Source organism: Alcaligenes sp. SDU_A2 (assembly GCF_038237375.1).
Taxonomy (GTDB): domain Bacteria; phylum Pseudomonadota; class Gammaproteobacteria; order Burkholderiales; family Burkholderiaceae_B; genus Alcaligenes.
Window position 1 is genome coordinate 113,864 of the sequence record NZ_CP151273.1, and the last position, 57,671, is coordinate 171,534.

A 57,671-nucleotide genomic window follows, 5' to 3' on the forward strand; every position below is an offset into this window, starting at 1 on the left:
ACCTGATCGAATGGGTAGGCCAGGACGCCGTTCGCTTTTTCCTGATCCAACGCCGCGCCGACTCTGAATTTGTGTTTGATATCGACCTGGCTCTGTCCAAGAGCGAAGAAAACCCGGTCTACTACATTCAGTACGCCCATGCCCGTATCTGCTCGGTATTAAACCAGTCGGCAGAACTGCTGCCTCAAGTGCCGCAGGCCGATGTCGCCCCCCTGACCGCGCCCAGCGAAATCGCGCTGCTGCAGCGTCTGGCCGAATACCCCACGGTACTGGCCCAGGCTGCCCGCGAACTGGCCCCGCATCACATCGCGTTCTGGCTGCGCGACTGCGCCTCGGACTTCCACACCTGGTACAACGCCGAACGCGTGCTGGTGGACGATACCGCCCTGCGCTTGGCGCGACTGCGCTTAGCACACGCCTGCGCACACGTCATTCGCAACGGTCTGGGCCTGCTGGGCGTGTCCGCGCCCGAACGCATGTAACTCCATAGGCAAATATGGCACGAGCAAGCAAGAAATCCTCCGGCGGCACCTATACCGGCATTCTGATCGGCCTGATTCTGGGCCTGGGAGCCGCCGTCGCCGTGGCCCTGTTCGTCACCAAAGTGCCCATGCCCTTTGTGGACAAGGCCAGTCGCGACGCCCCTACCGTCGCCTTGCCCGAAGGACGTGACCTGCTGGACCCGAACCGCGATCTGTACGGAACCGGATCGCCTGTCACTCCCCCACCAGAGGGCACCATTCCCGGCTTGACGCTGCCGAACCTGCCCCAGGCTCCTGCCGGGCAACCCAAGCCAGCCGCGCCCACTCCACCTGCGCCAGACGCTCTGGGCGATCTTATCGCCACTTTGCCGGTCCCCGGCGCGGGCCAACCAACCACACCGCCTGCCGGGAGCGCAACTGCGCCGGGCAGCGTCAAGGTGCCCGCCAAGCCCGTCGCGCCACCACTGCCCCCGCCCGCAGCGCCCAGCAAACCGCCCGGCACCACGACGCCTTATTATCTGCAGGCTGGAGCCTTTCGAAACAGCGCCGACGCCGAAGCCATGAAAGCCCGCCTGCTGATGCTGGGCTTCAATGCCTCGGTGCAAAGCGCTCAGGTCAATGGCGGCGCTATCAACCGCGTGCGCATGGGCCCATTCAAAGGCATAGACGAAATGAACCGTGCCCGCAGCCGCCTGGCCGAAGAAAAAATCGATACCTCGGTGGTGCGCCCCTGAACAACTCGTAGAAGATTGAACTTTCGTCCCACCGTACGGGTCAGATCAAACACCTTCCCCATTAAGGAAACCGATACATGACGTTGAATGCTCTGTTTGTACGTACCCTGGTCGGCGCAAGCCTGCTTGCCGGTGCCGGTCTGTTGCCCGCCACCAGCGCACTGGCTCAACAAGGCCAGGGATACGTCACGCTGAACGCCGCACAGCCTTCCGACACCACCGGCAAAACGGAAGTGCTTGAATTTTTCGCATACAGTTGCCCGCACTGCGCCATTCTGGAACCTAAGGTAGAGGCCTGGAGCAAAACACTGCCTGCCGACGTCGCGCTGCGCCCAGTACCCGTCGCTTTCAATGCCGGCATGGGCGATCTGCAAAAGCTGTACTACACCCTAGAAGCAATGGATCGCCTGGACCTGCACCCCAAGGTGTTCGAGGCTATCCACCAGCAGCGCGAACGCTTGTTCGATGCCAAGGCCATTACCGAATGGGTTGCCAAACAAGGCGTAGACAAAGCCAAGTTCGAGCAGACGTTCAACTCTTTTGGTGTACAAACCAAAGCCAATAAAGCCAACGAACTGGCCCGCAACTACCAGATCGACGGCACGCCCAGCCTGGCCGTAGGTGGCAAATATGTCACTTCGCCTGCGCTGGCCAACGGCTACGACGAAAGCATACGTAAAGCCCAGGAGTTGCTGGATCGGATCAAGAAAGGCTGATCCCAGCCCCCCTGCAGTGCTTAGGCCTACACAAGAACTCGGGCATTACCCCACCATGCAAAAGGAGCGCGATCTGCGCTCCTTTTGCATGGTAACGACGATGACGCCGACCCACCGCAAGCTAGAGACCGGCAGCAGCGGCGTAAGCCCGTCTATGCCGAAGTCCTGGGAGGAGTCTGAAACACCTCGTCAACGGTATCCGCATCCAGCACTCTGACACTCCACACCGCCAACTGCTGCGGGCTGCCTTGAGCAACGCAGTGTCGGTACATATCTTGCACCATGCCGAATTTATGCTGGATCAGGCTGAGCAAAGTGCTTTGCAGCCCTTCCTGTCTACCTTTCTCTATACCCTGGGCTTCCCATTGATGCAGCCAGGAATCGGAATTGTCTTCGAGCATGGCACGTATATCCTTTAAATGCAGATGTTGTGGCAAATCCAGATTGGGCAGACAACGCGGCAAAATAGCCTGATTCACCCAGGCGGCCAGGTCCTGCATCAAAGCCCCATCCGGGCAGGTGTTCAGAACAGTCTGCATCAGCTCGCTTAAATGTGCCAGGCCATGATTGTGTTGAATCCGGCAGATCAAGCCAAACACACTGTGTGATGGCAAGGATTGGTTCAAAGATTGTTTTTTAAGGTCGATAAGCCAATAAGCTTGCCGAGGGATGTGGTCCACAGGCCACGGAGGAGCCTGTGCGGAAAACAAGTCCTGGCTATAGATCGATGCCGTCCAGGCCTGCTTGCCGCTGTACAGCACCAACATCAAAGGTACGGGCAGTGTCCGGCTGGATGGATGCTGTTGGACGAACGCCTCTAACTGCAGATGCCGATACGTACCGATACGCAAGGCCATATATCGTTCGGGACGGGATTGGTGCTCGATGCCGACCAGCAAGACAGGATCATCCTGCCGATGCGGCGGTACTTGCCAGGCCAGATCCCCTTGGCGACGTTGCAATGCAGGGCCGACATACACCGGGGACAAAGGCAAAGCCCGGCTCAAATCAAGCCGTTCCAGCAAAGGAAGCGCGCAGACCGAACCCAGCAGATCCTGCACCAGAACGCGATGGCTGAACAAGCGTCGATACGCCGCGTCGAGCAAAGACATGACTGAAAACACACTGAAAAATAAAGACCTCTCCAGTGTGGGGCGTCCGCATGCGGACCGGCAGCCTGCAAGCAACGACTTGTCCTGCGCAAAACTACAGATGGACAAACATGCGCTGACGTGCAGCGCATGGAATCCGATCAGACCCGCGCCGCGATATTGAACGCCTGGGCCAGATCCGCGCACAGGTCCTGCGCGGACTCCAGACCAATGTGCAAACGCACCAACGCATCGTCGGTCTGCGGCCAGTAGCTGTGCGACTTGAGGGCGGACGTATCCACCAACTGCACCAGACTTTCAAAGCCCCCCCACGAAAAACCGATGCCGAACAAAGTCAACGCGTCGACAAAAGCGCGCGCCTGGACCGGATTCAAACGCAACTGCACAGACAACATGCCATTCGAGCCGGTGCAATCCCGCTGCCACAGCGCATGACCAGGGTCCTGAGGCCAGGCGGGATGATAAAGGCGACTGACTTCAGGGCGGGCTGCCAGAAACTCGCACACCTTCAGCGCATTGGCCGCGCTTTCGCGCATGCGGATCGGCAAAGTACGCACGCCACGCAAGGCCAGCCAGGCATCATCCGCACTGATAGAAAACCCCAGCGCATAGTGATTCTCGTGCAAGCGCCGGTTTACATGCGGGTCGCGGGACATGACGGCACCCAGCATCAGATCGGAGTGGCCCGCTACATACTTGGTGCCGGCCACCACCGACACATCAAAGCCCAGCTCCAGTGGCCGGTAGATATAGCCCGATCCCCAGGTATTGTCGGTCACCAACAACATATCGTGACGACGACCAAACTCGGCCAAGGCAGGCATATCCAGCATCTGCATCAACAACGAACCGGGCGACTCCAGATACAGCATGCGAGTATTGGGCTTGCGATGGCGCTCCAGCTCCTGCAGCGTGGGCGCGCAGAATGTGGCCTGTATGCCCAGACGGCGCAATACCGTCTTTTCCAGATAACGTACCGGCCCATAGGCACTGTCGGCAATCAGGACATGGTCGCCCGTGTCCAGCAGGCCCAGCATGGCCAGGCTAATGGCCGCCATGCCCGAGGGTGCCAGCAAAGCCTGGCTGGCCGATTCCAGTTCGCAGAACACAGACTCCAGGGCAGCATGGGTGTCCATGCCCGAACGTCCATACGTAATCGAACGCTGGGTGGGGTCGGCTTTGGCGGCCTGGGCCCGATCCAGCGCATCCAGCGTACGAAAACGCACCGTACTGGTACGCATGATGGGGACGGCAACCGGTGCCGATTCTGTGCGTGGGTCAAAAGGAGCCAGGCCAGTATGTTGCAGCGTGGTATCCAGAGCGTGATCAGAGGTCATGGTCGCAGGCAAAGCCAGTATCGGGAAAGGCTATACGCTACCACAGCGCCACCCTCCCCATCCGACTGCAGAAGGCATAACCATCATGACCTGCAGCTATATGCGCTGGAAACGCAGGACGCCGTCTTCGCCTTCCAGGCGGCGCAGGCGGCCCTCGAAATACAAAGCGTGCAAATGCGCAATCGCCTCGCCCATAGCGAACGTCATCTGATGCGAGTCCAGCTTGCGATGAAACAGCACGGGCAGAATGTCAGCTGCACTGCATGGTTCACCACAGGCCTGAAGCACATCGTCCAGACGCTCGGCATGATGCGTTTGCTGCTGCCGGATGCGCTCGTGCATGCCTCGGAACGGCTTGCCGTGCGAAGGTAAAACCAGCGTATCCGGCGCTAAGCCCTGGTAACGCTCCAAAGACTTCAGATACAAGGGCAAGGGATTAGCCTGGGGCTCGGTGTCAAACACGCTGACGTTGGTGGAGATGCGCGGCAACAGCATGTCGCCGGAAATCAGCACCTGCAAGTCCGGACTGTACAAGGACATATGCTCGGGCGCATGACCGTATCCGACGATCAACTGCCAAGGCCGACCGTCTATTGTCACGGTCTGACCGTCCATCAAACGCACGAAACGCGCCGGTACCGACGGCACCATAGACGGATAATAGTCGCCACGGCTGCGGATCTGGGCACGCGCCTGTTCGTCCTGCAGACCGTGGCGCACAAAATGCGCTTCGGCCGCGATACCGTTGGGTCCGCCCACCTGACCAGCAGGCTGGCTGGCCGCGCCCGACCACAGCCTGGCAACGGTGTAATCCGTCATGCTCATCCACAAAGGCACATTCCACAAGCCGCACAGCCAGTCGGCCAACCCGACATGATCCGGGTGCATATGCGTGACCAGCACCCGCAGCACCGGCAGGCCCTGTAACTCCTGCTCGAACACCTGCTCCCACAGCAGGCGCACTTCCGCGCGCGCTATGCCCGTATCGACGATGGTCCAGCCCTGGCGGCCATCGATTTCATCGCGCAGCAGCCAAAGATTGATGTGATCCAGTGCAAAAGGCAAAGGCATGCGCAGCCAGCGCACACCCGGCACCACTTCCAGGCTACGGCCCGGCTCAGGCAGCGTATCCGCCCAGGGATAGACAAGTTTCTGTTCGTTAGGATTCATGTGCGCTCCGAAAATGATCAATGGGGCCAATATCGTGCCCATGACGAGCCGTCCGCCGGTTCGCTCTGCACACAAAGCGCTCACCGTAAATCATCGGCTCAAGTACGAGACGGATTCGCTATGGTGAACACGCGTGCTCTGTGGCATGATAGTTTACGTTAACGTAAATCATATAAGAAAAATGACGACAAACACCTGGACCATATCCGATCTGGCACATGAGTTCGGCGTTACCCCCCGAACGCTGCGTTTCTACGAGGACCAGGGCATTCTTAGCCCGCTACGCCAGGGCACGCAGCGCATCTATCAGCCGCGCGACCGTACACGCCTGAAGCTGGCGCTGCGCGGCAAGCGTCTGGGCCTGCAGCTATCCGAGATTCTGACCCTGATCAATATGTACGAATCCCCGATGGACACCGCTGCCCAGCTCAAGCATTATGAAGCCGTGCTGGAGGAACACCGCCTGCGCCTGGAACGCCAGCGCCAGGATATCGACCAGACCCTGCAGGAAATCCAGGCACAGCTACAACTGTGCCGGTCCCAACAGGATCAGCGCGATACGTCCATTTTCTAAGGGAAAACCCATCTATATTACGTTTACGTTAACGTAATATAAATAAGGCTCCGCCTATCTCGCCCACACTGGAGAACTCCATGAGTCTGCCCGGCCTGAATTTCGACCTTGGTTCCGATCTGGACATGCTGCGCGACACCGTCGCAGACTTTTCGCAGGCCGAAATCGCCCCCTTGGCCGCGCAGTTGGACCGCGACGACCAATTCCCCATGCATCTGTGGAAAATGTTCGGCGATATGGGTCTGCTGGGCATGACAGTCGGCGAGGAGTATGGCGGCACAAATATGGGCTACTTGGCCCACATGATCGCCATGGAAGAAATTTCCCGAGCCAGCGCCTCGGTCGCCTTATCCTATGGGGCGCATTCCAATCTGTGCGTCAACCAGATCAACCGCAACGGTACCGAAGCACAAAAGCGCAAATACCTGCCCGGCCTGATCAGCGGCGAACACGTAGGTGCCCTGGCCATGAGTGAACCGGGTGCCGGCTCGGATGTGGTCAGCATGAAGCTGCGCGCCGACAAAAAAGGCGACCGTTACGTATTGAACGGCTCCAAGATGTGGATCACCAACGGCCCGGATGCCGACACACTGGTGGTCTACGCCAAAACCGACCCCCAAGCCGGCGCGCGCGGCATTACCGCATTTTTGATCGAAAAAGGGTTTGCCGGCTTTTCTGTCGCCCAAAAGCTGGACAAGCTGGGCATGCGCGGCAGCCATACGGGCGAACTGGTGTTCCAGGACTGCGAAGTCCCCGAAGAAAACGTGCTGGGCCAACTTCACGGCGGCGTCAAAGTGCTGATGTCGGGGCTGGACTACGAGCGCGCCGTGTTGGCCGGAGGCCCGTTGGGCATCATGCAGGCCGTGATGGACGTGGTGACGCCCTACATTCACGAACGCAAACAGTTTGGCCAGGCCATCGGCGAATTTCAGCTGATCCAAGCAAAGATGGCGGACATGTACACCACCTTGCAGGCCAGCCGCGCCCTGTGCTATGCCGTAGGCAAGAATCTGGACCGCCTGGGCAGCGACCATGTACGTTCGGTGCGCAAGGACTGCGCCGCCGCCATTCTGTACAGCGCCGAGAAAGCGACCTGGATGGCCGGTGAAGGCATACAGATCCTGGGCGGCAATGGCTATATCAACGAATTTCCGACAGGCCGGCTCTGGCGCGATGCCAAACTGTATGAAATCGGCGCAGGCACCAGCGAAATCCGGCGTATGCTGATCGGCCGGGAACTGTTTGCCGAAACGGCCTGAGCGCATCATGGGCAGCACCGATTTCAACGAAACCACAGTCATCACGCCGGTGGCCCGGCCCAGCCTGACGCCGCAGGAAGTGGCGCAGACCATGCTCAATGGTTTCAACCGTCACTATGCCCTGTTCCGCTACAGCGCGCAGCGTGCCAAGTCGCTCTACGAATCAGGCGATTGGCATGGCATCCAGCAACTGTCGCGCGAACGCATCGAATATTACGCTACGCGGGTCCGGGAATGCGCTGCCATGCTGGGCCATGCGCTGCGCCTTCACCAGGGCGGCCCATCTGGTCAAAGCCAGCTCGATGCCCAGCAACAACAGCTGTGGCTGCAGGCCAAGAGCGAATTTGTACGCCTGCTCTCGGGCCATCGCCAGCCCGAATGCGCTGAAACCTTCTTCAATTCCGTGTCCTGCCGGGTCCTGCACCGACATTATTTCCGCAACGAATTCATTTTCGTGCGACCTGCCGTCGCCACCGACTATCTGGACGGCGCGCTGCCGTCCTATCGGGTCTACTATCCGGTCCAGGAAGGCCTGGAAAACAGCCTGACCCGCATGCTGGCCGACTTCGGCCTGGCCGCTCCCTTCGAGGACCTGCCCAGCGACGTGCGTACCCTGGCCCGCATGGCACTGCGCCAACTGTGTCGCCGCTTACCACGCGGCTTTGGCCCGCGCATCGGCTCGGACTGTCAGATCCAGGTGCTGAACTCCCTGTTCTTTCGCAACAAGGGGGCCTATGTCGTGGGCAGGCTGATCAACCACGGCGAAGTGCTGCCTTTTTCGCTGGCGATTCTGCACCGGCCCTCGGGGCATCTGTACATAGACGCTCTGCTGCACACCATGGACGACCTGTCCACGCTGTTCAGCTTCACGCGCGCCTACTTTCTGGTGGATATGGAAGCGCCGTCGGCCTATGTGGATTTTCTGTCCAGCCTCTTGCCGCGCAAACCCAAGGCCGAGCTATACACCGCCATTGGCCTGCAAAAACAAGGAAAAACGCTTTTTTACCGCGATTTCCTGCATCATCTCTCGCACTCGCATGACCGCTTCGACCTGGCCCCGGGCATACGCGGGATGGTCATGACGGTCTTTACTTTGCCGTCGTATCCGTACGTGTTCAAACTGATCCGCGACCGCATCCAGAAGTCCGGCATGGATCATGCCACCGTGCGCGCCAAATATCAGTTGGTCAAAAAACACGACCGCGTCGGACGCATGGCCGATACCTGGGACTACGCGCAGGTCGCCTTGCCCAAAGCGCGCTTTTCCGAGGCCCTGCTGCACGAACTGCGCACCGAAGTGCCCAGCCTGCTCGAAGAATCCGATGACACCATATTGCTGCGCCACGTCTATATCGAACGGCGCATGACCCCGCTGAACCTGTTCCTGAACAAAGCCAGCGACGCCGCGCTGAACGCCGCCGTCCGTCAATACGGCAATGCCATCCGCGAATTGGCCGCCGCCGACATCTTCCCCGGCGACATGTTGTACAAGAACTTCGGCGTCACCCGCCTGGGACGTGTCGTCTTTTACGACTACGACGAAATCCAGCACATGCGCGAAATGAATTTCCGCGCCATTCCGCCGGCCCCCAACGAAGAAGCCGAAATGGCCAGTGAACCGTGGTATCCGATCGGACCGAACGATGTCTTCCCCGAGGAGTTCGCCTATTTCCTGCTGGGCGAACCACGCATCCGCAAGGCGTTCATGCAGCATCATGCCGAGCTGCTGGACCCGCACTGGTGGGCACAATGTCGCCAGCGCGTCACACAGGGCCGAATTGAAAATATTTTCCCGTACGATAGCGAAAGGCAGTTGCACGACTTTCGTCGGCGCACGCCTGCCATCGTCACCACTACACACTCAGGAGTCCCTCATGTCTGATTCAGTCGTCATTGTCTCGATCGCCCGCACCCCGATGGGCGGCATGCTAGGCAGCCTGTCCGACCTCGCCGCTCACGAACTGGGCGCTACCGCCATCAAGGCCGCCGTGGAACGCTCGGGCATCGCCGGTGAAGCCATCAATGAAGTCATCATGGGCAACGTACTGCAGGCAGGCCAGGGCCAGGCACCGGCCCGCCAGGCCGCGCTGGGTGCTGGACTGCCCAAGGGCGTCGCATGCACCACCATCCACAAGGTCTGCGGCTCGGGCCTGAAAGCCGCCATGTTCGCGCACGATCTGCTCAAAGCCGGCAGCGTGGACGTCGTGGTGGCCGGTGGCCAGGAAAGCATGAGCAATGCCCCCTACCTGCTGCTCAAGGGCCGCCAGGGCTATCGCTACGGCCACTCTACCGTCTACGACCACATGGCCCTGGACGGCCTGGAAGACGCCTACAGCCGCGGCACCGCCATGGGCGTATTCGCCGAAGATTGCGCCAGCAAGTACAGCTTTAGCCGCGAAGAACAGGACGCCTTTGCCCTGGAGTCGCTGCGTCGCGCCCGCCAGGCCAGCGACGACGGCAGCTTCGAGTGGGAAATCGCCCCCGTGACCATTGCCGGTCGCAAGGGCGATGTGGTCATCGCCAAAGACGAAGCGCCCGCCAAGGCCATGCCCGAAAAAATCCCCACCCTGCGTCCCGCCTTCAAGAAAGACGGCACGATTACCGCCGCCAATGCCTCGTCCATCTCGGACGGTGCCGCTGCCATGGTGCTGACCACCGAGTCCAAGGCCAAGGAGCTGGGCGCGACCCCCTTGGCACGCATCGTCGCCCACACTCAGCACTCGCAAGAACCGCAGTGGTTCACCACGGCTCCCGTAGGTGCCATCCAGAAGCTGTTGGACAAAACCGGCTGGAGCGTGGCGGACGTGGACCTGTTCGAGATCAACGAAGCCTTCGCCGTGGTCACCATGGCCGCCATGAAAGAGCTGAACCTGCCGCACGACAAGGTCAATATCCACGGCGGCGCGACCGCCCTGGGCCACCCCATCGGCGCATCGGGCGCGCGTCTGTTGGCCACTCTGGTCGGCGCACTGCGCAAGACCGGCGGCAAGCGCGGCATTGCTTCGCTGTGCATCGGCGGCGGCGAAGCCGTGGCCTTGGCCGTCGAGCTGGTTTAAGCAAGTCCTGCGGCCTGCGCTTGCGCCAGGCCGCCCGCCCGGGCTTTTCTCTGTTCTCTTTCCAGGCATGCCATGTCAGTCATCGAAACCCGCATCAATCCGCGCTCCCAAGACTTCCAAGACAACGCCTCTGTCATGCAGGCCCTGATTGCCGACCTGCGACGGAAACTGCAACAGACCGCCCTGGGCGGTTCCGAACAATCCCGCCAGCGCCACCTGGCGCGGGGCAAACTGCTGCCGCGCGAACGCGTGGAACGGCTGCTGGACCCCGGCACCCCCTTTCTGGAACTGTCGCCACTGGCCGCCCAGGACGTCTACGACAACGAATCGCCCGGCGCAGGCATCATTACCGGCATCGGCCGCGTGGCCGGCGTTGAATGCATCATTGTCTGCAATGACGCCACCGTCAAAGGCGGGACCTATTACCCGCTGACCGTCAAGAAGCACCTGCGCGCCCAAGAGATCGCCCAGCAGAACCATCTGCCCTGCATCTATCTGGTGGACTCGGGCGGTGCCAACCTGCCCAATCAGGACGAAGTCTTTCCCGACCGCGACCACTTCGGCCGCATCTTCTACAACCAGGCCAACCTGTCGGCCCAGGGCATTGCCCAGATTGCCGTGGTCATGGGTTCGTGCACGGCTGGCGGTGCCTATGTGCCGGCCATGAGCGACGAATCCATCATCGTGCGCGACCAGGGCACGATCTTTCTGGGCGGCCCGCCGCTGGTCAAGGCGGCTACAGGCGAAGAAGTCAGTGCCGAAGACCTGGGCGGCGGCGATGTACACACGCGCCTGTCAGGGGTAGTAGACCATCTGGCCGAAAACGACCTGCATGCGCTGCAACTGGCGCGCCGCTGCGTGGGCCGCCTGAACCGCAGCAAAACCCTACCCTGGCCGTTGCAACCTGTGCGCGAACCGCTGTACGACGCGCAGGAACTGAACGGCATCATCCCCAGCGACACGCGCAAGCCCTACGATGTGCGCGAAGTCATCGCCCGTATTGTCGACGGCTCCGAATTCGACGAATTCAAAGCGCGTTTCGGCACGACGCTGGTCACCGGCTTTGCCCACATCCACGGCATGCCGGTGGGCATCATCGCCAACAACGGCATTCTGTTTTCGGAAGCGGCCCAGAAAGGCACGCACTTTATCGAGCTGTGCTGCCAGCGCAAGACCCCGCTGGTCTTTCTGCAGAACATCACCGGCTTCATGGTAGGCCGCAAGTACGAAAACGAAGGCATCGCCCGCCACGGCGCCAAAATGGTCACGGCCGTCTCCACCGCTGCCGTGCCCAAGTTCACCGTCATTTTGGGCGGCTCTTTCGGGGCAGGCAACTACGGTATGTGCGGCCGCGCCTTCAGCCCGCGCCTGCTGTTTCTGTGGCCCAATGCGCGCATCTCGGTCATGGGCGGCGAACAGGCGGCCAGCGTCCTGGCCACAGTGCGCCGCGACGGCCTGGAGGCGCGTGGCCAAAGCTGGAGCGCGCAGGACGAAGAAGCCTTCAAGGCTCCCATCCGCGATCAATACGAGCACGAAGGCCATCCCTACTACGCCACGGCGCGGCTGTGGGACGACGGCATCATCCAGCCTTCGGATACACGGCGCGTCCTGGCCCTGGGCCTGTCCGCCGCCCTGAACGCCCCCATTGAAGACACCCGCTTCGGCGTCTTTCGCATGTAGGCGCGCATCGGGGCCCTCGCCCCGATGACCGCAGCCGATGCCCATCGGACACCCTGAATAAGCATGAACAGGTACCAACCTGGGAGACAGACACTATGTTCCAGACCCTGCTGATCGCCAATCGCGGCGAAATCGCCTGCCGCGTCGCGGCCACTGCCCGACGCCTTGGGCTGCGTACCGTGGCCGTCTATTCGGATGCCGACGCTGACGCACAACATGTACGCGCCTGCGACCAGGCCGTGCGCATCGGCGGCCCCGAACCACGCGACAGCTACCTGAAAATCGACGCCATTCTGGCCGCGGCACGCGCCACCGGTGCCCACGCCATCCACCCAGGCTATGGTTTTCTGTCTGAAAACGAACAGTTCGCCCGCGCCTGCGAGGACGCAGGCCTGATCTTCGTGGGCCCGCCTGCGCAAGCCATCGCGGCGATGGGCAGCAAATCCGCCGCCAAGTCCTTGATGGAAAGTGCCGGGGTGCCGCTGGTCCCCGGCTACCACGGCGACAATCAAGACCCAAACTTCTTATTGCAGCAAGCCGACTCCATCGGCTACCCGGTACTGATCAAGGCCAGCGCAGGCGGCGGCGGCAAAGGGATGCGCATCGTCGAATCATCAGATGCCTTTCTGGAGGCATTGCGCTCCTGCCAGCGCGAGGCTGCCGGCAGCTTTGGCGATGACCGCGTCCTGATCGAGCGCTACATCACCAAACCACGCCATATCGAAATCCAGGTCTTTGGCGACCAGCACGGTCAGTACGTCTACCTGTTCGAGCGCGATTGTTCAGTACAGCGCCGCCACCAGAAAGTGATCGAAGAAGCCCCCGCCCCCGGCATGACGCCCGAGCGCCGCCAGGCCATGGGCGAAGCCGCCATCGCCGCCGCGCGCGCCGTGAACTACGTAGGCGCAGGCACCGTGGAATTTATCGCCGAACAAGACGGGCGCTTTTACTTCATGGAAATGAACACCCGCCTGCAAGTAGAGCACCCTGTTACCGAACTGATCACCGGCCATGATCTGGTCGAATGGCAGTTGCGCGTGGCCGACGGCCAGCCGCTGCCGGCCCGCCAGGAACAGTTGCGTATCGACGGCCATGCCATCGAAGTGCGCATCTACGCCGAAAACCCCGACAACGATTTTCTGCCTTCCATCGGCACGCTGCGCACGCTGCGCTACCCCGACCATGCCGCCTTTGCGCCCGGCCCTGTGCGCATCGACAGCGGCGTGCGCCAAGGCAGCGTCATCAGCCCCTTTTACGACCCCATGATCGCCAAGGTCATCACCCACGGCACCGACCGCGAACAGGCGCGTCGCCGCCTGATCCGCACCCTGGCCGACACCCAAGTGGCCGGCGTACACACCAACAAGACCTTTTTACAGCGCCTGCTGGGCGATGCGGCCTTTGCCCAGGCCGATCTGGATACCGGGCTGATCCCCCGCCGACATGCGGCGCTGTTTCCGGCGCACGATGCCGTGCCCGCTGCTGTCCTGGCCTTGGCCGCCAGTGCCGTACTGGCACGGCAAGGCATAGGCGGACGCGGTCCGACCGCCGGGCAACCCGCCGATCCGTGGGCCGACCAGACCGGCTGGCGCATCGGCAATCAGTATCATCAAACCCTGTCGCTGGTGGCCGGCGAACAGCAGTACAACCTGCGCTTGGAGCACCTGGAGCACAACTGGCGCATGCAGCTGGCAGACACCGTTCACACGCTGGACTGGCACGCGATCAATACGCCTCAACGGCCCGACACGCACACGGTGCGCATCTGGCTGGACGGCGTCGAGCATCGCGCCGACGTCCTTCAGGACGGCCATCAATTACAGGTAAGACTGGACGGCGTAGATTGGGCGCTGGACCTGTTTGACCCCTTGCTGGCTGCCGGCCAAAGCCAGGACGAAGGACATGGCGGTCGCCTGACCGCGCCCATGCCGGGCAAGATCATCGCCCTGAACGTCAGCACCGGGGCCAGCGTCAAGCGCGGCGATGTGCTGCTGGTCATGGAAGCCATGAAAATGGAGCACGCCATCCTGGCACCGGCCGACGGCACCGTCACCGAGGTATTCTTCGTCGTGGGCGACCAGGTTCCCGAAGGTGCAGAGCTGGCCGCCATGGAACACTAGCCCGACACTCAACAGAAACGGTTCGCCACGCACGCATTGCCCGACCCGCAAAATCGGCGTACAGTCGCACACAACAAAGGCCCCAAACGGGGCCTTTGCCGTTGAGACTCGCCCATGCACACTCACGCCTCCTCTTTATATTGCGGCCGTTTCGCCCCCAGCCCCAGCGGCCCGCTGCACGACGGCTCGCTGGTGGCCGCCATGGCCAGCTATCTGGACGCTCGCGCCCGGCAAGGCCGCTGGCTGCTGCGCATCGAAGATATAGACGCACCGCGCGTGGTGGCTGGAGCGGATCAAGTCATCATGCAACAGTTGCAGTCCCTGGGCATGCACTGGGACGGCGAACCCATCTGGCAACAGCAGCGTTTGCCCCGTTACCAGGAAGTTTTCGACAGCCTGCGCCAACGCGGCCTGGTCTACGGTTGCGCCTGCACCCGCCAGGAAATCCAGGCCGCATCGCGTCCGCCCGCGCCCGGCTCCCACGAACGGCCCTACCCAGGCACGTGCCGCCACGGCATCGCGCCGGGGCGCTCGGTGCGCGCCTGGCGGCTGCGCGTGCCGCAAGGCGTGGAATCCTTTATGGACCGTTGGGCGGGACCGCAGCACCAGGACGTCGCCCACGATGTAGGCGACTTCACGCTCAAACGCGCCGACGGCCTGTGGGCTTATCAATTCGTGGTCGTGATCGACGATGCCGACCAGGGTGTCACCGATGTGGTTCGCGGTGCCGATCTGCTGGACTCCACGGCCCGGCAACGCGTACTGCAAACCATACTGAGTTTTCCCTTGCCGCGTACACTGCATGTACCGCTGGCCCTGGACGAACACGGCCAAAAACTATCCAAACAAAACCACGCCGCCGCCCTGGATCTGAGCCGACCCTTGCACACCCTGAACCGAGCCTGGATGTTCCTGGGTTTTGCCGCCCTGGACGCATCCAACATCGCCGACTTCTGGACACAAGCCACTGCCCGGTGGGCGCAACGCTTTCGCTGGCCCGGCACCGAACAGTCTGGTTTCAAATAAACCACATCTTGCCGATATGTAAAACAAGGTCACAAAACAATCAGGCTACATATAGACCATGCCTGCATGACACATCCTTCCCAGGTAAATTCACGCCTTGTCCACATACCCTGCCCCCACCCGAGCCGGTCGTCCGGATTTGCCCCGCACCGTAAATCAGCGTAAAGTCTGATACAACGGTTACCGAACCACCCAGCCTTTTCCATTACCTAGGACGGCAACCTTATACCCATGTTTGATATCCTGGTTTACCTATTCGAGACGTACTACAACCCCCAGGCCTGTCCCAAGGCGGAGGTTCTGGCACACAAACTGGCCGCTATCGGCTTTGAAGACGAGGACATCAACGACGCACTCAGCTGGTTGCACGCGATGGGCGAGACCTCGTCCCAATGCCAGCCACTGGAACAACAAAGCGCCGCCAGCCAGCGCGTGTTCTCCGAACACGAACAACATGTACTGGGTGCCGAGGCCATGGGCTTCATCACCTTTTTACAAAATTCGGGTGCCCTGACCGCGCATCTGCGCGAAATCCTGATCGAAAGCGCCCTGGCTGTGGACGAAAGCCCGGTCTCGCTGGACAAGATCAAGATCGTCGCCCTGATGGTGCTCTGGAGCCACGAGGCCGAAATCGATCACCTGATCTTCGAAGAGTTGCTCCACGACGACTCCACGCGTCTGTCCCACTAATGCCAGCCCAAGAAAAAGTCCCGCTTACGCGGGACTTTTTTTGGTTCTTCGAAGAACGCCGGGAACCAATTTACCCAGTCGATGAGGAACTGGTTTTTTGAAGACGCCATTCAAGGCGCAGCCCACACACCACCTACCGGATTTCCTGTAACTGGGCATCCAACATGCGTCGCAGCAAAGCCTGCCCGGATTCGGACACGGCAAACTGCCCGTAGCGAGCGGCCTCAAAGCGTTGGCCTGCACCTTCCGCAAAGAACCAGGCATCCGTGCCCGGACTCCAGCCCGCATTGCGTCGACGTAACTGCACCATTACCAGACCGTCCGGCTCGGCCTGCCAGCCTGGCGCTATCCACACAGAGCGGCCATCCTGTTCCAGATAAACGCCACGCACCTGCGCCACGCCACCCGCATCTATTTGCATGCCCACCCGCAAACGCTTCTGCCCACGTGCAATATGGGCTTGTTCCGCCGGCAATTGTTCCAGCAAGGCATCCAATTGCCGGGACACGGCAAAGTCCAACGCCATGTAATCGCCTTGCATCAAAGAGCGCGGGTCCACCGGTGCCAGTTCCAGAACCACAATCCGCCCATCAGCCAAAATACGTTCTTTCTGGGCAATGACGCCATTGGCCGCAGCCAGAATCAATACCAACCCGGCCGCCACACCCACCACGATGCCGCGCGTCGCAGCAGATACCACGCGTTCTTGCGCCGGGCGTCGCCCTTGCCCCAAATAAGCCAAAACCAGGCAGCCCGCGCCCGTACCCAACAGCAACCACGCCTTTTCCAGCAGGCTGATGTTCATGAAGTAATAAAGATGCCACAGACTGGCCAGCCCCAGCACAATCCCAACCGCCAGCAAACTGCGATAGCGCCAGGCATACGCGAGCAGAATCCAACTTAAAGCCTGAGCCACCGGGGGATATGGCAGCCAGGCGGCACACAAGGCAAGCAGCCCGGCCAATGCGACCCCTGCCGCTTTGGGCGTACTGCGCCAGTCCCGCCAATAAAACACAAGAATCAACACGGGCACCGCCGCCAACAGCAGGCCGGTCATACTCCAGGAGGCATACACCGTCATGTCTGCCGCATCCCAGCGCACATACCCCCAATACGCGGCACGCCATTGACCATACAGCAACAAAGCCCAGAACAAAGGCACCCAAAAATTGTCACGACCAGGCTGACTAAAGCTGCGATGCCCCAAAACCACGGCAAGCAGGAAAAAAAACAAGCCGGGCAAGCTGAACAACCAAACCGGCACATCGTGCACCCGTTCCCAAACACGGTCGAGCAGCAAGAACTGCAGGCCCAGCAGCACCCAGGTCGCCAACAAAAAACGCAGGACCGACTGGGCACGCGCCTGCCAATACAACAAGCCACCAATGACCGTGCCTATCAAGGCACTGATTTCAACGGGCCAGGGCAAACGTTCATCCAGTACGACGGCACTGAGCAACAACACCGCGCACACGACCCAGCCACCTACCAGATCACGCCTGGCCAGCGTGCGCGCATGGGCATACAACAAAGGCGAGACCAAGGCCATGACCGCCCCCAGCGCACCCATTGCTTCCAAACTTAGATTCAGCGACAAAGCCAGATACAACAGCACCAGCAAGGGCAACACAATATAGAGCGCCAGCTTGACCACCCGCAAATACCACGGATAGTGATCATCGCCGTGTGCATCCTTCTGCTGCGCCGCCTCCTGATCCGGCGGCGACTCGCGCTGCCACTGCGCAAGATGCCACTGCAACATGCGCAGCAAAGCCAGCCCTAGCGGAATCAAGGCCAGCAACACCAGCAGCAAAGACACATCGACCAGGTGCTGAATGATCAGCACCGCGACCACCCCATAGGCACCCATCAAAAACAGAGCCAGCATGAACAGGTCGTGCCGCCACCGCCAGTACGCGCTATAAAGCGCCAGATACAAGGCCAGGGCCGGCCAGAGATCCTGCTCTATAGCCAGATAGGCGATAAACCCGGCAACCGCGACACCCGAGGTCCGCGCAACCAGACGCCAAGGATCATGGCGCGGTCGCCACACCGTTTCCGCCAGCAGCAGCAATACGGCATTAATGCCCAGTCCCAGCCAGACCAGCCCGTGCTCCCACACACCCGTCCACGACACCGGTTGCGTATCTATCCACAAATACACGGCGGTATTGAGCACCACGAGCCACAGCACAGATAAAAACACACTGCGCACCACCAGCACCCAAGGCAGGATAAGGACAGCCCACAGCGCAAACAACTGCCAGGGATCGGCACCGGTCTGGTAAATCTGTCCGATCAAAGCAAACAGACCGCCACAGCCGACAGCCGCCAAGCCAGTCAGCGCGGCGGACACACCCAGATCGCGCTCCCAACTGCCCGGGCGACGGTGCATCAACAAGGCCAGCAGGGCGGACACAGCGACCGCTCCCTGCGCCAAGGACAGCTTGGCAACAGGCCCCCAACCGGGCCAATTGGCGGCGATCCAGGTGACCAAACCGCTGGCCAGCAGCAAAACCGCCAGCCCCCAAGCCATTTTTGTCAGAAAGACTCGCCAGTCCGACGGCCATACGTTAGTCTTGTCACGTCTCATAACTTGCATAGAGCAATAGGCTCCTCGTATCATCCGCGCTATCGCTGCGGAATTGCTGTCACTGGAATCATATGGATAAAACACTCATCATTGCCGAGAAACCTTCTGTCGCCGTAGATATATCACGGGCATTGGGCGGTTTCACGCGAGAAGGTGATTATTTTGAAAGTGATCGCTATGTATTGGCCTCCAGCATCGGCCACCTGCTGAGCCTGGTGGCACCCAATGATCCCGTGCGCGGCAAATGGAGCTTTACGCATCTGCCCGTCATTCCGCCGCAGTTCGAGCTCAACCCCACCGACAAGAAATCGACCGAGCGCCTGAAACTGCTGGTCAAGCTGATCAAACGCAAAGATGTCACCGCCGTCATCAACGCCTGTGACGCGGGCCGCGAAGGCGAGCTGATCTTTCGCTACATCATGCAGTACGCCGGTGCCAAAAAGCCGGTGCAGCGCCTATGGCTGCGCTCCATGACACAATCGGCCATCCGCGAAGCCTTCGAGAACCTGCGCGACGACGAGGACATGAAGCCGCTCGAATCGGCGGCCCGTTCGCGCGCCGAAGCCGACTGGCTAGTGGGCATCAACGGCACCCGCGCCATGACCGCCTTCAACAGCAAAGACGGCGGTTTTTTCAAGACACCGGTCGGTCGCGTGCAGACACCGACACTGGCCATTGTGAACGAGCGCGAAAACCGCATCCGCAAATTTGTCTCGCGCGACTACTGGGAAGTCCATGCCGACTTCATTGCGGCCGCCGGTCTGTACACAGGCCGCTGGTTCGATCCCAAGTTCGCCAAGGACGAACACGACCCGGAAAAGAAAGACTCGCGCCTGTGGTCTCTGGCCGCCGCCCAGAGCATCGTGGCCGCCTGCCGCGACAAGCCAGGCGTGGTCACCGAAGAATCCAAACCCAGCACGCAGATGTCGCCCGCCTTGTTCGATCTGACCTCGCTGCAACGCGAAGCCAACTCGCGCTTCGGTTTTTCCGCTAAAACCACGCTGGCGCTGGCCCAGACGCTGTACGAACGCCACAAGGCCCTGACCTACCCGCGTACCGATTCGCGCTACCTGCCCGAAGACTACGTGGGCACGGTCAAGGACACCATGCGTGCCTTGGCCGACAGCGGCACACCCGCTTGCGCATCGGTGCAACCCTTTGCCCGCACAGTGGTCGAGAACAGCTGGGTCAAGCCCAACCGCCGCATCTTCGACAACAAGAAGGTGTCGGACCACTTCGCCATCATCCCCACGCTGCAAATCCCGCGCGAACTGAGCGATGCCGAAAACAAAATCTACGAGCTGATCACGCGCCGCTTCCTGGCCGTATTTTTTCCGGTGGCCGAATTCAAGGTCACCACCCGCATTACGGAAGTATCCGGCCACCACTTCAAAACAGAAGGCAAAGTGCTGGTGTCCCCCGGCTGGCTGGCCATTTACGGCCGCGATGCCCAGGGTGAAGATGCCTCGCTGGTGCCGGTGGCCGACGGCGAGAAAGTGCGCACCGAAGATATCGCACCCAAAGGCTTGGCCACCAAGCCGCCGGCACGCTTTACCGAAGCCACGCTGCTCTCGGCCATGGAAGGAGCCGGCAAGCTGGTGGACGACGAAGCCCTGCGCGAAGCCATGTCCGAACGCGGGCTGGGCACGCCGGCTACGCGGGCTGCCATTATCGAAGGCTTGCTCAACGAGGCCTACCTGCGCCGCGAAGGCCGCGAACTGGTGCCCAGCGCCAAGGCGCGTCAATTAATGACGCTGCTCTCGGGCCTGGGCGTCAGCGAACTGACCTCGCCCGAGCTGACCGGCGAATGGGAACACCAGCTCAAACAGATCGAGCAACGCCAGTTGGACCGCGATGTATTCATGCGCGAGATCGCCCAGATGACCCAGGTCATCGTCAAGCGTGCCAAAGAATACGAACGCGATACCGTGCCCGGCGACTACGCCACCTTGCAGACCCCCTGCCCCAAATGCGGCGGCGTGGTCAAAGAAAACTACCGCCGGTATGCCTGCACAGCCTGCGATTTTTCAATCGGCAAGCACCCTGGCGGGCGCACGTTTGAATTGCCCGAAGTCGAAGAGCTGCTGGCCAAGAAAGAACTGGGTCCGCTGCCCGGCTTCATCAGCAAGATGGGTCGCCCCTTTGCCGCCATCCTGCGCATTACCGACGAATACAAGCTGGAATTTGATTTCGGCCAAAACGATGAAGACGACGAAGAGGCCATCGACTTCAGTGGTCAGACCGCGGTAGGCCCTTGCCCCAAGTGCCAGTCCAATGTGTTTGAACATGGCCTGCGCTTTATCTGCGAAAAATCGGCCGGCCCAGCCAAATCCTGCGACTTCCGCAGCGGCAAAGTCATTTTGCAGCAGGAAATTACCCGCGAACAAATGGGCAAGCTACTGAACGACGGCAAGACCGACTTGCTGGACGGTTTTGTGTCCTCGCGCACCAACCGCAAATTCAAAGCTTTCCTGGTACGCCAGCCCGACGGCAAAATAGGCTTCGAGTTCGAGCCACGTCCCGAAAAGCCCGGCCGCAAGACCGCCGCCAAGAAAACCACGGCCAAGGCCGCCACCAAAGCCGCCGCCAAAAAGACGGCTGCCAAAAAAACGGCAGCGAAAAAGACAGCAGTAAAGAAAACAGCCGCCAAGAAAGCGGCTGCCAAGACGGCGGAATAAGGCATTTTGAAAGCAGAGAAAGCGGCCTCCAGATGGGGGCCGCTTTTTTTTCCCCCATGTCCTCCAGTGCTTTGGCTGGCTGGCAAATCGTCTGGACCCAATACAGCACATCCTTATCAACTTGAGGGAAAGGAGAACGGAGCGGCAGGCTGGGCCTGCGCCCGTGCTTCGCACGGGTACCCTTGTCAGCTACCCAGGTCAGGCGCCTGCGACGCAGACCCTGACCCGCCTGCCGCTCCGCTCTCCTTTCCCTCAAGCCTGCACCACCGCTTACCGTCCAGACAACAAGACCTTCAGCAAGCTCGACAAGCAGGCATAAACAATACGTCGGCGCGCTCGCCTAAATTCAAGACTTCTATTCGGGCAACGATGGCAAAGAACCCCTGTGAGCCGGTCAGGCTCCGGGCATGGTCGTCGGGGCGGGTCAGGCGGCTTACCGCAGGCGAAGGACCGTGCAGGGAGGCAAGCGCCTTGCTGTGTGAGTCCGGCGCTTGTGGTTCGTCCGGGGGGCGAACCGCCCGGACGAGTTCAAGGCGCGCCCGAAACGGTCCTTCGACCAGGGAACCGGCGCGCAGCGCCGGCAAGCTGTCAGCCCGGACGACCATGCCCGGAGCCTGACCGGCGTCATCCTGCTTTCTTCAGCCCCAGCTCATCAACACAGATCACTGCGACGGCAGCACAAAAACAAACCGAAAGGCTAGAACGGAAAGTAGAACAAGGACTTGGCCAGCACGACGATCAGCAACACATGCACAAAGACGCTACGATGGATCAAGCGCGAACGCTGACCTGTCATGGCACCACGACGGGTCAAGACCATGACGGCAATGAAATGCCCAAAGACGCTTAACGCCAATGCAATCTTGGCCCCCAGCAGCCAGGCCGGAGCGCCCCCGGCCGCCAACAGGGCGCGATGCTGCCAGGCCAGACCCAGCCCGGCACCATACAGCACCAGCAACACCCAGGGCATGATGCGGCGCGCGCGCCGACCCAGCTCCATTTCGACGGTGCGCATCGCCGTCTTGGGAACACGACGGGCAATCGGCGCGAGCATCAGCACCTCGAAAAATACCGTGCCGATAAAAAACAGGGCGGCCAGCAAATGGGCCAGCAACAAGGCCAGATACGTCATGAAAGCACCGAAACAAGGCGAACGATGAACTAACGATACACCAGGTCCCGTGCCCACAGGCTGACTTCAGGCACATAGCTGATCACCATCAAACACGCCATCACCACCAGCACAAAAGGCAAAAGCGGCCGAACCAGTTTTTCCAGCGAAATGCCCGCCACCGCGCAGGCGGCAAACAAATTGACGCCAAACGGTGGGGTCACCATGCCCAAAGCCAGATTGACTACCATAATGACCCCGAAATGGGCCGGATCAATACCGAAATGCAGAGCCACCGGCAACAGCAACGGAGCCAGCACCACAATCGATGCGGAGGTTTCGATGAACATGCCGATGAAAAACAAGGCGGCATTCACCCCCAGCAGGAAAGTCATAGGACTGGTAAAAATCTCGCCCAGCCAGGCCCCCAAGGCGGCCGGAATGCCGGCGCGATTCAACAAAAAGCCAAACACCCCGGCGTTGGCAATAATAAACATGATGACAGCCGTGGACACCACCGAACGGTGCAGCACCTTGGACAGATCGCGCAGACTTAATGTCCGGTACACAAACAGGCCGATGAACAAGGCATACACCACCGCCACCGCCGACGCTTCGGTAGGCGTAAAAACGCCACCATAAATGCCACCCAGAATAATCACCGGCATCAACAGCGCCAGCCAGGCCTGGCGCAATGCCGGCCACAGGCGCAAGCGCCCCTGACCGTCCTGCAGACCCAGACCGTGACGGCGCGCATACAGCCACACATACAACATCAAAGCCCCACCGATCAGCAGCCCCGGCCCCAGACCCGCCACGAACAGTTCACCCACCGATGTATCCGTGGACACGGCAAATAAAATCATGGGAATCGAAGGCGGGATGATCACGCCCAATTCCGCCGCCGAAGCCTGCAAAGAGGCCGCAAACGGGCGCGGATAGCCATGACGCACCATCGCAGGTATCAGGATGGCACCCACGGCAAACGTCGTGGCTACACTGGAACCGGCCACAGCGGCAAAAATCATGCAGGTCAGCACGCAACTACAGGCCAACCCGCCCTGAAAACCGCCCACCACACTCTTGGCAAATTCCACCATGCGGCTCGAAATGCCACCGGCCTCCATCAAGTTCCCGGCCAGGATGAAAAACGGCACGGCCACCAAAGGATACTTATCCAGCGCCGCGTACAACTGCTGGGCAATGACCAGAAAGGTCATGCGCCCTTCCCAAGCCACCCCGGCCATATTGGCCAGACCGACAGCAATGGCTACCGGCACGGTCAACACGAAAAACAACAACATGGACAAGAGCATGATCTGGGGCACGACGTCTTCTCCGGTTCAGGCTAGAGCTGCGTATCGTCAACGACCGCAGGAGCGGGATTATCGAGCCAGCGCGCCAGCAAACCCAACATAGCCAGCACCGCGCCGATCGGAATGGCAATGTACACCCAGGAAATGGACCATTCCAGACTGGGCATGGTCTGAAACCGCACGCGCCAGCTCATCTGCCCGCCCACCCAGGCCAGCAAAGCAAAAAAGACCAGGCAGATCAGCAACACCGCGCCATCCAACCAGCGCTGCGCACGCGCCTTTAACCAAAGACGCGCCACGTCTACGCTTAACATGGCCCCCTGACGCAAGGCCAGGCACAGGCCCAGCATGACTGTCCAGATCAGCGCCGCCCGCGACCAGGCCTCGCTCCAGTCGGCAGGCGACTGGAGCAGGAAACGGGCAATGACCTGATAAAACGCCGCCAGCACGGCCGACAACAACAAGGCCTGCGCCAGCCAGGACACGCCCCGGAACAGCCCCCGGTCCAGAATGGACAGCACGGCTTTCATGGTGCGCGCCGCTTACTGGGTCTGACGTATCGCGTCGACCAGCTCCTGGCCGAACTGCTTGTAATACTGCGGGTAAACGGGCTCGACCGCTTTGGCAAACGCCGCATGATCCACGGTATTGACCTGCATGCCCTGTTCCTTGACCGCATCCACGCCGGACTTTTCGATGTCGTCCACATAGACGCGCATGGCCTGGGCGGCGGCCACGCCCGCCTCCTTGAACAATTGTTTGTCGGCATCGGACAGGCCATCGTACGTAGCGGGCGACATCAGCACCAGTGCAGGACCGTACACATGCGCGGTCAGCGACAGGTATTTCTGCAACTGCGGCAGCTTGGCCGACACAATGACCGACAAGGGGTTTTCCTGCCCGTCTATGGTGCCTTGCTGCAAAGCCGTGGCCACTTCCGGCCAGGCCATGGGGGTCGCCAGGATACCCATCTGCCGGAAAGCGGCGATATGGATGGGATTTTCCGTGGTGCGGATCTTCAGGCCCTTGGCATCGTCGGGCGTGACGACCGGACGCACATTATTGGTCAAATGCCGGAAACCCTGCTCTCCCCAGGCCAGCGCCACAATGCCGCGCTTGGGGAACTCGGCCAACATGTCCTGACCGATCTTGCCGTCCAGCACATGGCGGGCATGGTTCAGATCACGAAACAGAAAGGGAATGTCGAACACACCGGTCTTGGGCACAAAGTTCAGCGTGGCCCCCGTAGACACAATAGCCAGGTCTATCGTGCCCAGTTGCAAGCCCTCGATCACCTCTCGTTCGCCACCCAAGGCGCTATTCGGGAAAGCCTCGACCTTATACTGCCCACCTTTTTCCAGCGATTCGGCCAAAGCCTTGGCACCGGCACCATAGTGCGAGCTGGTGGACAAGGCATAGGCCAGTTTCAGCGGGGTTTGCGCCCCTGCCGCCGCCGTCCAGCTCAAGCCCAGGGTCAGGGCCGCGGCCAGCAGGCCGTTCTTCATCCGTTTGCACAGCATGACTTCCCCTCCAGTTGGTATGGAACAGACTATTTAAATCGCAGGCGGGACGCGGCAACATAGGGGTTTCCACGCCCGCGCCGGTTTATTCTTCCACGTACCAGTTGTCTTCGGACAGCATCACCTGCTGGTGTCCATAGCCGGCCGGCATCATGGGAAAGCAATTTTCCAGGGCCAGGACTTCCACATTCAAGAAGAACGGGCCATCGTGCGCCAGGCAGCGCTCCAGCGCCGCATCCAACTGATCGGGCTGGGATACCGACTGGGCCTGCCAGCCAAAGGCGCGGGCCAAGGCCACAAAATCCGGCAAGGCCTCGTTATAACTGTGGCTATACCGCCCGTCGTGAATCAATTCCTGCCACTGGCGCACCATGCCCATATGACGGTTATTGCACAGAATGACTTTGACTGGGGCACGATGCTGCACGGCCGTGGCCAGTTCCTGGATATTCATCAACACCGACGCATCGCCGCTGACGCACACCACCAGCTTGTCCGGGTGCGCCACCTGCGCGCCCAGCGCCGCCGGCAGACCATAGCCCATCGTGCCGGCGCCGCCCGAGGTCAGCCAGCGGCGTGGCCGGTTGAAACGGATGTACTGCGCCGCCCACATCTGATGCTGACCGACATCGGTAGACACAATCGCATCCCGCCCCGCCAGATGCGCATCCAGGCTTTGCAGCAAATGCTGGGGCAAGATGGCATCGGCGCGCGGCGTCACCTTCAGACACTCCTGGGCGCGCCAGACCCCGATGCGCTGCCACCAGTCGTCCAAGCGCCCATCGGGCAGCTCGTGCAGTGACAGTTCTTTGCGCAACGCGCGCAGCAGCGGGTAACAATCGCCCACCAGCGCCACGTCGGCACGCACCACCTTGTCGATGGAGCCGGGATCGATATCGATATGAATCTTGCTGGCATGCGGACAAAAGTCCGACAGCCGACCGGTGATGCGGTCATCGAACCGCGCACCGACGCAGATGATCAGGTCGGCATGGTGCATGGCCAAATTGGCCTCCAGCGTGCCGTGCATGCCCAGCATGCCCACGAACTGCGCATCCTTAGCCGGATAGGCACCCAGCCCCATCAGGGTCAGGGTGCAGGGCGCGCCGGTTTCCTGCACCAGACTGGTGAAGGCATGGCAGGCATCGGCCCCGGAATTAATTAAACCGCCGCCGCCATAGAACACGGGGCGGCGGGCGTGGGCGATCAAGGCAGCCGCACGCTTAATCGCCGCTTCCTGAACCGGCGAGGCCTGAGCGACGGGCGCTTGCGCTTCCTCGGGTTCTACATGGGCCGCCGGAGCGGCCGCCATCTGGATATCCTTGGGAAAATCCAACAGCACCGGGCCGGGACGGCCCTGCATGCACAGGCGCAGCGCCTTGGCACCCAGCGCCGCCACGTCCTCGACACGGCGCACCTGGGCATTCCATTTGGTCACAGGGCGCGAGATGCCCACGGCATCGCACTCCTGAAAGGCAGACGTGCCAATCGCCGTGGTGGCCACCTGGCCGCTGATGCACAATACCGGAATGGAATCGCACAAGGCATCAAGCAAACCCGACGTGGTATTGGCCATGCCAGGGCCGGAGGTGACCAGCACCACGCCGGGTTTGCCTGTGCTGCGCGCATAGCCTTCGGCCGCATGCACGGCAGCCTGCTCGTGACGCACCAGAATGTGGCGAATTCGCGGCTCGGCATACAGAGCGTCGTACAGCGGTAACACCGCTCCGCCAGGATATCCAAAAATGGTATCCACCCCCTGGGCGATCAAAGTTTCAAGCAAGAGTTGCGCGCCGTTGCGAGCGATCGGTTCGACTGACATGGTTACGTGGCCCTGCAAGTTCGGTAAGAGTAAGATAGAGATCGCCTTCCAGTTTATTCTTTTTTACAGGCACTTCGCTCATGGTCGCTCCACGCCAGCCCTGGCACATCGTCAAACCCTCGCAGTTGCATGGCAACGGCGTGTTCGCCAACCGGGATATTCCGGCCGGCACCCGCATCCTGCAATATGCCGGCAAACGGCTGACGCCCGAGCAGGCCGACGCGATGTTCCCCGTCAATCCGGACGATCCTTTCCACACGTTCTTCTTTGCGTTGAGCAACGGCAAGATCGTGGACGGCGGGCAAGGCGGCAACGACTCGCGCTGGATCAACCATTCCTGCGCCCCCAACTGCGAAGGCCACGAAAACAGCGATGGTTCGCGCGTGTTTATCGTCGCCATGCGCGATATCCCGGCCGGGCAAGAACTCTTGTACGACTATTCGCTGGTCATCGATGACGAAATCACCGACGAACTTAAACAGAACTACCGCTGCCTGTGCGGTGCCCCCCAGTGCCGCGGCACCATGATCGCCCCACAACCGGCCGACGAACGCCGCCAGGCCGCTGCAAACGAACTGCGCGCCGCCGCCGCCGAGCTGGAAGCCGAACTGGAACACGCCCGCACGGCCCCGCTGGGAAAGCCAGCCAAGACCGAGGTCTCGGTGGACGAGGATAACGACGACAAGAGGAAAGACAAAAAGAAAAACAAGAAAGATAAAAAGTCCAAAAAGAAAAAGGACGGCAAAAAAGACAAAAAAGCCGATAAAAAAGAGAAAAAGGACAAGAAAGAAAACAAGAAGAAGTAGGACGCCTGCCGGGTCGGCGGGCCAATCAGGGCCTGCGCCTTGTCAGGACGTTGGGGCGAAAGGCAAGGAGCGTGCTGTTTGAGGAGCACGCTGGCGGCTCGTCCGGGGGAAATTACCCACTGCCAGCGCGCCCCATGACCGCTAGCATGTAGCTTTGTCGCAAACACCCGCCTCCCTTCACATGCAATCCTGCTCCCACGATCAACCGGGCGAACATCCGGCCTCCTCTCCAGAGTCCGCCCCCTGCATCCCTTTGCAACTGGAAGACTGGGCATCGGTCCTGATCATGGGCATGCTGGCGCTGATCACATTTGCCAATGTCATCGTCCGCTATCTGACTGATTCCTCCTTTGCCTGGACCGAAGAAATCTCCATTTTCCTGCTGGTGGTGCTGACCTTGAACGCCGGCTCCAGCGCTTTTGTGCGCCATCTGCATATCCGCATCGAAGTGCTGGCCGACGCAGGGGCCGAACGGCGTCGACGTCGCATGGCTCTGTTCGCTATTGGCGTGACGCTGCTGTTCTTTGTAGGGCTGGCCGTGCTGTCGGGTCGCATGGCCCTGGACGAGCTGGAGTGGGGCGATACATCGCCTTCCATCGGCGTACCCACCTGGTGGTATTCCATGTGGCTGCCCATCCTGTCCACCACCCTGAGCCTGCGCCTGCTGGGCATGTGGCTGCGCCGCTGGCGGAGCACGCCATGATCGCCACGGGCCTGTTCCTGATCTTTATTGCTCTGATGGTGCTGGGCGTACCGGTGGGCGTGGCCCTGGGGCTGGGCGGTGCCTTTGCCATCGTCATGTCCAATCTGGATACGCACTGGTTTGGCCTGATGGCCGTGCCCCAAAGTTTTTATGCCGGTCTGGCCAAGTACCCGCTCCTGGCCATTCCCATGTTCGTGCTGGTGGGCTCTATTTTCGACCGCTCCGGCGTCGCCGCCCGCCTGGTCAACTTTGCGATTGCCGTCGTCGGACGCGGCCCCGGCATGCTGCCGCTGGTGGCCATTGCCGTGGCGATGTTCCTGGGGGGCATCTCCGGCTCGGGGCCGGCCTGCGCCGCCGCCGTGGGCGCGGTCATGATCGGTGCCATGAAACGCGCCGGCTACCCCAGTTCCTTCTCGGCCAGCGTGGTGGCGGCAGGCGCAGCCACCGATATCCTGATTCCGCCCTCGATCGCCTTTATTGTCTATTCCGTCCTGGTGCCCGAGGCCTCCGTGCCGGCGCTGTTTGCCGCCGGCATGCTACCCGGCATCCTGGCGGGCCTGGGCCTGGTCATCCCCGCCGTCTGGCTGTCGCGCCGCCACAAGCTGGGCACGGCGGAATCGCAGCTGCCACGTCCGCCATTCTGGCGCAGCCTGCGCGAGGCATCTTGGGGATTGATCGCGCCGGTCATTATCCTGGGGGGCATGCGCATGGGCCTGTTCACCCCGACCGAAGCGGCCGTCGTGGCGGTGTTCTACGGCTTATTCGTAGGCATGGTCGTGTATCGCAGCATACGGGTGCGCGATCTGTTCGAAATCCTGCGCGAAGCGGCCGAACTGTCGGCTGTGATCATGATGGTGGTGGCCCTGGCCGGTATTTTTGCCTGGGCCTTGTCCACGCTAAGCATCGTCGATCCGCTCACCCATGCCATCATCCACTCGGGACTGGGCGAATACGGCATTCTGGCGCTGATGATCCTGCTGCTGATCGTGCTGGGCATGTTCCTGGACGGCATTTCCATCTTTCTGATCTTCGTGCCGCTGTTCATGCCCATTGTGCACAACTTCGGCTGGCACCCGGTCTGGTTCGGCGTGCTGCTGACCCTGAATGTAGCGCTGGGCCAATTTACCCCGCCGGTGGCCGTGAACCTGATGGTGTCCTGCCGCATCGCCGGCGTGCCGATGGAAAGCACGCTGCGCTGGGTGGGCTGGCTTTTGCTGGGCATGGCCAGCACCATGCTGCTGGTCATCGCCCAACCCGACATCGCCCTGTGGCTGCCGCGCTACCTGGGTTTCAACTAGAACGATTCGTTATTGCTGACCAAAAAGGGAGACTAGCCCATGAAACTGCGACACATCCTGGCCGCCCTGGCCTGCACGGCCGCCACACTGGCCGCCGTTACCCCCGCCCAGGCGGCCTACAAATCCGAATACAAGCTGTCTATCGTGGTGGGCACGACTTTCCCCTGGGGACAAGGTGCCGTGATCTGGTCCGACCTGGTGCGCGAACGCACCGATGGACGCATCAATATCAAGATATATCCGGGCACCTCGCTGGTGCAGGGCGACCAGACGCGCGAATTTACCGCCATCCGCCAGGGTCTGATCGACATGGCCGTAGGCTCCACCATCAACTGGTCTCCGCAGATCAAGCAGCTGAACCTGTTTTCACTGCCCTTTCTGCAGCCGGACGCCAAGGCCACCGATGCGCTGATCCAGGGCGAAGTCGGCAAAGAGCTGTTCGGCTATATCGAAAAAGCCGGCGTCGTGCCGCTGGCCTGGGGCGAGAACGGCTTTCGGCAACTGAGCAATTCCAAACACGTCGTCTCCAAGCCCGAGGACATGAAAGGACTGAAGCTGCGTGTGGTGGGTTCGCCACTGTACATCGACACCTTTACCGCCTTGGGTGCCAACCCCACGCAGATGAGCTGGGCCGATGCCCAGCCCGCCCTGGCCAGCAAGGCCGTGGACGGCCAGGAAAACCCCCTGTCCATCTATGCCGGTGCCAAGCTGTATGACGTACAGCAACAGTACCTGACACTCTGGAACTATGTGTCCGATCCGCTGGTATTCGTGGTCAACCGCGATGTCTGGAAATCCTGGTCGCCCGAAGACCAGAAGATCGTGCGCGAAGCGGCCATCGAAGCCGGCAAGCGCGAAATCGAAATTGCCCGCAAAGGAATCACGGCGGCCGACCCCAGCCTGCTCAAAGAGATCGAAGGCCACGGCGTGACCATTACGCGCCTGACGCCCGAGCAACATCAGGCCTTTACGCAAGCCACCGCACCCGTGGTCGAAAAATGGACCAAGACGATCGGCGAGGATCTGGTCAAAAAAGCACGCGAGGCCATTGCCCAGACGCGTTGATGTCACGCGCCGCAAGCGCAGGCTATATGTTTACGCCTGCGCCCGGCATAACCTTGTAAGCACTCTGTCGTAGGGCGCAGACGGCCAGCTTCCTAGAATGGATCTATCCATTACGTTTATCAAGGAAGCCGCCATGAAACCCAATCTTGCCCGCCGTCTGCTCGCCCTGTTCGTTCTGACCTCCTCTGCGGCCTGGGCCAGCGATGCGCCCCTGAAAGTCGGCGTGCGCGGCGGCGTGGACGAACAGATCTGGGAAGTCGTCACCCAGGTCGCCGCCAAAAACGGCCTGAAGGTGCAACCCATCGTCATTACCGGCACCGCCAGCCCCAACGAGGCCCTGAACAATGGCGATCTGGACGCCAACTCCTTTCAGCACATTCCCTACCTGAACGACCAGATCAAACAGCGCGGCTACAAAATCGTACCGGTCGCCCACACCTTGATCTCGCCCATTGCCTTTTATTCCCAACGCCACAAGAACATCAAAGACCTGCCCGAAGGGGCCAAGGTAGGCATTCCCGACGACCCCAGCAACCAGACCCGTGCGCTGGTGGTGCTGCGCGACCACGGCCTGATTACCTTGCGAGACGGCGCAGACCCGCGCAAAGGCTCGATTACCCTGGCCGATGTGGTCAGCAATCCCAGAAAGCTGAACTTCGTGGAAAGCGCCTCCGTGGTGCTGGCCCGTTCGCTGCCTGACGTGGACGCCGCTGCCATCGTCAACAGCTTTGCCTATCAGGCAGGTCTGATCGCTACCCGCGACGGCATCGCCATCGAAAAGGCCGACAACAATCCCTATGTGAACATCATCGCCGTACGCGAACAGGACAAAAACGCGCCCTGGGTGCCGGAACTGGTCAAGGCCTACCACTCGCCGGCGGTGAAAAGCTTTATCGAGAGCAAATTTGAAGGCTCGGTCATCCCTGTCTTTGACTGATGGCGCACCCCTACCATGTCTTCGCCACCTCTCGACAAGTACCTGAACGCCTTCCTGGAAACGACGATTATGGTGGGCATCTCCTCCATCATCGCCATTGCGGCCGGTCTGCTGATCGCACTGATGCTGACCATTAGCGGCCCGGGAGGCATCTACCCCCTGCCCCGTTTCAACAAGACGCTGTCGGTGCTGATCAACGCTTTGCGCGCCGTGCCTTTCATTATTTTATTGATCGCCATGCTGCCGGTCACTCGCGCCCTGGTCGGCACCACGCTAGGCACCTGGGCCGCTATTGTGCCGCTCTCGGCCAATCTGATCCCGTTTTTTGCCCGCATCGCCCAGGTCAGCCTGAACGATGTGGACCCGGGTCTGATCGAAGCGGCACGGGCGATGGGTTGCGAGCGCCGTCACATCGTGCGGCATGTGCTCTTGCCCGAGGCCCTGCCGGGCATCATCGGCGGCATGACGGTCTGCGTCATCGCCATGATCAATGCCTCGGCCATGGCCGGTGCGGTCGGGGCGGGTGGTCTGGGCGATCTGGCCATACGCTATGGCTACGAACGCTACGAAACCCGCGTCATGTTCGAAGTCATCGTGATCCTGATCGCCGTGGTGTCGCTGATCCAATTTACGGGCGAATGGCTGGCGCGCCGGGTGAACCACCGCTGACGCGCCCCCGCTTTACTGAAACGCCGTTTCCAGAAAGCTGCGCAGCTTGCGCGAATGCAGACGTTCCTTGGGCATGTCGCGCAGCAGCTCCAGCGCCCGTATGCCGATGTGCAAGTGCTGACCGACCTGACGCGCATAGAACTCGCTGGCCATGCCCGGCAACTTCAGTTCGCCGTGCAGCGGCTTGTCGGACACGCACAACAAGGTGCCGTACGGCACACGGAATCGGAAACCATTGGCCGCGATGGTGGCCGACTCCATATCCAACGCAATCGCCCGCGACTGCGACAGACGGCGCACCGGTTCGTGGTGATCGCGCAGTTCCCAGTTGCGATTGTCGATGGATGCCACCGTGCCCGTGCGCATGATGCGCTTGAGCTCCCAACCCGACAGGCCCGCAACCTCGGCCACGGCCTGCTCCAGCGCTACCTGTATCTCCGCCAGTGGAGGGATGGGTACCCAAGTGGGCAGGTCATCGTCCAACACGTGATCCTGGCGTACATAGCCGTGGGCCAGCACATAGTCGCCAAGGCGCTGCGTCGTGCGCAGCCCTGCGCAATGGCCCAGCATCAGCCAGGCCGCCGGACGCAGCACAGCCACATGGTCGGTAATGGTCTTGGCATTGGACGGCCCTACCCCGATATTGATCAGGGTAATGCCCGAATGATTGGCCCGCCGCAGATGGTAGGACGGCATTTGCGGGGCGCGCGCCAGCGGCGCACCCACCGTGGCCGCCTGTTCGCCCGCTGGGGTAATGATATTGCCCGGTTCGACCAGATCGATATAGCCCTGGTCGTCCGCCGCCAGCACATCGCGCGCCCACTGGCAAAACTCGTCCACATAGAACTGGTAATTGGTGAACAACACGAAGTTCTGGAAATACTCCGGGCGCGTCGCGGTGTAGTGCTGCAGGCGATGCAGGGAATAATCGATGCGCGGCGCACTGAACGGGGCCAGAGGCAAAGGTTCGTTATGCACGCGCTCCCAGGTGCCATTAACAATGGCATCGTCCATGACCGCCAGATCGGGCACATCGAAGTGATCCCGCAAGGTATCGCCGGGCGATTCGGGCACGACCGTCACCGTGGACTTGACGCCATTGCTCAAGGCGAAATGCAGGGGAATAGGCAAAGACGATTCACCGATCTCTACCTGCACGCCGTGATTGCGGATCAGCAGCTCCAACTGCTCCAGCAAATAGTCGTAATACAAATCGGGGGCCGTGACCGTCGTCATGTAGGTGCCCGGCTCGACCACATGACCATAGGACAGGCGGCTATCTACTTCCTGGTAGGTTTCCACCCGCAGGCGCACTGCCGGATAGCAAGCCCGAAAACGCTGGCCGCGCACAAACCCCGTTTGCAGGCACTGGGCAAAGGAATCACGCAGAAACGCCGTATTCCGGTCGTAGATCGTGCGCAATTGCTCCACGGCACGGCGAGCATCCTCGTAGCCCTCGAACGGCATCAATTCGGGCGTAATGGTCGTGCGGGCGAAACCGGTCTGATCAAGCATGGCGACAATTCCAGGACAAAAAGCGAGTATACGAAAGCAGGCATGACAATCATAAGCGGTTTATAGTGCCCGCTTATTGCTCCTGTCCGTGATGCTGCCGTGAATCAGATCATCAACGCTGTGCTACCGACGTTTTCACTGATCTTGCTGGGCTGGCTGGCCCGGCGCGGCGGCGTGCTCGGCGGCGAAGCGATGGACGCGCTCAATAAGTTCGTGGTCTATCTGGCGCTGCCCGCGCTGCTGTTCAAGGCAATGGCCGAGATTCCCCTGGACCAATTGCGCCAGCCCGGCTTTATCGCCGCCATGCTGCTGAGCATCGCCATCGTCTATGCGCTGGGCTGGGTCGCCAGCCGCCGTCAGGGCGTGGCGCGCCCTGATGCCGCCCTCGATGCGCTGTCGGCCTCGTATTCCAACTCCGGCTATATGGGCATTCCACTGTGCCTGATGTTGTATGGCCCTGACAGCCTGCCCATTGTGGCGCTGGCCATCGTCATGACGGCCTGTCTGCTGTTCGCCTTCACCCTGGCCAAGATCGAATTTCTGCACCAGCACAAGGGACAGCGCCTGACAGTCGCCTGGACAGTGGGGCGCTCGCTGCTGCGCAATCCGCTGGTGCTGGCACCGCTGGCCGGTTCGGTTTTTGCCTTGGGCAACTGGCCGCTGCCTGCCGGGCTATCCAGCACGGCAGGCTTGCTGGGCGCGGCAGCCAGCCCTTGCGCATTGGTCTGCATTGGACTGTTTCTGGCACAACCGCAAGCCCCTGTGTCCACTCAGCGGACACGACTTTCTGTTGTTTTGGCCCTGAAAATGCTGGTCCAGCCGGCCTTGGCCGCGCTGTTTGCCTTCGTTTTGTTCGACATGCCGGTTATATGGGCCAGCGTTGCCGTGCTGCTGTCCGCCCTGCCCACAGGCACCGGCCCTTTCATGCTGGCGGCGCTCTACATGCGGGATAGCGCCCTGGTCTCGCGTGCCATCCTGTGGTCTACGCTATTGTCTGTTCTCAGCATTTCGGTGCTGTTGCGTCTTCTACCTCTTATATAAGACTTGCCGAAAAGCAGTGAATACAATAAGTATGTAGTCTTATTACAATAAGTATGAGGTGCGGCCAGTCCGAGTCCTTCATAATTTAACGCTAACCAACTTGGCATTGTGCTGGACGAATTATGCCGTCTGCCATCAAGCCGCAAACTTAGCCGCATTTAAGGCTAAGTTGCAAGGGTTTAGCGCTTTTAAGTGATCGTTGATACTCGGTCTGCTTGCCCCTGATGTCATACGCGCCAAACACCGCCCCTGGGGCGCACGTTTAGCACACGGCCCCGCCTGCCGGCTTTTTAGGTGGGTTCAAGCAGCAACGCCCCTGGCGGCCTTTACACGAAATGGCCGCTCAGGCATTGCTTTACCGAATCACGTTTAACTATCAGCAAGGGTAACCATGACCACACGAATCTCCTGCCAGCGATTGCAAGTCGCCGAGGTGCTTCATCAGTTCATCGAACAAGAAGCCTTGCCCGGCACGGGTGTTTCCTCCGAGTCCTTCTGGGCTGGCTTTGACCAGCTGGTACATGATCTGGCCCCCAAAAACCGCGCGCTGCTTGCCGAACGCGACCGCCTGCAGGCCGAACTGGACAAATGGCACGGCGCCAACCCCGGCCCCATCGCCGACATGGGCGCATACAAGACGTTCCTGAAGTCCATCGGCTATCTGCGCGATGCACCTGCCTCCGTCACCGTGAACACCGCCAATGTGGACACCGAGATCACCGAGCAGGGCGGCCCGCAATTGGTCGTGCCCATCATGAATGCGCGCTACGCCTTGAACGCCGTCAACGCCCGCTGGGGCAGCCTGTACGACGCGCTGTACGGCACCAACGCCATCCCTGATACCGACGGCGCAGAACGCGGCGGTGCCTACAACCCCGTGCGCGGTGCCAAAGTAATCGCCTTTGCACGCCAGTTCCTGAACGACACGATCCCCCTGGCCCAAGGCGACCATGTCCAAGCCACGGCCTACGTCATTGCCGACGGCGCACTGCGCGTCACCCTGGACAACGGCAGCAACACCGGCCTGAAAGACGCCTCCACCCTGTTGGGTTACCGTGGCCAGCCCGACGCGCCCGAAGCCATCGTGTTCCTGCACAACGGCCTGCACTTTGAACTGCAGATCGACCCCAACAGCCCCATCGGCCAGACCGATCCAGCCGGCGTCAAAGACATCGTCCTGGAATCAGCCCTGACCACCATCATGGACTGCGAAGACTCCGTGGCGGCCGTGGACGCCGCTGACAAGACCCTGGCCTACCGCAACTGGCTGGGCCTGGTGAACGGTTCGCTGACCGAAGAAATCCGTAAAGGCGACAAAGTCTTTACCCGCCGCCTGGCCGACGACCGCCAGTACACCGATCTGAACGGCCAGACCCAGGTTCTGCCCGGCCGCTCGCTGATGTTCGTGCGCAACGTGGGTCACCTGATGAGCAACCCCGCCATCATCGACGGCGAAGGCAATGAAATCCCCGAGGGCATCCTGGACGCCGTGCTGACCTCGCTGATCGGCATGCACGACCTGAAGCTGAAGAAAAACTCGCGCGCCGGTTCGCTGTACGTGGTCAAACCCAAGATGCACGGCCCCGACGAAGTGGCCTTTGCCTGCGAAATCTTCGACCGTGTGGAAAGCCTGCTGGGTCTGCCCGCCAACACCGTCAAGCTGGGCATCATGGACGAAGAGCGCCGCACCAGCGTGAACCTGAAGGCCGCCATCGCCCAGGCCACCGAACGCGTCGTGTTCATCAATACCGGCTTTCTGGACCGCACCGGCGACGAAATCCACACCTGCATGCAAGCCGGCGCAGTGGTGCGCAAGGCCGACATGAAACAGGCCGTCTGGCAGCCTGCCTACGAGCGCAACAACGTGCAGGTTGGCCTGCAATGCGGTCTGCGCGGCCGCGCCCAGATCGGTAAAGGCATGTGGGCCATGCCCGACCTGATGGCCGAGATGCTGGAGCAGAAGATCGGTCACGTCAAAGCCGGTGGCAACACCGCCTGGGTGCCATCGCCCACCGCCGCCACGCTGCACGCGCTGCACTACCACCAGGTCAACGTGGTCGACGTCCAGAAGAGCCTGGAAAACGACAGCAACGACTACCTGGACAGCATCCTGACCATTCCCGTGGCCACCGATACCAACTGGTCCGCCAAGGAAATTCAGGAAGAGCTGGACAACAACGCCCAAGGCATTCTGGGTTACGTGGTGCGCTGGATCGACCAGGGCGTGGGCTGCTCCAAGGTACCCGACATCCACGACGTGGGGCTGATGGAAGACCGCGCCACCCTGCGCATTTCCAGCCAGCACATCGCCAACTGGCTGCTGCACGGCATCGTCACCCACGAACAAGTGGTTGAAACCCTGCAGCGCATGGCTGCCGTGGTGGACCAGCAAAACGCCGGCGACCCGCTCTACACCAAGATGGCCGGCAACTTTGAAGGCTCTTTCGCCTTCCGCGCCGCTCAGGATCTGGTACTGAAAGGTCTGGAACAGCCCAACGGCTACACCGAGCCTCTGCTGCACCAGTGGCGTCTGGCCTTCAAGGCCGCCCAGGCCTAAAGCACACGATGTCACCCGGAGCCAGGCTCCGGGCGGCAGGTGCCCCCAAAAATCCCCATCCTGCCGGTTCAGGATGGGGATTTTTTTTACCGCCTATTCCTGATCGGTCCCCCTGACCTTGCCGGAAAAGCCCTGCTCCATCCCTGTCTGTGCAATCTCGTTATAAACTAAAACACATAACGTATTCATACAACAGGAAATCCCATGAAATCTTTGTTGCTGTCCGCCGCCTGCCTGCTGGCGGCCACCCTACCCGTCCAGGCCTCGGATCTGCTGCTGGCCACCGGCGCAGGCTATCGCAAGCCCGTCACCGAACTGCTGCAGACATTCCAGAAAGAAACCGGCCTGACGGCAGAAAGCAGCTTTGGCAATATGCAACAGGTCCGCGCCCAAAGCGAACAGAACCCCGAAATCGCCGCCATCATCGGCGACCGCTTTTTCCTGGAGCCTATGGGCATTGCCGAGCGCTTCGTGAACATCGGCCAAGGTGCGCTGATGCTGGCCGTCCCCAAAGGCAAAACCATCGTCTCCATCCAGGACCTGAAAGAACCGGCCTATCAGCGCATTGCCTTGGGCGACGCCAAAAAAACCGTCTACGGACGCGCCGCCACAACCTGTCTGCAACGCGAAGGCGTACCGGCCCAAGGGCGCACGGTGGAAGTGGCCATGCTGCCCCAAGTGTCCAGTTACCTGCTGACCGGCGAAGTGGACGCCGGTTTCATCAACCGCAGCGAAGCCCTGGCCCACAAAGACAAGCTGGGCACCATCGTGCCCATGCCGGCCAGTTGCTATGACCCCATAGACCTAAGCCTGGCCGTCCTGAAAGGACGCCAGGAAACACCCGCGCTACGCGCCTGGACACAGTTTCTGGGTTCGGAATCGGCCAAAGCCATTCTGGCGCGTCACGGTTTGTGATGCAGGTCTGGCTGGGCTGCCCGGCCGATTCGCTGGGTCTGACGCTGCGCGTGCTGGCCGGTGCCCTGGCAGCGCAACTGCTGCTGGGCCTGACCCTGGCCTGGGTGTTGGCACGCAAGCGTTTCCCCGGCCGCGCCTTGCTCGATGCCCTGGTCAGCCTGCCACTGGTCTTTCCGCCCATTGTCATCGGCTATCTACTGCTGCTGGCTTTAGGCAGACAAGGTTGGCTGGCAGGCCTGACGGGCTGGTCGCCCGAGGTGGTATTTCAGCCGACCGCACTGGTCATTGCCGCCTTTATTGCCGGCCTGCCACTGATGGTCAAACCCGTACAGAACGGCCTGCAAGCCATGTCGCCCCGCTTGAAAGAAGCCGCCGCCACGCTGGGCCACGGCTCCTGGTCACACTTTCTGCGGGTGGAACTGCCGTTGCTGCGTCCGGCCCTGGCCACCGGCCTGATTCTGTCCGGCGGACGCGCCCTGGGCGAAGTGGGCATCTCGCTGATGCTGGGCGGCAACATCGCTGGCCGCACCGAAACCCTGTCCCTATCCATCTATAACGCCGTGCTGGACGGCGACACGGGCTGCGCCAATGCGCTGTCCTGGCTGCTGGGCGTCATGGCCCTGGGCTGCTTTCTGGCGCTGCGGCGCTACGGGAACCACACATGAGTGTATTTTTTGAACAAAACCAGATCGATCAGTGGATCGGCGAGGATGCCTCCTTTCTGGACCTGACCAGCCACATGCTGGGCCTGACCGGACAGGCCGCCACCCTACGCTTTATCTGCCGGGGCGATATCACCGTAGCCGGCACCGAGGAAGTACTGCGGTTGGTGCAAACCTGCGGTGGCCAGACCCTGCAACACCTGCCCAGCGGTGTGCGCGCCGCGCCCGGCCAGGCCCTGCTGCTGGCCCACGGCCCGGCACATGCCCTGCTGCGCGCCTGGAAGGTAGGCCAGAATCTGCTGGAATTTGCCTGTGGCGTGGCCACGCTAACCCACGATGTCGTGCAGGCCGTCCAGGCCGTCAACCCGGCCGTCGCCGTGCTGACCACCCGCAAGCATGCACCGGGCGTACGCAAACTCGCCTTGAAAGCCACTTTGGCCGGCGGAGCCATGCCGCACCGCCTGGGCCTGGGCGAGACCATACTGGTCTTTCCCCAGCACCGCGCCCTGCTGGGCGGTTGGGATCAAGTCGGTCAGGCCATCGCCCAACACAAGCACGCCATGTGCGAAAAGAAAATTGTCATCGAGGCGGACGGACTGGAACAGGCGCGCCGCGCCATTCATGTCGGAGCCGATGTCATCCAATTCGACAAAGTCGCCCCCGAGTCACTGGCGGACATCGTCCCCCAATTGCGAGCCACCCATCCCGACATTCCCCTGTTGGCGGCCGGCGGCATCCATGCCGGCAATGCCGCTGCCTACGCCGCCACCGGCGTCAATGCCCTGGTCACCAGCAGCCTGCACTATGCCAAGCCGGCCGATATCGGCGTCAAGATCGAATTGGCCGATCCGCCCGAGCCGCTTGTCGTCCAAAAAATAGAAGGGCTGTACCCCTAAAACGCTTGCCTTCTGGAACACACCTGGCCAGCGCTCACACAGGCCAAAAGCACAGAGCCGGTCGCAGCTTACAGGTACGCCTCTGCCCGCAGTCGCCCACGTCCGCACAGCATCGACCCGATCTGCGCAGTCCGCCGTATGTATTTTTTTCTTAAAAAACTGATTTTCATAAGCACATCAAAAGCGCGACGAGACATGAGGCCCCATAAACACATGAGCTAATTGTCTTTCGCCCCGGCGACGATCAGGCATGTAATACAAGGCATTGACTCGCACAGACGCCGCCACTCTCGGGCGGCGTCTTGCTCCGATTTCACTGCAAGGAATTGCCATGATCCGCCCGTTGAGAACCGTTATTGTGAACGGCAGTCTGCACCGCCCATCCCGCACACAAGTACTGCTGGATGCCCTGCGAGACAGCCTGAACGATCATCTGGCGCTGCACGTACACCATATCGAACTGGTCAACCTGCTTCCCGAACTTGGGGCGGCCCTGTCGACCGATGCCTTGCCCACGGATGCCCAACACGCCATCAAAGCCATTGAAAACGCCGACTTATTGATTGTGGGCACTCCCATCTTTCGCGCTGGCATTCCGGGCCTACTCAAACACCTCTTCGATCTGATCGACATGAACGCCCTGAACGGCACGCCCGTGCTGCTGGCGGCCACCGGCGGCAGCCAGCGCCATGCCCTGGTCATTGAGCACCAATTGCGTCCCCTGTTCAGCTTTTTCCAGTCACTGACCTTGCCGATTGGCGTCTACGCCACGCCCGAGGACATTCATGACGGCGTCATCACCAGCGACGCCCTTCAACAGCACATACAACGCACCATCAATCTGGCTGTGCCCGTGCTGCAAGGCGTGCAGGCCCGTTTGCTACAAGACACGGCCGTTACGCAGGAGCAGGCCGCATGAGCCAGATCACCTCCATCACGCCCGATCTTTTCTGGTTCCTGCCTACCTCGGGCGATACCCGCTACCTGGGTAAATCCGACTTTGGCCGCGCGCCCACCAACGAATACCTGCGCAGCATCGCCGTCACCAGCGAGAACCTGGGCTACGACGGCCTGCTGATTCCCACCGGTGCATCCTGCCTGGACCCCTGGGTGGTGGCAGCCAGTCTGGTGCCGGTGACCCAACGCATCAAACTGCTGGTCGCGCTGCGTACGTCCCTGGGCATGCCCGTATCCAGCGCACGTCAGGCGGCATCCCTGGACCAGGCCCTGCATGGCCGCTTGCTGCTCAATGTGGTGCCCGGCGGCGATGCCACCGAACTGGCCGCCGAAGGCGTGTTTCTGGACCACGATACCCGCTATGAATATGCCCACGAATACCTGACGATCTGGCGCAGGCTGTTGGCCGGAGAACGCGTCGACTTTCAGGGCAAACACTTCAAGGTCGAGCATGGCCGCAACTTTTTCCCGCCCGTGCAAACGCCTTACCCACCGCTGTACTTCGGCGGCTCCTCGGACGCCGCCCACGAACTGGCTGCCGAACATGTGGATGCCTACCTGACCTGGGGCGAACCACCGGCCGCCGTCGGCAAAAAATTTGACGATATCCGCCGCCGCGCTGCCGCGCGTGGCCGCAAGCTACGTCTGGGTGTGCGCCTGCATGTCATCGTGCGTGAAACCAATCAACAAGCCTGGGCCGAAGCCGATCGCCTGATCAGCAAATTGACCGACGAGGACATTGCCAAAGCACAGGCCCAATACGCCGGCATGGACTCGGTGGGACAGCAGCGGATGGCCGCCCTGCACAAAGGCCGTCGCGATCAACTGGAAGTCTCGCCCAATCTGTGGGCCGGCGTGGGCCTGGTGCGCGGCGGAGCCGGCACAGCCCTGGTCGGCGATGCCCCAACCGTAGCCCGGCGCTTGCAGGAATACATAGACCTGGGCGCGGACTCCTTTGTGCTCTCGGGCTACCCCCATCTGGAAGAATCCATACGCTTTGCCGAGCTGGTGTTCCCGCTGCTAGGCAAGCAAGCCGTCACCATTCGGGATCGTGCGCAGACAGGGGGGGCCTTTGATGCGCGCGGCGTCCAAAACCAACAACTTTCTGCTGCATCATGAGCCAAAAAATCATAGACCTGCGCTGCCGGCCGGCCTTTCTGCATAAATTCTTCGGAGCCGAGCCCGGTTCGCCCGAACACGCGACCGCCCGCTGGTTAAACCGCCGCGTCGGCACGCGCGGCAGCGATACCCATTTCGAACAATCCCTTAGCCAGGACGGCTTTCTGAACGAAGTGCGCCAGGCAGGGCTAAGCAAAGCCGTGGTCGTAGGCCGCCACACTCCATCGCAGCATTTGCCCAACGACACCATTCACCAGATCGTGCACGGGCACCCCGAACTGCTGGGCATTGCCGGCATCGATCCGGCCCTGCAAGGCGAACATGCCGCCTTGGCCGAAGCCGAACGCGCCATCAAGGAACTGGGTCTGTCCGGCATCGACCTTGAACCCGGTTTTGGTGTCCCGGCCCGCCACCCGGACGACCCGATCTATTGGCCCGTTTACGAACTGGCCCGCCATCTGAAGGTGCCCGTATTTCTGATGAGCGGCCCGACCACGCCGGACCCGCGCTATAACGACCCGGCAGGCTTGGCCAAAGTCGCCAAAACCTTCCCCGATCTGCCGCTGGTGGTCTACCACGGCTATTGGCCTAACGTGCAACAGGCAATCGGCTTGGCCTTCCTGCACGAGAACGTACACCTGGTGCCGGACATGTATATCTTCCAGCCCGGCCACGAAGGCTATGTACAGGCGGCCAACAGTTTTCTGTCCGACCAATTGCTGTTTGGCTCGTCCTATACCTTCCGGCCCATCCGCCAAAGCATCGAGGACTTTCAGCAGTTGGGGTTCAAGGACGTCATTCTGGACAAGCTGTTTTATGACAATGCGGCCAGGCTGTTTCAGTTGCCACGTTAAATCACGCAACACCGGCTACACATTAACGGGGCGCGCTTCAATCACGCCCTGCTGCCGCCACTGCGCAGCCGGATGATGTGCCGCCAGACGATCGCCACGACCAAATAACTGCTGGCGCAACGTCCCCCCTTCGTAGGCCGTGCGATAACGGCCACGGTCTTGCAGTTCGGGAACGATGTACCGGGCAAAGTCCTCCCAGGTTTCGGGCACAACGATACGGGTCAAGTTAAAACCGTCGATCTCGCCCTCGTCTATCCAGTTCGTCAAGGCATCGGCCACTTGCCCAGGATCGCCCACAATGGTGTTGTAGCGGCTGCCCAGCGTAAACTGCTCCAGCAGCTTGCGACGTGTCGTCCAGCCTTGTTTTTGAGCCGCCGCCGCTGCCGATTGAATAGCATTGCTACCTCCGAAGCTGATCGGTTCATCCAGATCGTATCGAGAAAAATCCACGCCGGTGCTGGCCGCAAAATGCGCCAGACCACCTTCCGAACTGGCATGGGCCAGATAGTCGGCATATTTTTCTTGCGCTTCGGCCTCGGTCGCACCCGTGACCACCGCCACCCCGGCATATACCTTCACATCCTGAGCCTGCCGGCCGGCATCCACCGCTGCCTGGCGCAGCCTGCGGGACGACTCCCTGGCAGCCTGCGGGTCCCGCGCGCCAATAAAAACCCCTTCCGCATGCTGCCCGGCAAACTGCAAGCCACGCGCCGACGTACCCGCCTGAAACAGCAAGGGAGTGCGTTGCGGGGAGGGCGCGCTCATGTGGATGGCATGGCTGCGGTAAAACGGCCCGTCGTGATGCACCGCATGCACCTTTTCGGGCAAGGCATGAATACGACGTTGCTTGTCGGCTAGCAACGCGCCATCCTCCCAACTGCCTTCCCACAGCTTATAGGCTAATTGCAGGAAATCGTCGGCCCGGTCGTAACGGCTGTCGTGCGCATCCAGGCCATCCTGACCCAGACCGCGCGCGCCGCTGTCCACGTAGCCGGTCACGATATTCCAGCCTATGCGGCCATTGCTCAACTGATCCAGTGTGCTGACATCCCGCGCAAAGGTGTAGGGGTGATGCGCGGCCACCGACGCCGTCAGACCAAAACCAAGATGCTCGGTCACGGCCGCCATCGCCGACACCAGCAACCAAGGATTGTTCACGGGTAGCTGAATGCCCTCGCGCAGCGTCAGATCCACGCCTTGCTGGTACACGTCGTAGTACCCCACCACATCAGCCAGGAACATGCCATCGAACAAGCCTTTTTCCAATGTCCGGGCCAAATCCGTCCAATACTTCAAGGTGTGATATTCAGTCGAGCGGTCCCGTGGGTGCGTCCATAAACCGTGGTGGATATGACCCACGCAGTTCATGTTGAATGCATTCACGTGGATGTGTTTTTTGGGCAGCGTCATTGGCCGGCCTCCTTGCTTATTGCGTTACCCAGGTCAAGCGATACAGCTTTTGTTCGCCCCGGTAGAACTGGTCGATTGCCTGGCGCACGGCGGGCGAGTTCTTATAGATGTCCAAAAACCGGGCAATGCGCGGATCAGCGGCTTTGTCGCTGTGCGCAACAAACTGGATCGCCCAAGAGTCGTCCTCGTAACTGGTCAGTGCCAGTGCCTTGGTCGCATCAAACGCGTTAGACGCCAAAATAAAATAGGGGAAACCCTGTGCCAGATCCACATCCTGCGTCGCGCGCGCCAATTGCGGACCCTCTACTTCCACAAACTGCAACCGCTTGGGATTGGACACAATATCGCCCACCGTACCCAACAACCCCGTCTGCGGACGCAACTCGATCAGACCGGCGTGCGCCAACAGACGCAGCCCACGACCGACATTGACGGCATCGCTGGCAATCGCCACTTTGGCCCCATCAGGCAGATCGGCCAGAGTAGGGTGCTTGAGGGAATACAAGCCCAGATAGGACAGAATGCCCGACTGCACACTGACCAGCTTAAAGCCCTTATCTCGCACTGCATTGGCCAGATAATTACTGTTCTGGTAGTAATTCAAATCGATATCCCCGGCATCCAGCGCCACGTTAGGCGTAGCCCAGTCGGTAAATTCAATGACCTGCACGTCCAGCCCCTGCGCCTTGGCTTGTTGTGCAGCCACCTGCACCGAGTCGGCAAAAATGCCGGGCACAACCCCAATTCTCAAGGGCGCGGCACCAACCATGCTAGTCGCCGCAAGCATGGTGGCCAATGCGCTGAGGGCGGTCAGCTTTTTCAGAAATTGCGAGATAGTCATCATTCAGAATCCAATCGAAACAAAGCGGCGCAGAGCCGGCCAAAATCGGCCCCGTACCCAAAGTCATCCCTTGTGCACTTACAACGCGCCATGACGCGGCGGTCGCGCCCCATTCAGTACGTAATTCCCGACGGCGTGGTATTTCCAGCGCACCGGATCGTGGAGGGTATGCACGCGGGCATTACGCCAATAACGGTCCAGCCCATGCTGGGCCAGCGTGGCGCCGGTGCCGGCCAGCTCGAACAGCTTGCTGCCTGCCAACACGCTGGCGCTGGTGGACAGGGCCTTGGCTTGCGCAACGGCAATCGAGGCCTGCGCCACGCTATCTTCATCCGGGGCAAACTGGGCGGCATCCACAAAACGGGCGGCACGCGCCAGCAAGGCCTGGGCGGCACGCAAACGCACATGCACATTCCCTACCTCGTGCAGCAACAACGGGTCCTGGGCTGCCGTGTCCACGCCCGCATCAATCCACGGACGGCTATGCTCACGCACAAAGGACAGGGTTGCCTCCAAAGCCCCCTGACCGATCCCCAGGTCCAGCGCGGCGTGAATGATCTGGGCATACGGGCCGATGGTCGTCGGACGGTCAAACGAATCGCTAAACGGCACCACCCAATACGGCTCGACCTTGACGCGGTCAAACTGCACCGAACCACTGCCGGTGACGCGCTGGCCAAAACCGTCCCAATCATCGGTCAAGGTCACACCGGCGGCCTCGCGCGGCACAAACACCAGATACAGGCGGTCATCGTCCTGCGCCGTCGCCAGGGTTGGAATCCAGTGCGCAAATAAGGAGCCCGTGCAATAGAACTTGCGGCCATCCAGAAACCATCCCCCGGCCTCTTTCAGCAATTGCGTGCGGCGCACAAAGTCTTTTTTACCGATTTCGGCCAAGGCATTGCCAAAGCGTTTGCCTTGCAGCACCTGGTCGTAGAAAAAGGCTTTTTGCTCGTGCGTCGCACCCACGCGCAGCACTTCCAACGCGTAATAATGATTTTGCGGGATATGACCAAAGTTGCCGTCGGCCGCGGCGATGCGCTGCACGACGCGGGTCAGCACATCGCTGGACACACCTGCGCCGCCATATTCCTTGGGCACCGTCATGCCCCACAGGCCGCTTTGGCTGAACTGCTCCACGTCCTTATACGGCAGGATGCGATCGCGGTCGCGTTCCAGGGCGTTCTGTGCGATCGACTGCGCGAACTCGTCCGCCACCTGCAATGCCTGGGCCTCGGACTGGATAATGCGTGCGGACTGGCTGATCTGTGTCGTCATGGCCTCAATTCCATTGGTGGTAGCGCGGCGCGGCACCATTAAGCACGTAATTGCCCAACAGGTGATATTTCCAACGCACCGGGTCGTGCAAGGTGTGTACGCGGGCATTGCGCCAGTGGCGATCCAAATTGTGAGCCGCCCGCGTGGCCGAAGAACCAGCCAATGCAAAGAGCTGTTCACTGGCGTTCAAAGCGGCTTCCGTGGTCAGGATCTTGGCCTCGGCCACCGCCGCAGAAGCGCGGGCACTGGCATCCGCATTCACCGGGGCGGCGGCCAGGCCATCCAACAGACGCGCTGTTTCCAGCAACACGGCCTGCGCGGCATCCACCTCGATCTGCAAAGCGCCGACTTCCTGAATAATGTGCGGGTCCTGCGTAGCGCTGGCGACGCCCGAATCACTCCAGGGCCGTGCCCGTTCGCGCACAAAATCCAGCGCATCGCGCAAAGCGCCTTGTGCAAGTCCGGCATCGATACTGGCTTGAATCAATTGCGAGACCGGCCCGGACAAAGAGGGCACATCGGCAAAACGCCAGCTTTCTATGATGTCGTCATCGTCAACAAGCACCTGATCGAACACCACGCTGCCACTGGCGGTAGTGCGCTGCCCAAACGAGCTCCAATCGTCGATGACGTGTACGCCGGGCGCATCGCGGCGCACCCACACCTGCACGTTGCGCCCTTGCTCATCAGCAGCACGAAAAGGAATCCAGTGTGCAAACAAAGCGCCGGTGGAATAGAAACGCGTGCCGCTGACGCGCAAGCGACCATCGGCACCGCGGCTGAGCTGCGCCGTCAACTCGGTTATGCGTGCGGCCTTGCCCTTTTTCTCCGGCCCCGCATTACCCAGACGCACGCCGGCCAGCACCGCCGTAAACCAGCGCTGTTTCTGCGCTGCGCTACCTGTATCTTTCAGGTTCTGGATCAAGGCGAAATGGTTTTGCGGAATCTGCCCCAACGATCCATCGGCGGCGCTGATGATGGCGAAAACCTGCGCCAGTGTCTCGTTGGAAGCGTCCAAACCGCCATAGGCCCTGGGAATCGTGATCGCGCCCAAGCCGCTGGCGGTATAACGCTCGATCTCGTCCCACGGCAGCAGACGCAAGCGGTCACGCTCGGCAGCGGTTCGGGCAAATTCACTCGCCAATGTCCGGGCCACCGCCAAGGCTTCGGCTTCGCTGCCTATGCGGTAGGGAGGGTGAGGGGGCAGCGGCAGGCGTTGCGCGGCTCCCGCGTCAGACAACGCTGCGCCCCGAGTATTCCGATCTGTCATGCGGTACTCTTTTCAATGAAAAAACAGGGGGGTCAAGTGCTTACGGCACCGGCATCAACGGCTGCGCAGCCAATGCACACAGCGGTCGCCGGCAAACTGCACCACGCACACCAAGGCAATCAGTACGGCAATGACAATCAACATGACTTGCGTATCGAAGCGCTGGTAGCCATAACGGATAGCCAGATCACCCAGACCGCCGGCACCGACCGCGCCCGCCATTGCCGAAGAACTGATCAAGGCCACCACGGTAATCGTGAAGCCGCCCACAATGCCGGGCAGGGCCTCGGGCAGATACACATGACGCACAATGTCCCATTTTTTGCAGCCCATCGCCTGGGCGGCTTCGATCAAACCGGCATCCACCTCGCGCAAGCTGACCTCGGCAATGCGGGCGAAAAAGGGGGTCGCGCTAATGGCCAAAGGGACAATCGCGGCCCACACGCCAATCGTGGTGCCTGCGACCAAACGCGTAAACGGAATCAGCGCCACCAACAAGACAATGAAAGGCGTGGCACGGAAACCATTCACCACACTGCCCACGACCCGATTGATCTTGGGCGACGCCCAAAACCCATTGGGGGCTGTCACGATCAACAGTATCGCCAAGGGAATGCCGGCCAGAAATGCAATCACGCCCGATACGCCCACCATCATCAAGGTGTCCAGCAAGGCCTGACCATAGCGCTCAATGGGAATACTCAGATTCCACAACATATCCAATATCCTCAATGTGATGCGCGATGGCCGTCGGGCCTTGCGTCAACGATTGCAAATCAGGCAAGGTCGCATGACCGTCGATGGCCACCAGCAAACGTCCGTGGGCATGGCCCTGAATACGGTCCACCCCGCCGTGGATCAACTGCGGCTGGCCCGGCAGGCTGCGCGCAATGCGCAGCAAATCCGGCTCCCTGCCGCCTTCGCCGCTGTAGCTCAATTGCAAGATACGGCTGTATCCCCCGTGCTTGGGTGGCTGCTGTACCAGACGCGCCTGCAGATCCTCGGGCAGCGTATGTTGCAGCGGAGCCAGCAAAGCCTTGGTTGCATCGTGTTGTGGTTTGCCGAACACGCGCCAGACCTCGCCCAGTTCGGCAATACGGCCTTTTTCCAGTACCAGCACACGATCGGCAATCTCGCGGATCACACTCATCTCGTGCGTGATCAGCACCACGGTAATACCCAGGCGGCGGTTAATGTCCTTGAGCAGACTCAGAATGGATTGCGTGGTCTCCGGGTCCAGCGCCGATGTGGCCTCGTCGCACAACAGAATCTCCGGGCCACTGGCCAGGGCGCGGGCAATGCCCACACGCTGTTTTTGCCCACCGGACAAACGGCTGGGATAGGTATCCGCCTTGTCTTGCAGGCCCACCAGTTGCAGTAATTCCTGCACACGCCGCGCAATATCCTGCGCGGCCACACCGGCCACCTTCAAAGGCAAAGCCACGTTCTCGTACACCGTCTTGGCGGACAGCAAATTGAAGTGCTGAAAAATCATGCCGATGCGCCGCCGCAAGCGCACCAGATCAGACTCATTCAATTGGGCAATGTCCACGCCATCGACCAAGACCTGACCGCCTGTAGGGCGCTCCAGGCGGTTAATCGTGCGCAGCAAGCTAGACTTGCCCGCGCCGCTGCGGCCAATAATGCCAAAAATGCTGCCCGGCGCTATTTCCAGATCAATATCCTGCAAGGCGGGCACGGCACCCGCCGACGATTGATAGGTTTTGGATACATTGCGAAAGACCACACTGCCCGCTTGTACGGCTTTGGCCTGTGCCGCCGACTCTGCCTTGAGGGACGCACTGGCTTTTTTAAGCTCGCGAAGCCCGGCCAGCTCTGTAGCCGTATCGCGCAGATCGTCCAGATTACGTCGTAGTAATGATGTCGATGCCATATGCCTTACTCGCTACGCTGCTTGCCTTGCCAGGGCAATGTGTAAAGATTGGGGTTGTGATCAAAACGCTCGTCAATAATGTCGCGCACCGCCTTTGACTGCTGGAACAACTGCACAAACTGCTGCAAGACTGGGTCGCCGGCACGGTCTTTGCGCACGGCAAAACCCATGGCATAAAAGGTGTCGGCTATGCCCGAATACACCAATGCCTTGCCCGCATCCGCCTTACGCCCGGCGCTGACAAAGTAGCTGGGCCAGACCACGGCCAGATCCACATCCGGCAAAGAGTGAATCAACTGCGGCCCCTCAATTTCCACCAACTTGAGCTGCTTCGGGTTGCCCACGACATCGTTCACGGTCGCGCCGGTATCCAGACCATTGCGCAGCGTAATCAGGCCCGCTTTCTGCAACAGCAGCAAGCCCCGCCCCTGATTGACCGGATCATTCGGCACAGAGACGGTGGCCCCCTTGGGTACCTGATCCAAAGACCGGTATTTATTCGAGTACAAACCGATGTTTTGCAGCAAACCCAGGCCGATCAATTGCAAGCCATAGCCACGTTCTTTGATGGCATTTCTCAAAAAGGCTTCGTGCTGGAAGAAATTCACATCGATATCACGGTTGTTGACCGCCTCGTTGGGCAAGGTCCAGTCCGTAAACTCCACCAGCTCAATATCCAGACCCTGTTTTTTGGCTTCCGGAATCAAAGCCTGCACGGCATCCGAGGTCACGCCCGGTATCGAACCAACTTTAATGACGGCAGCCACGCTGCTCAGCGGAACAAGGGCGGCCAACACAAAACCCAGGGCCCAACGCCGCGCATAATGTGAAAAAGTAGTCGCCATTATTTAGCCCCCCCTTGAACCTTCAGCCAAGCCAGGTTGTATAAGCGTTCGTCATTATTAAAAGCCGCACGCGAAACATCTCGCACGGATTGGGAGTTTTGATAGATGGAAATGAATTTTTGAATGACAGGATCGGCAATTCGTTCGGCCTTGACGACGAATTGAATCGCAAACTGCGCATCTTCGATGCCGGAATACGCTAAACCGCTGGATGGATCAAAGGCTTTGGCGGCCACAATGAAATGCGGATAGCCCTGGGCAATATCCACATCGCCAGTAATGCGCACCAGTTGCGGGCCTTCAACCTCCACAAAACTTAGCTTCTTGGGGTTCTCGACAATATCGTCCAGATTACCCAGATACCCCACTTCCGGCTTGAGCTTGATCAGCCCCGCTTTTTGCAGCAACAACAGGCCGCGGCCCTGGTTCACAGGATCATTGGCAATCCCTACTTTGCCACCCTGCGGCACTTGGTCTACCGATTGATGCTTGAGCGAATACACGCCCACATTGGCCAGAATGCCCGTGCCGGCGCTGGCCAGCTTGTAGCCGTTTTTCTCGATGGCGTTATTCAGAAAAGGCTGGTGCTGAAAATAGTTGATGTCGATATCGCCGCTGTCCACGGCCACATTGGGCGTGGTCCAATCGGTAAACTCGATGACCTCGACATTGATGCCTTGCGCCTTGGCGTCCTTGGCCGCTGCGTTAATGGAATCCGCATACGCACCCGGAACAACGCCGATTCGCAAAGAATCTGCGGCACTGGCAGGGGAAATAGCCAGCACAAGGGCACCGGCGAGAATCAATTTGGAAAAATGCTGGAGCATGATGAACAGCGCCTAAAAGGGTTGGCCTGCTCATGCAGGCAAATCTTACAAGCTTCTATTACATCGACTCGATGCCCCTCGCACCACAACAGAACAATCATTTACTTATGCGCGGCAAGACTCCATCTACATTTCTTTAAGTTATTGATATACAAATTATTTTAAAAAATAAGCGCCATGCTATAACCACGCATAAAGTCCTTGGCATGCCCCTCAGCCAACTTTCTGACGGGCTTTAAAGCGCGGGATGGCGACCGTCGCACACGCACCATGCCCACTAAGGCCAGGGCAATGCCCGCCTGCCACCTCGGCCTCCGAAGGCCAAAAAAATCCGCCCGAAGGCGGATTTTCTTTCTGCAAGAGCGCCTTTTAGCCGCGCACCTGCACCAGCAATTCGTCCAGCCAAGCCAACATCAAGTCCACTTCCTGAGCCGTAATATTGAGCGCAGGCATGAAACGCAACAGGTTAGGGCGGGGCGAGTTAAGCAGCATGCCTTCGGGCGCGCGTTCGCGGGCTGCATTGACCAAGGCCGGGCCGTCGTCCTGATCCAGAATCAAAGCACGCAGCAAGCCGACGCCTCGTTCGCCTTTCATGCCCCACTTGGCGCTGATGGCCAGCAAACCTTCGGACAATTGCTGGGCGCGAGCATTGACCGCATCCAAGAACCCAGGCGAGGTCAGTTCATCGAACACGGCCACGCCAGCGGCGGTCATCAAGGGGTTGCCATTGTAGGTGCCACCTTGATCGCCCGGCTGAAAGCACGCCACTTCTTCTCGGGCACACAGAGCCGACAGCGGCACGCCGCCGCCGATGCCCTTGCCTAGCGTCATGATGTCGGGCAGGACTCCGGCATGTTCGTACGCGAACAAGGTGCCGGTGCGGCCCATGCCGGTCTGCACTTCGTCCACGATCAGGAGCAGTTTGTGCTCGTCGGCCAGGGCGCGCAGGCCTTTCATGAACTCGACGGTAGCGGGGATGACGCCGGCTTCGCCCTGCACCGGCTCCAACATGATGCCCACGGTTTTATCGTCGATCAGTGCGCGCACCGATTCCAGATTGTTCAGTTCGGCCTTGGGGAAGCCTTCCACTTGCGGGGCAAACAGACGATCCCAGCCCGGCTTGCCGGACAAAGACATGGTGGCCAGAGTGCGGCCATGAAAAGAGTGCTCGAAAGAAATAATCTTGTAAGCACCATCTTTATAAACCTGTCCCCACTTGCGGGCCAGCTTGATTGCGCCTTCGTTGGCTTCGGCACCGCTGTTGGCAAAAAACACTCGGTCAAAGCAGGAATGCGTGACGATGCGCTTGGCCAGCTCGATGGAGGGCTCGTTGTAAAAGGCGGGCGAAGGGTTGATCAGCTTGGCGGCCTGATCGTTGATCGCCTTGATGACGCTGGCAGGGCTATGACCCAGCGCGTTCACTGCCCAGCCCTGAACCGTATCCAGGTATCGCTTGCCGTTATGGTCTTCCAGCCAGGAGCCTTCTCCTCGCACGAAAACCAACTCCGGACGCTGGGTAATTTCCATTAATGCACGTACACCGGCCCGATCGAATTCCATAACGGCAAACCTTGATCAAAGTAGAAAAAAGAAACCAGCCCGGCGGCTGGACACAATGATTCTAACGCAGCCAATGCGCCCCGGAACGCTTGGGCCTGGGACAATCCCATTCCCAGGCCCGATTGTCCCTTTTCCGGCACAAACCGGCTGCCCGCCGGTCTTGCCCCATCCACATCCGGCGGGTCGCAAGCGTCCGACACGCTAACGATACGCCTGCGCTTGCAACTGACCAATACCCGATATCAACAAGCGTTGCGTCATGGCACGCACATCCAGATGCGTCGCGTTGCACACCACTGCCGCCCCCCGGTGCATCTGGGGCGCATACGCCATAAAGCTGTGATAGCCGGCCCAGCCACCGGCATGCCCCCAGGCGGCGACATCCGCCAGCAGCCCGGTTTCCAACCCAAACTGATAATTCCCCTTGGGTTTCACGGCCTGGCCCTGCGTCAGGGCCGTCCGCACGCCCGCCAATGGCCGACCGCCCGGACTGTCCAGAACAGTATCCTGATCCAGATGCACCAGCCAGCGATGCAAATCGGTCGCGCTGCTGTGTACCTGCCCGTCGCCGGTTTGTTCCCAGCTCGACTCGACCACCTGCGTCTGTCCCTTCTCGACCCGATAGCCCCGCGCCAAACGGGGCAGAGCGGCCGGATAACGATCCACAATCGCGGTCTGCGTCATGCCTAGCGGACCAAAAATATAGCGTTGCGAAAATACGGCCAGGGCCTGGCCACTGACACGCTCGACCAATTGGGCCAGCAGAAAATACCCGGTATTACTGTATTCAAAGCGCACGCCCGGCTCAAAACGCAGCGTCGGCGCGGCCGCCAACACAGCCATGGTATCGGCCACCGTGGCCGTTTCCGACCCGCGACCGGCTTTGTACAAGGGGTCGATATAGTCCGGCAGGCCACCGGTATGTTGCAGAACCTGCCGGATGCTGGGCCGACCCAACTCGCCCGGCAGCGATTCCAAGTAAGCACCCAAAGGCTGATCCAGATCCACGCGGCCATCGGCAACCAACAGCAGCACGGCCAGCGCCGTAAACTGCTTGGACAAGGACGCCAGATTGAACTGCGTGTCTACATCGATAGGCACGCGCCGCTCCAGATCCGCCCAGCCCCAGGCCCCCGTGGAGACACCCTGGGCGGGATTCAGCAAGGCCCAGGCGCAACCCGGCGCAGGCTGCGCCGGCGCTGCATCGGCCCTGGCTGCCGCCAAAGGGGCCAAGGCCAACAGTATTGTTGTCACGATGCGTTTCATCAAAAACGTCCCGAGAAAGTCAAAGAAGCCTGTCGGCCCAGGCCCCAACCGCAGGTCCAGAGCGAACCGCAACCGTTGACGTACTGCTTATCGGCAATATTGGTCACGCTCAACGACAGTTCGCTGTTTTTAAGCACAGGCGAGAATCGTCCCAACTGGGTCGCCACACGCAGATCCGCCACGGTATGGGCCGGAATATGCAGGCTGGCATAACCGCCACCGGCCACGCCTATGTCGCCCCCGCGGGACGAACCGACGTGACGCACGCCTACGCCCATGACAGTACCGGCCAGCGCGTGAGAACCTGTAAACGTATAGTCCACCCACAAGGCTGCTTGATGGCGCGGCGCATACAGTGCCGGTTGGCCCTTTTCTTCAGGAATTTCGCTGCTGATGACCTTGGTGTCCAGAAAGGAATAGCTGCCGATGACGGACCAGTTGGGCGACAAGCGGCCTGTCACCGCCAGTTCCAGCCCGCGCGAACGCAGCTCGCCGCTTTGCACCTGCTCGGGGTAACCATTGATCGGATCGTCGGTCAATCGGTTGGTCTGGCGCAGATCGAATACCGCCGCCGTGGCCATCCAGCGCGCACCATCCGGCTGATACTTGATCCCCAGTTCCGTCTGCTTGCCCCGCATGGGCTTGAACGGCGTGCCGTCCGCCGTCACGCCCGCCACCGGCTCGAAAGAGGTGGCGTAGCTGATGTACGGTGCCCAACCCGAATCAAAGCGGTACAACGCGCCCAGTCGCCCCGTGGTCGCCCGGTCGCGCTGACCCAGATCGCTCGTCTGGCCGCTGCGACGACGCGATTGGCCACTGATCACCGAGCGGTCATGACGCAACCCCGCCACAAGGCGCCAGTTGCCCAGGCTGATCTGATCCTGCAGATACACACCGGTCTGCCGCTTGCGACTATTTAGTTCGCTCAGCGTAGTGAACGAACCGATGGCCGCACCATACACAGGTTCGTACAGATCCAGCGCCCCCCTGCTGCCAGCCGGCCCGACATCGGCCATCTGCCGGCGCGCATCAAACGAATTACGGTAGAAATCTAGCCCCAACAGCACAGCATGCTCGGCCTGGCCCGTGGAAAAACGCCATTCGGATTGCGTATCCACGCCCAGCGAACGCGACGAGCCGGTGCCACGGTTGGCATAACGCTCCAAGGTGCGCCAATCCCAGCCGCCGGCGGACGGGTCATCGTAAGCATACATATCGCTGGTCACCGACTCCATCACGGACTTGATGCGCTGCACGCGCAGATTCTGGCGCAACGTCCAGTTGTCGTTGACGTCATACACGGCTGACCAGCCCGCCATATCCTGATCGCGGTCGTAACGGTCGAAATGCGGCTCCCCGATAAAGCGCGAAATCGGAATTTTGCCGTTGGGGTTATCGAACAAAGTACCGTAGGCGGGCAGCCACATGTAGTCGCTGCCACCCCGGTCGCGTTGGATCGAACCCATCAAGACAATTTCTCCATCCTCGCCCAAAGGCAGCGTCACCGACGGCGCAATCAGGGTGCGCTTGCGCTTGACGTGTTCGCTGCGGCTTTCCGTGTCCGAGTTCAACGCCAGCAAGCGCCAGGCGCTGACGCCTTGTTCGCCCAGCGCGCCGCCCAGATCGACGCTGCCGCGCAGTTGACGTGGCGCACCGACAGTCAATTCGATATTGCGCTGATCGACGCGGGTAGGGCGCTTGCTGACCATATTGACCATGCCGCCAGGCACGACCTGCCCATAGACCACCGACGCCGGGCCCTTGAGCACTTCAATCCGTTCCAGCATGAAAGGATCGACCTGCGGCAAGGTCCAGTTATTGCCCGCGCCACTGCCGCCAGCCAGTTTTATCCCATCGAGCCAGGCCACCGAATCGGCATTGAATCCCCGAAACGACATGGTATCGAAGCGCGAATCCACGCCATCAAACTCCACGGCCACGCCCGGCACATACCGCAAGGCCTCGCCCACCGTACGCGTGGCCTGAGATTCAATCTGCTGCTGCGTCACCACGGCGACCGAGGCCGGTGTATCCATAATGGCCACATCGCTCTTGGTGGCCGTGGCGCTGCGCGTGGCCAGCAAGCCATTGGCTGGCCCGGTGGCGGTTTCTCGATTGGCCTGGACACGCACTGCCTCCAGTTCCTCGTAGCTGCGGCTGCTGCGTGCCGGAACCGGGCGCAAGCGAAAACCGTCGCCCTGGGCCACCGCCTCCAGCCCGCTGCCACGCAAAATACGCGCCAGCCCCTGCTGCGGCGTGTAGCGACCGCTCAAACCCGCACTGGACTTGCCCGCCGTCAAGGCACCATCAATCGCCAGCATAAAACCACCCTGGGCGGCAAAGCGATTCAGCACCTGATCCAGCGTACCAGCCGCAATCTGGACCTGTACCTGCACAGCAGCCGGGGGCTGGGCCTGAACCGGTGCCAAGGTGCCACTGCACAACAGACTGGCCGCAAACACCCAATGCCCCAAGGCTGGGCGGCTGACCGCCAAGTAAGTAGACCTAACTCGCATCACGTATCTTCCCTGTTCGTCGACAAATCGGCCTACATAAAAATCGAGGCCCTTACCTGTATCCCGAACGAAACAGAAAAAGTGCTACGGCTGCGCCGACACGGTCACCCAGTACGGCGTCACCCGACTGATCCGCACCGGCAGCGCCTGGGCCAGCGACTGCAAAATGGCATCGGTGTCCCGCAGGGGATACACACCCGACACAATCAGATCCGCCACCGCCGGATCGCAACGCAGCACACCCGAGCGGTAACGGGCCAGCTCCCGCAAAAAATCGGCCAGCCGCCAGCGTTCGGCCACCAGCAGACCGCGCTGCCAAGCCAATGCCTGCACATCGGCCGCTGCCAGTCCGCCAAATTCAATCTGGTTGAAGAATGCCTGCTGTCCGGCATCCAGACGCAGACGGCGGCCGCTATGGCCCGCCTGCAATTGAACGGCCCCGTCATACACCTGAACCGACACCCGAGGCAACGCCCCGTCTGGGTACTGGCGCACCAGAAAACGCGTACCCAACGCCTGCACCGTGCCTTGCGCGGTATGCACCACCAAAGGACGCGACCGAGACTGCGTGTCCGGCGACGTGGACACCAGCACTTCGCCGGCCAACAGCACCAAACGACGTTCCGCCAAGTCGTACTGCACATCCAGGGCACTGTCCGTATTCAGGGCAAGCTGCGTGCCATCGGGCAAGGTCCATTCTGCGCGCTGCCCCCGCCCGGTACGATAATCGGCATTCCAGTGCGCCCAATGCGGGGTTCTACCCACGCCATAGGCCGTCAAGCCGCCACCGGCCACCAACAACAGGCCCCGCAAAATGCTGCGCCGCCGCTGCACGGCCTGCGGCGACAGACCCGCCCGCAGCACATGGGCCGCGACATCCTGGGGGGCCGCCTGCATCTGTCTGCCAAAGCGCTCCACGCGCTCCCAGGCCGCCTGATGCTCTGGATCGGCCTGCAGCCAGTCCCGGAACGCCT

General features: G+C 60.7%; 48 protein-coding genes (2 of these 48 running past the window's edge). 26 read left to right on the forward strand and 22 right to left on the reverse strand.

All coding sequences use genetic code 11. The features are described from left to right. The 3 genes from argS to AADW57_RS00560 form a co-directional block, all read left to right on the forward strand. On the forward strand, nt 1-482 hold the end of the coding sequence (gene argS / locus AADW57_RS00550) for an arginine--tRNA ligase (RefSeq protein ID WP_341668117.1). The gene continues 1,204 nt to the left of window position 1, outside the view; 482 of the gene's 1,686 nt are visible here — the last part of the coding sequence; its start codon lies off the left edge, out of view; it ends in the stop codon at nt 480-482. 14 nt (nt 483-496) lie between these two features. Continuing rightward, on the forward strand, nt 497-1,216 hold the full coding sequence (locus AADW57_RS00555) for an SPOR domain-containing protein (protein ID WP_341668118.1): 720 nt from the start codon (nt 497-499) through the stop codon (nt 1,214-1,216). Nucleotides 1,217-1,293: 77 nt separating this feature from the next. Continuing rightward, a complete protein-coding gene (locus AADW57_RS00560; RefSeq protein ID WP_341668119.1) occupies nt 1,294-1,932 on the forward strand; it encodes a thiol:disulfide interchange protein DsbA/DsbL in 639 nt (212 codons plus the stop codon). A gap of 152 nt (nt 1,933-2,084) precedes the next feature. On the opposite strand, the gene AADW57_RS00565 is transcribed toward AADW57_RS00560, so the two are convergent. The 3 genes from AADW57_RS00565 to AADW57_RS00575 form a co-directional block, all read right to left on the reverse strand. After that, the gene (locus AADW57_RS00565) at nt 2,085-3,044 is read right to left on the reverse strand and encodes an Rpn family recombination-promoting nuclease/putative transposase (protein WP_341668120.1); all 960 of its coding nucleotides are present in this window, start codon (nt 3,042-3,044) and stop codon (nt 2,085-2,087) included. Between the two features lie 140 nt (nt 3,045-3,184). Beyond that, nucleotides 3,185-4,381, reverse strand: a complete 1,197-nt coding sequence (locus tag AADW57_RS00570) for a trans-sulfuration enzyme family protein (RefSeq protein WP_341668121.1) — start codon at nt 4,379-4,381, stop codon at nt 3,185-3,187. Nucleotides 4,382-4,477: 96 nt separating this feature from the next. Further along, nucleotides 4,478-5,551, reverse strand: a complete 1,074-nt coding sequence (locus tag AADW57_RS00575) for an MBL fold metallo-hydrolase (RefSeq protein ID WP_341668122.1) — start codon at nt 5,549-5,551, stop codon at nt 4,478-4,480. Nucleotides 5,552-5,732: 181 nt separating this feature from the next. On the opposite strand from AADW57_RS00575, the gene AADW57_RS00580 reads away from it, so the two are divergent. The 8 genes from AADW57_RS00580 to AADW57_RS00615 all read left to right on the forward strand — a co-directional run bounded on the left by AADW57_RS00580 (nt 5,733) and on the right by AADW57_RS00615 (nt 15,956). Further along, a complete protein-coding gene (locus AADW57_RS00580; protein ID WP_341668123.1) occupies nt 5,733-6,125 on the forward strand; it encodes a MerR family transcriptional regulator in 393 nt (130 codons plus the stop codon). 80 nt (nt 6,126-6,205) lie between these two features. Next, complete coding sequence (locus tag AADW57_RS00585) at nt 6,206-7,384, forward strand: isovaleryl-CoA dehydrogenase (RefSeq protein WP_341668124.1); 1,179 nt, start codon at nt 6,206-6,208, stop codon at nt 7,382-7,384. 7 nt (nt 7,385-7,391) lie between these two features. Further along, on the forward strand, nt 7,392-9,266 hold the full coding sequence (gene aceK / locus AADW57_RS00590; protein WP_341668125.1) for a bifunctional isocitrate dehydrogenase kinase/phosphatase: 1,875 nt from the start codon (nt 7,392-7,394) through the stop codon (nt 9,264-9,266). Further along, the gene (locus AADW57_RS00595) at nt 9,259-10,440 is read left to right on the forward strand and encodes an acetyl-CoA C-acyltransferase (protein WP_341668126.1); all 1,182 of its coding nucleotides are present in this window, start codon (nt 9,259-9,261) and stop codon (nt 10,438-10,440) included. Before aceK ends, AADW57_RS00595 begins: the two co-directional genes overlap by 8 nt. A 72-nt stretch (nt 10,441-10,512) precedes the next feature. Then, nucleotides 10,513-12,120, forward strand: a complete 1,608-nt coding sequence (locus tag AADW57_RS00600; protein ID WP_341668127.1) for a carboxyl transferase domain-containing protein — start codon at nt 10,513-10,515, stop codon at nt 12,118-12,120. A gap of 95 nt (nt 12,121-12,215) precedes the next feature. Next, on the forward strand, nt 12,216-14,240 hold the full coding sequence (locus AADW57_RS00605) for an acetyl/propionyl/methylcrotonyl-CoA carboxylase subunit alpha (RefSeq protein ID WP_341668128.1): 2,025 nt from the start codon (nt 12,216-12,218) through the stop codon (nt 14,238-14,240). Between the two features lie 114 nt (nt 14,241-14,354). Next, the gene (gene gluQRS / locus AADW57_RS00610) at nt 14,355-15,266 is read left to right on the forward strand and encodes a tRNA glutamyl-Q(34) synthetase GluQRS (protein WP_341668129.1); all 912 of its coding nucleotides are present in this window, start codon (nt 14,355-14,357) and stop codon (nt 15,264-15,266) included. 231 nt (nt 15,267-15,497) lie between these two features. Beyond that, nucleotides 15,498-15,956 carry a DUF494 family protein gene (locus AADW57_RS00615; protein WP_341668131.1) on the forward strand — a complete coding sequence of 153 codons (459 nt, stop codon included), beginning with the start codon at nt 15,498-15,500 and terminating at the stop codon, nt 15,954-15,956. Between the two features lie 133 nt (nt 15,957-16,089). Here AADW57_RS00615 and AADW57_RS00620 read toward each other — a convergent pair whose 3' ends face one another. Continuing rightward, entirely contained in the window at nt 16,090-18,558 is a 2,469-nt protein-coding gene (locus AADW57_RS00620) for a GDYXXLXY domain-containing protein (protein WP_341668132.1), read from the reverse strand. Between the two features lie 62 nt (nt 18,559-18,620). On the opposite strand from AADW57_RS00620, the gene AADW57_RS00625 reads away from it, so the two are divergent. Next, entirely contained in the window at nt 18,621-21,227 is a 2,607-nt protein-coding gene (locus AADW57_RS00625) for a DNA topoisomerase III (RefSeq protein ID WP_341668133.1), read from the forward strand. Between the two features lie 697 nt (nt 21,228-21,924). Here AADW57_RS00625 and AADW57_RS00630 read toward each other — a convergent pair. The 5 genes from AADW57_RS00630 to ilvB all read right to left on the reverse strand — a co-directional run bounded on the left by AADW57_RS00630 (nt 21,925) and on the right by ilvB (nt 26,996). Then, the gene (locus tag AADW57_RS00630) at nt 21,925-22,359 is read right to left on the reverse strand and encodes a CopD family copper resistance protein (RefSeq protein ID WP_341668134.1); all 435 of its coding nucleotides are present in this window, start codon (nt 22,357-22,359) and stop codon (nt 21,925-21,927) included. 29 nt (nt 22,360-22,388) lie between these two features. Then, nucleotides 22,389-23,666, reverse strand: a complete 1,278-nt coding sequence (locus tag AADW57_RS00635) for a TRAP transporter large permease (RefSeq protein ID WP_341668135.1) — start codon at nt 23,664-23,666, stop codon at nt 22,389-22,391. A gap of 20 nt (nt 23,667-23,686) precedes the next feature. Further along, complete coding sequence (locus AADW57_RS00640; protein ID WP_341668136.1) at nt 23,687-24,184, reverse strand: TRAP transporter small permease; 498 nt, start codon at nt 24,182-24,184, stop codon at nt 23,687-23,689. Nucleotides 24,185-24,196: 12 nt separating this feature from the next. Next, entirely contained in the window at nt 24,197-25,159 is a 963-nt protein-coding gene (locus tag AADW57_RS00645; RefSeq protein ID WP_341669631.1) for a TRAP transporter substrate-binding protein, read from the reverse strand. Nucleotides 25,160-25,259: 100 nt separating this feature from the next. Next, entirely contained in the window at nt 25,260-26,996 is a 1,737-nt protein-coding gene (ilvB, locus tag AADW57_RS00650; protein ID WP_341668137.1) for a biosynthetic-type acetolactate synthase large subunit, read from the reverse strand. A gap of 80 nt (nt 26,997-27,076) precedes the next feature. On the opposite strand from ilvB, the gene AADW57_RS00655 reads away from it, so the two are divergent. From AADW57_RS00655 to AADW57_RS00680, 6 genes are all read left to right on the forward strand, one after another. After that, nucleotides 27,077-27,802: an SET domain-containing protein gene (locus AADW57_RS00655; RefSeq protein ID WP_341668138.1), complete on the forward strand. Its 726-nt coding sequence runs from the start codon at nt 27,077-27,079 to the stop codon at nt 27,800-27,802. Nucleotides 27,803-27,983: 181 nt separating this feature from the next. Further along, a complete protein-coding gene (locus AADW57_RS00660) occupies nt 27,984-28,505 on the forward strand; it encodes a TRAP transporter small permease (protein WP_341668139.1) in 522 nt (173 codons plus the stop codon). Next, the gene (locus AADW57_RS00665; RefSeq protein ID WP_341668140.1) at nt 28,502-29,803 is read left to right on the forward strand and encodes a TRAP transporter large permease; all 1,302 of its coding nucleotides are present in this window, start codon (nt 28,502-28,504) and stop codon (nt 29,801-29,803) included. Before AADW57_RS00660 ends, AADW57_RS00665 begins: the two co-directional genes overlap by 4 nt. A gap of 39 nt (nt 29,804-29,842) precedes the next feature. Further along, nucleotides 29,843-30,868, forward strand: a complete 1,026-nt coding sequence (locus AADW57_RS00670; protein ID WP_341668141.1) for a DctP family TRAP transporter solute-binding subunit — start codon at nt 29,843-29,845, stop codon at nt 30,866-30,868. Between the two features lie 133 nt (nt 30,869-31,001). Continuing rightward, nucleotides 31,002-31,805 carry a MetQ/NlpA family ABC transporter substrate-binding protein gene (locus AADW57_RS00675; RefSeq protein WP_341668143.1) on the forward strand — a complete coding sequence of 268 codons (804 nt, stop codon included), beginning with the start codon at nt 31,002-31,004 and terminating at the stop codon, nt 31,803-31,805. A 15-nt stretch (nt 31,806-31,820) separates the two neighbouring features. After that, nucleotides 31,821-32,474, forward strand: a complete 654-nt coding sequence (locus AADW57_RS00680; protein ID WP_341668144.1) for a methionine ABC transporter permease — start codon at nt 31,821-31,823, stop codon at nt 32,472-32,474. Nucleotides 32,475-32,486: 12 nt separating this feature from the next. Here AADW57_RS00680 and AADW57_RS00685 read toward each other — a convergent pair whose 3' ends face one another. Continuing rightward, entirely contained in the window at nt 32,487-33,989 is a 1,503-nt protein-coding gene (locus AADW57_RS00685) for an AMP nucleosidase (protein WP_341668145.1), read from the reverse strand. A gap of 99 nt (nt 33,990-34,088) precedes the next feature. Between AADW57_RS00685 and AADW57_RS00690 the strand changes: the two genes are divergently transcribed. From AADW57_RS00690 to AADW57_RS00725, 8 genes are all read left to right on the forward strand, one after another. Then, nucleotides 34,089-35,030 carry an AEC family transporter gene (locus AADW57_RS00690; RefSeq protein ID WP_341668146.1) on the forward strand — a complete coding sequence of 314 codons (942 nt, stop codon included), beginning with the start codon at nt 34,089-34,091 and terminating at the stop codon, nt 35,028-35,030. A 391-nt stretch (nt 35,031-35,421) separates the two neighbouring features. Continuing rightward, nucleotides 35,422-37,587, forward strand: a complete 2,166-nt coding sequence (locus AADW57_RS00695; RefSeq protein ID WP_341668147.1) for a malate synthase G — start codon at nt 35,422-35,424, stop codon at nt 37,585-37,587. 204 nt (nt 37,588-37,791) lie between these two features. Continuing rightward, the gene (gene modA, locus AADW57_RS00700) at nt 37,792-38,502 is read left to right on the forward strand and encodes a molybdate ABC transporter substrate-binding protein (RefSeq protein WP_341668148.1); all 711 of its coding nucleotides are present in this window, start codon (nt 37,792-37,794) and stop codon (nt 38,500-38,502) included. Further along, nucleotides 38,502-39,167 carry a molybdate ABC transporter permease subunit gene (modB, locus tag AADW57_RS00705; RefSeq protein WP_341668149.1) on the forward strand — a complete coding sequence of 222 codons (666 nt, stop codon included), beginning with the start codon at nt 38,502-38,504 and terminating at the stop codon, nt 39,165-39,167. Before modA ends, modB begins: the two co-directional genes overlap by 1 nt. Then, entirely contained in the window at nt 39,164-40,060 is an 897-nt protein-coding gene (modD, locus tag AADW57_RS00710; RefSeq protein ID WP_341668150.1) for a ModD protein, read from the forward strand. The genes modB and modD overlap by 4 nt, the downstream gene beginning before the upstream one ends. Nucleotides 40,061-40,391: 331 nt before the next feature. After that, the gene (gene msuE, locus AADW57_RS00715) at nt 40,392-40,979 is read left to right on the forward strand and encodes an FMN reductase (RefSeq protein ID WP_341668151.1); all 588 of its coding nucleotides are present in this window, start codon (nt 40,392-40,394) and stop codon (nt 40,977-40,979) included. Further along, complete coding sequence (ssuD, locus tag AADW57_RS00720; protein ID WP_445819160.1) at nt 40,976-42,136, forward strand: FMNH2-dependent alkanesulfonate monooxygenase; 1,161 nt, start codon at nt 40,976-40,978, stop codon at nt 42,134-42,136. The genes msuE and ssuD overlap by 4 nt, the downstream gene beginning before the upstream one ends. Continuing rightward, the gene (locus tag AADW57_RS00725) at nt 42,133-42,990 is read left to right on the forward strand and encodes an amidohydrolase family protein (protein WP_341668152.1); all 858 of its coding nucleotides are present in this window, start codon (nt 42,133-42,135) and stop codon (nt 42,988-42,990) included. The genes ssuD and AADW57_RS00725 overlap by 4 nt, the downstream gene beginning before the upstream one ends. Before the next feature lie 15 nt (nt 42,991-43,005). Here AADW57_RS00725 and AADW57_RS00730 read toward each other — a convergent pair whose 3' ends face one another. From AADW57_RS00730 to AADW57_RS00785, 12 genes are all read right to left on the reverse strand, one after another. After that, entirely contained in the window at nt 43,006-44,400 is a 1,395-nt protein-coding gene (locus AADW57_RS00730) for an LLM class flavin-dependent oxidoreductase (protein WP_341668153.1), read from the reverse strand. Nucleotides 44,401-44,416: 16 nt separating this feature from the next. Then, nucleotides 44,417-45,241 (reverse strand): MetQ/NlpA family ABC transporter substrate-binding protein, encoded by an 825-nt coding sequence (locus AADW57_RS00735; protein WP_445819190.1) that lies wholly within the window; start codon nt 45,239-45,241, stop codon nt 44,417-44,419. A gap of 78 nt (nt 45,242-45,319) precedes the next feature. Beyond that, on the reverse strand, nt 45,320-46,519 hold the full coding sequence (locus AADW57_RS00740; protein WP_341668155.1) for an SfnB family sulfur acquisition oxidoreductase: 1,200 nt from the start codon (nt 46,517-46,519) through the stop codon (nt 45,320-45,322). A gap of 4 nt (nt 46,520-46,523) precedes the next feature. Continuing rightward, nucleotides 46,524-47,789 carry an SfnB family sulfur acquisition oxidoreductase gene (locus AADW57_RS00745; protein ID WP_341668157.1) on the reverse strand — a complete coding sequence of 422 codons (1,266 nt, stop codon included), beginning with the start codon at nt 47,787-47,789 and terminating at the stop codon, nt 46,524-46,526. Between the two features lie 54 nt (nt 47,790-47,843). Further along, complete coding sequence (locus AADW57_RS00750; RefSeq protein ID WP_341668158.1) at nt 47,844-48,506, reverse strand: methionine ABC transporter permease; 663 nt, start codon at nt 48,504-48,506, stop codon at nt 47,844-47,846. Beyond that, nucleotides 48,478-49,683: a methionine ABC transporter ATP-binding protein gene (locus AADW57_RS00755; RefSeq protein ID WP_341668159.1), complete on the reverse strand. Its 1,206-nt coding sequence runs from the start codon at nt 49,681-49,683 to the stop codon at nt 48,478-48,480. The genes AADW57_RS00750 and AADW57_RS00755 overlap by 29 nt, the downstream gene beginning before the upstream one ends. A gap of 5 nt (nt 49,684-49,688) precedes the next feature. Further along, a complete protein-coding gene (locus tag AADW57_RS00760; RefSeq protein WP_341668161.1) occupies nt 49,689-50,528 on the reverse strand; it encodes a MetQ/NlpA family ABC transporter substrate-binding protein in 840 nt (279 codons plus the stop codon). Further along, complete coding sequence (locus tag AADW57_RS00765) at nt 50,528-51,355, reverse strand: MetQ/NlpA family ABC transporter substrate-binding protein (RefSeq protein ID WP_341668162.1); 828 nt, start codon at nt 51,353-51,355, stop codon at nt 50,528-50,530. Before AADW57_RS00765 ends, AADW57_RS00760 begins: the two co-directional genes overlap by 1 nt. Nucleotides 51,356-51,724: 369 nt before the next feature. After that, entirely contained in the window at nt 51,725-52,915 is a 1,191-nt protein-coding gene (locus AADW57_RS00770; protein WP_341668163.1) for an acetylornithine transaminase, read from the reverse strand. 201 nt (nt 52,916-53,116) lie between these two features. Further along, complete coding sequence (locus AADW57_RS00775; protein WP_341668164.1) at nt 53,117-54,169, reverse strand: serine hydrolase domain-containing protein; 1,053 nt, start codon at nt 54,167-54,169, stop codon at nt 53,117-53,119. Nucleotides 54,170-54,180: 11 nt separating this feature from the next. Further along, nucleotides 54,181-56,697 (reverse strand): TonB-dependent siderophore receptor, encoded by a 2,517-nt coding sequence (locus AADW57_RS00780; RefSeq protein ID WP_341668165.1) that lies wholly within the window; start codon nt 56,695-56,697, stop codon nt 54,181-54,183. Nucleotides 56,698-56,781: 84 nt separating this feature from the next. Further along, a protein-coding gene (locus AADW57_RS00785; protein ID WP_341668166.1) for a FecR domain-containing protein crosses the window boundary here: on the reverse strand, nt 56,782-57,671 show its 3' portion. Its footprint extends 106 nt past the window's final position; the window shows 890 of its 996 coding nt (coding positions 107-996); its start codon lies beyond the right edge, outside the window; the stop codon is at nt 56,782-56,784.

Excerpts from the sequence above, each read along its gene's own strand:
- AADW57_RS00555 (WP_341668118.1), top strand. The coding sequence starts at position 497 with ATGGCACGAGCAAGCAAGAAATCCTCCGGCGGCACCTATACCGGCATT.
- AADW57_RS00560 (WP_341668119.1), top strand. The coding sequence starts at position 1,294 with ATGACGTTGAATGCTCTGTTTGTACGTACCCTGGTCGGCGCAAGCCTG.
- AADW57_RS00565 (WP_341668120.1), bottom strand. The coding sequence starts at position 3,044 with ATGTCTTTGCTCGACGCGGCGTATCGACGCTTGTTCAGCCATCGCGTT.
- AADW57_RS00570 (WP_341668121.1), bottom strand. The coding sequence starts at position 4,381 with ATGACCTCTGATCACGCTCTGGATACCACGCTGCAACATACTGGCCTG.
- AADW57_RS00575 (WP_341668122.1), bottom strand. The coding sequence starts at position 5,551 with ATGAATCCTAACGAACAGAAACTTGTCTATCCCTGGGCGGATACGCTG.
- AADW57_RS00580 (WP_341668123.1), top strand. The coding sequence starts at position 5,733 with ATGACGACAAACACCTGGACCATATCCGATCTGGCACATGAGTTCGGC.
- AADW57_RS00585 (WP_341668124.1), top strand. The coding sequence starts at position 6,206 with ATGAGTCTGCCCGGCCTGAATTTCGACCTTGGTTCCGATCTGGACATG.
- aceK (WP_341668125.1), top strand. The coding sequence starts at position 7,392 with ATGGGCAGCACCGATTTCAACGAAACCACAGTCATCACGCCGGTGGCC.
- AADW57_RS00595 (WP_341668126.1), top strand. The coding sequence starts at position 9,259 with ATGTCTGATTCAGTCGTCATTGTCTCGATCGCCCGCACCCCGATGGGC.
- AADW57_RS00600 (WP_341668127.1), top strand. The coding sequence starts at position 10,513 with ATGTCAGTCATCGAAACCCGCATCAATCCGCGCTCCCAAGACTTCCAA.
- AADW57_RS00605 (WP_341668128.1), top strand. The coding sequence starts at position 12,216 with ATGTTCCAGACCCTGCTGATCGCCAATCGCGGCGAAATCGCCTGCCGC.
- gluQRS (WP_341668129.1), top strand. The coding sequence starts at position 14,355 with ATGCACACTCACGCCTCCTCTTTATATTGCGGCCGTTTCGCCCCCAGC.
- AADW57_RS00615 (WP_341668131.1), top strand. The coding sequence starts at position 15,498 with ATGTTTGATATCCTGGTTTACCTATTCGAGACGTACTACAACCCCCAG.
- AADW57_RS00620 (WP_341668132.1), bottom strand. The coding sequence starts at position 18,558 with ATGCAAGTTATGAGACGTGACAAGACTAACGTATGGCCGTCGGACTGG.
- AADW57_RS00625 (WP_341668133.1), top strand. The coding sequence starts at position 18,621 with ATGGATAAAACACTCATCATTGCCGAGAAACCTTCTGTCGCCGTAGAT.
- AADW57_RS00630 (WP_341668134.1), bottom strand. The coding sequence starts at position 22,359 with ATGACGTATCTGGCCTTGTTGCTGGCCCATTTGCTGGCCGCCCTGTTT.
- AADW57_RS00640 (WP_341668136.1), bottom strand. The coding sequence starts at position 24,184 with ATGAAAGCCGTGCTGTCCATTCTGGACCGGGGGCTGTTCCGGGGCGTG.
- AADW57_RS00645 (WP_341669631.1), bottom strand. The coding sequence starts at position 25,159 with ATGAAGAACGGCCTGCTGGCCGCGGCCCTGACCCTGGGCTTGAGCTGG.
- ilvB (WP_341668137.1), bottom strand. The coding sequence starts at position 26,996 with ATGTCAGTCGAACCGATCGCTCGCAACGGCGCGCAACTCTTGCTTGAA.
- AADW57_RS00655 (WP_341668138.1), top strand. The coding sequence starts at position 27,077 with ATGGTCGCTCCACGCCAGCCCTGGCACATCGTCAAACCCTCGCAGTTG.
- AADW57_RS00660 (WP_341668139.1), top strand. The coding sequence starts at position 27,984 with ATGCAATCCTGCTCCCACGATCAACCGGGCGAACATCCGGCCTCCTCT.
- AADW57_RS00665 (WP_341668140.1), top strand. The coding sequence starts at position 28,502 with ATGATCGCCACGGGCCTGTTCCTGATCTTTATTGCTCTGATGGTGCTG.
- AADW57_RS00670 (WP_341668141.1), top strand. The coding sequence starts at position 29,843 with ATGAAACTGCGACACATCCTGGCCGCCCTGGCCTGCACGGCCGCCACA.
- AADW57_RS00675 (WP_341668143.1), top strand. The coding sequence starts at position 31,002 with ATGAAACCCAATCTTGCCCGCCGTCTGCTCGCCCTGTTCGTTCTGACC.
- AADW57_RS00680 (WP_341668144.1), top strand. The coding sequence starts at position 31,821 with ATGTCTTCGCCACCTCTCGACAAGTACCTGAACGCCTTCCTGGAAACG.
- AADW57_RS00685 (WP_341668145.1), bottom strand. The coding sequence starts at position 33,989 with ATGCTTGATCAGACCGGTTTCGCCCGCACGACCATTACGCCCGAATTG.
- AADW57_RS00695 (WP_341668147.1), top strand. The coding sequence starts at position 35,422 with ATGACCACACGAATCTCCTGCCAGCGATTGCAAGTCGCCGAGGTGCTT.
- modA (WP_341668148.1), top strand. The coding sequence starts at position 37,792 with ATGAAATCTTTGTTGCTGTCCGCCGCCTGCCTGCTGGCGGCCACCCTA.
- modB (WP_341668149.1), top strand. The coding sequence starts at position 38,502 with ATGCAGGTCTGGCTGGGCTGCCCGGCCGATTCGCTGGGTCTGACGCTG.
- modD (WP_341668150.1), top strand. The coding sequence starts at position 39,164 with ATGAGTGTATTTTTTGAACAAAACCAGATCGATCAGTGGATCGGCGAG.
- msuE (WP_341668151.1), top strand. The coding sequence starts at position 40,392 with ATGATCCGCCCGTTGAGAACCGTTATTGTGAACGGCAGTCTGCACCGC.
- ssuD (WP_445819160.1), top strand. The coding sequence starts at position 40,976 with ATGAGCCAGATCACCTCCATCACGCCCGATCTTTTCTGGTTCCTGCCT.
- AADW57_RS00725 (WP_341668152.1), top strand. The coding sequence starts at position 42,133 with ATGAGCCAAAAAATCATAGACCTGCGCTGCCGGCCGGCCTTTCTGCAT.
- AADW57_RS00730 (WP_341668153.1), bottom strand. The coding sequence starts at position 44,400 with ATGACGCTGCCCAAAAAACACATCCACGTGAATGCATTCAACATGAAC.
- AADW57_RS00735 (WP_445819190.1), bottom strand. The coding sequence starts at position 45,241 with ATGACTATCTCGCAATTTCTGAAAAAGCTGACCGCCCTCAGCGCATTG.
- AADW57_RS00740 (WP_341668155.1), bottom strand. The coding sequence starts at position 46,519 with ATGACGACACAGATCAGCCAGTCCGCACGCATTATCCAGTCCGAGGCC.
- AADW57_RS00745 (WP_341668157.1), bottom strand. The coding sequence starts at position 47,789 with ATGACAGATCGGAATACTCGGGGCGCAGCGTTGTCTGACGCGGGAGCC.
- AADW57_RS00750 (WP_341668158.1), bottom strand. The coding sequence starts at position 48,506 with ATGTTGTGGAATCTGAGTATTCCCATTGAGCGCTATGGTCAGGCCTTG.
- AADW57_RS00755 (WP_341668159.1), bottom strand. The coding sequence starts at position 49,683 with ATGGCATCGACATCATTACTACGACGTAATCTGGACGATCTGCGCGAT.
- AADW57_RS00760 (WP_341668161.1), bottom strand. The coding sequence starts at position 50,528 with ATGGCGACTACTTTTTCACATTATGCGCGGCGTTGGGCCCTGGGTTTT.
- AADW57_RS00765 (WP_341668162.1), bottom strand. The coding sequence starts at position 51,355 with ATGCTCCAGCATTTTTCCAAATTGATTCTCGCCGGTGCCCTTGTGCTG.
- AADW57_RS00770 (WP_341668163.1), bottom strand. The coding sequence starts at position 52,915 with ATGGAATTCGATCGGGCCGGTGTACGTGCATTAATGGAAATTACCCAG.
- AADW57_RS00780 (WP_341668165.1), bottom strand. The coding sequence starts at position 56,697 with ATGCGAGTTAGGTCTACTTACTTGGCGGTCAGCCGCCCAGCCTTGGGG.